53 protein-coding genes and 1 pseudogene (2 of these 54 running past the window's edge) are annotated in these 57,671 nt (G+C 67.6%); 31 read left to right on the forward strand and 23 right to left on the reverse strand.

The window, feature by feature from the left end:
• Both ACQPYS_RS15640 and ACQPYS_RS15645 read right to left on the reverse strand, forming a co-directional pair.
• On the reverse strand, positions 1-315 hold the 5' portion of the coding sequence (locus tag ACQPYS_RS15640; protein ID WP_433489964.1) for a fasciclin domain-containing protein. The gene continues 198 nt to the left of window position 1, outside the view; 315 of the gene's 513 nt are visible here — the first part of the coding sequence; the start codon lies at positions 313-315; the stop codon falls past the left edge of the window.
• 363 nt (positions 316-678) lie between these two features.
• On the reverse strand, positions 679-1,299 hold the full coding sequence (locus ACQPYS_RS15645) for a TetR/AcrR family transcriptional regulator (protein ID WP_063034670.1): 621 nt from the start codon (positions 1,297-1,299) through the stop codon (positions 679-681).
• Positions 1,300-1,464: 165 nt separating this feature from the next.
• On the opposite strand from ACQPYS_RS15645, the gene ACQPYS_RS15650 reads away from it, so the two are divergent.
• The 5 genes from ACQPYS_RS15650 to ACQPYS_RS15670 all read left to right on the forward strand — a co-directional run bounded on the left by ACQPYS_RS15650 (position 1,465) and on the right by ACQPYS_RS15670 (position 5,618).
• Positions 1,465-2,490, forward strand: coding sequence for a Rieske 2Fe-2S domain-containing protein (locus ACQPYS_RS15650; protein ID WP_433489965.1), 1,026 nt, complete (start codon positions 1,465-1,467; stop codon positions 2,488-2,490).
• Between the two features lie 52 nt (positions 2,491-2,542).
• Positions 2,543-3,628, forward strand: a complete 1,086-nt coding sequence (locus tag ACQPYS_RS15655; protein WP_433489966.1) for an NAD(P)H-dependent amine dehydrogenase family protein — start codon at positions 2,543-2,545, stop codon at positions 3,626-3,628.
• A 117-nt stretch (positions 3,629-3,745) separates the two neighbouring features.
• Positions 3,746-3,997: a hypothetical protein gene (locus ACQPYS_RS15660; protein ID WP_433489967.1), complete on the forward strand. Its 252-nt coding sequence runs from the start codon at positions 3,746-3,748 to the stop codon at positions 3,995-3,997.
• A gap of 60 nt (positions 3,998-4,057) precedes the next feature.
• Entirely contained in the window at positions 4,058-4,501 is a 444-nt protein-coding gene (locus tag ACQPYS_RS15665; protein ID WP_063034954.1) for a MarR family winged helix-turn-helix transcriptional regulator, read from the forward strand.
• Between the two features lie 109 nt (positions 4,502-4,610).
• Complete coding sequence (locus ACQPYS_RS15670; RefSeq protein ID WP_433489968.1) at positions 4,611-5,618, forward strand: NAD(P)H-dependent flavin oxidoreductase; 1,008 nt, start codon at positions 4,611-4,613, stop codon at positions 5,616-5,618.
• Positions 5,619-5,624: 6 nt separating this feature from the next.
• On the opposite strand, the gene ACQPYS_RS15675 is transcribed toward ACQPYS_RS15670, so the two are convergent.
• The 4 genes from ACQPYS_RS15675 to ACQPYS_RS15690 are packed head-to-tail and all read right to left on the reverse strand — an operon-like array spanning position 5,625 to position 9,173.
• On the reverse strand, positions 5,625-6,242 hold the full coding sequence (locus tag ACQPYS_RS15675; RefSeq protein ID WP_063034674.1) for a response regulator transcription factor: 618 nt from the start codon (positions 6,240-6,242) through the stop codon (positions 5,625-5,627).
• A complete protein-coding gene (locus tag ACQPYS_RS15680; protein WP_433489969.1) occupies positions 6,239-7,438 on the reverse strand; it encodes a sensor histidine kinase in 1,200 nt (399 codons plus the stop codon). The genes ACQPYS_RS15675 and ACQPYS_RS15680 overlap by 4 nt, the downstream gene beginning before the upstream one ends.
• The gene (locus ACQPYS_RS15685) at positions 7,378-8,190 is read right to left on the reverse strand and encodes an ABC transporter permease (protein ID WP_433489970.1); all 813 of its coding nucleotides are present in this window, start codon (positions 8,188-8,190) and stop codon (positions 7,378-7,380) included. The genes ACQPYS_RS15680 and ACQPYS_RS15685 overlap by 61 nt, the downstream gene beginning before the upstream one ends.
• Entirely contained in the window at positions 8,190-9,173 is a 984-nt protein-coding gene (locus tag ACQPYS_RS15690) for an ABC transporter ATP-binding protein (RefSeq protein WP_433489971.1), read from the reverse strand. Before ACQPYS_RS15690 ends, ACQPYS_RS15685 begins: the two co-directional genes overlap by 1 nt.
• Before the next feature lie 638 nt (positions 9,174-9,811).
• On the opposite strand from ACQPYS_RS15690, the gene ACQPYS_RS15695 reads away from it, so the two are divergent.
• The gene (locus tag ACQPYS_RS15695) at positions 9,812-10,705 is read left to right on the forward strand and encodes a class I SAM-dependent methyltransferase (RefSeq protein WP_433489972.1); all 894 of its coding nucleotides are present in this window, start codon (positions 9,812-9,814) and stop codon (positions 10,703-10,705) included.
• 5 nt (positions 10,706-10,710) lie between these two features.
• Here ACQPYS_RS15695 and ACQPYS_RS15700 read toward each other — a convergent pair whose 3' ends face one another.
• From ACQPYS_RS15700 to ACQPYS_RS15715, 4 genes are all read right to left on the reverse strand, one after another.
• Positions 10,711-11,586, reverse strand: coding sequence for a phytanoyl-CoA dioxygenase family protein (locus ACQPYS_RS15700; RefSeq protein WP_433489973.1), 876 nt, complete (start codon positions 11,584-11,586; stop codon positions 10,711-10,713).
• A gap of 219 nt (positions 11,587-11,805) precedes the next feature.
• The gene (locus ACQPYS_RS15705; RefSeq protein ID WP_433489974.1) at positions 11,806-12,105 is read right to left on the reverse strand and encodes an SAM-dependent methyltransferase; all 300 of its coding nucleotides are present in this window, start codon (positions 12,103-12,105) and stop codon (positions 11,806-11,808) included.
• 72 nt (positions 12,106-12,177) lie between these two features.
• Positions 12,178-13,140, reverse strand: coding sequence for a ferritin-like domain-containing protein (locus tag ACQPYS_RS15710; protein ID WP_433489975.1), 963 nt, complete (start codon positions 13,138-13,140; stop codon positions 12,178-12,180).
• 306 nt (positions 13,141-13,446) lie between these two features.
• Positions 13,447-14,187 carry an SDR family oxidoreductase gene (locus tag ACQPYS_RS15715; protein WP_433489976.1) on the reverse strand — a complete coding sequence of 247 codons (741 nt, stop codon included), beginning with the start codon at positions 14,185-14,187 and terminating at the stop codon, positions 13,447-13,449.
• A gap of 26 nt (positions 14,188-14,213) precedes the next feature.
• Between ACQPYS_RS15715 and ACQPYS_RS15720 the strand changes: the two genes are divergently transcribed.
• The 5 genes from ACQPYS_RS15720 to ACQPYS_RS15740 all read left to right on the forward strand — a co-directional run bounded on the left by ACQPYS_RS15720 (position 14,214) and on the right by ACQPYS_RS15740 (position 18,506).
• On the forward strand, positions 14,214-14,816 hold the full coding sequence (locus ACQPYS_RS15720; RefSeq protein ID WP_433489977.1) for a TetR/AcrR family transcriptional regulator: 603 nt from the start codon (positions 14,214-14,216) through the stop codon (positions 14,814-14,816).
• Between the two features lie 140 nt (positions 14,817-14,956).
• Positions 14,957-15,571, forward strand: coding sequence for a TetR/AcrR family transcriptional regulator (locus ACQPYS_RS15725; RefSeq protein ID WP_433489978.1), 615 nt, complete (start codon positions 14,957-14,959; stop codon positions 15,569-15,571).
• Positions 15,572-15,655: 84 nt separating this feature from the next.
• Positions 15,656-17,191 (forward strand): PucR family transcriptional regulator, encoded by a 1,536-nt coding sequence (locus ACQPYS_RS15730; protein ID WP_433489979.1) that lies wholly within the window; start codon positions 15,656-15,658, stop codon positions 17,189-17,191.
• Positions 17,192-17,520: 329 nt separating this feature from the next.
• Positions 17,521-17,997: a GreA/GreB family elongation factor gene (locus ACQPYS_RS15735; RefSeq protein ID WP_433489980.1), complete on the forward strand. Its 477-nt coding sequence runs from the start codon at positions 17,521-17,523 to the stop codon at positions 17,995-17,997.
• Between the two features lie 29 nt (positions 17,998-18,026).
• Positions 18,027-18,506 carry a hypothetical protein gene (locus tag ACQPYS_RS15740; RefSeq protein WP_433489981.1) on the forward strand — a complete coding sequence of 160 codons (480 nt, stop codon included), beginning with the start codon at positions 18,027-18,029 and terminating at the stop codon, positions 18,504-18,506.
• 70 nt (positions 18,507-18,576) lie between these two features.
• On the opposite strand, the gene ACQPYS_RS15745 is transcribed toward ACQPYS_RS15740, so the two are convergent.
• Positions 18,577-20,505: a S9 family peptidase gene (locus ACQPYS_RS15745; RefSeq protein WP_433489982.1), complete on the reverse strand. Its 1,929-nt coding sequence runs from the start codon at positions 20,503-20,505 to the stop codon at positions 18,577-18,579.
• Positions 20,506-20,773: 268 nt separating this feature from the next.
• Here ACQPYS_RS15745 and ACQPYS_RS15750 point away from each other — a divergent pair, with 268 nt between their 5' ends.
• Positions 20,774-20,956 carry a hypothetical protein gene (locus ACQPYS_RS15750; RefSeq protein WP_433489983.1) on the forward strand — a complete coding sequence of 61 codons (183 nt, stop codon included), beginning with the start codon at positions 20,774-20,776 and terminating at the stop codon, positions 20,954-20,956.
• A gap of 335 nt (positions 20,957-21,291) precedes the next feature.
• On the opposite strand, the gene ACQPYS_RS15755 is transcribed toward ACQPYS_RS15750, so the two are convergent.
• The gene (locus ACQPYS_RS15755; protein WP_433489984.1) at positions 21,292-24,456 is read right to left on the reverse strand and encodes a hypothetical protein; all 3,165 of its coding nucleotides are present in this window, start codon (positions 24,454-24,456) and stop codon (positions 21,292-21,294) included.
• Positions 24,457-24,543: 87 nt separating this feature from the next.
• Here ACQPYS_RS15755 and ACQPYS_RS15760 point away from each other — a divergent pair, with 87 nt between their 5' ends.
• Positions 24,544-26,187 (forward strand): hypothetical protein, encoded by a 1,644-nt coding sequence (locus ACQPYS_RS15760; RefSeq protein ID WP_433489985.1) that lies wholly within the window; start codon positions 24,544-24,546, stop codon positions 26,185-26,187.
• Positions 26,188-26,456: 269 nt separating this feature from the next.
• Positions 26,457-26,921, forward strand: a complete 465-nt coding sequence (locus ACQPYS_RS15765; protein ID WP_433489986.1) for a DUF6228 family protein — start codon at positions 26,457-26,459, stop codon at positions 26,919-26,921.
• 638 nt (positions 26,922-27,559) lie between these two features.
• Here the strand turns inward: ACQPYS_RS15765 and ACQPYS_RS15770 are convergent.
• Entirely contained in the window at positions 27,560-28,537 is a 978-nt protein-coding gene (locus ACQPYS_RS15770) for a YdcF family protein (RefSeq protein WP_433489987.1), read from the reverse strand.
• Positions 28,538-28,554: 17 nt separating this feature from the next.
• Between ACQPYS_RS15770 and ACQPYS_RS15775 the strand changes: the two genes are divergently transcribed.
• Positions 28,555-28,860: a hypothetical protein gene (locus ACQPYS_RS15775; protein ID WP_433493164.1), complete on the forward strand. Its 306-nt coding sequence runs from the start codon at positions 28,555-28,557 to the stop codon at positions 28,858-28,860.
• A gap of 412 nt (positions 28,861-29,272) precedes the next feature.
• Here ACQPYS_RS15775 and ACQPYS_RS15780 read toward each other — a convergent pair.
• From ACQPYS_RS15780 to ACQPYS_RS15800, 5 genes and pseudogenes are all read right to left on the reverse strand, one after another.
• A pseudogene (locus ACQPYS_RS15780) lies at positions 29,273-29,506 on the reverse strand (hypothetical protein); the annotation flags it as partial.
• Positions 29,507-29,596: 90 nt separating this feature from the next.
• Positions 29,597-30,454 (reverse strand): aldo/keto reductase, encoded by an 858-nt coding sequence (locus ACQPYS_RS15785; protein WP_433493058.1) that lies wholly within the window; start codon positions 30,452-30,454, stop codon positions 29,597-29,599.
• A 729-nt stretch (positions 30,455-31,183) separates the two neighbouring features.
• Entirely contained in the window at positions 31,184-32,410 is a 1,227-nt protein-coding gene (locus ACQPYS_RS15790) for a cytochrome P450 (protein WP_433489988.1), read from the reverse strand.
• Positions 32,411-32,428: 18 nt separating this feature from the next.
• Complete coding sequence (locus tag ACQPYS_RS15795) at positions 32,429-33,418, reverse strand: radical SAM protein (RefSeq protein ID WP_063034689.1); 990 nt, start codon at positions 33,416-33,418, stop codon at positions 32,429-32,431.
• Between the two features lie 513 nt (positions 33,419-33,931).
• Positions 33,932-35,056, reverse strand: coding sequence for a cytochrome P450 (locus tag ACQPYS_RS15800; protein ID WP_433489989.1), 1,125 nt, complete (start codon positions 35,054-35,056; stop codon positions 33,932-33,934).
• Positions 35,057-36,023: 967 nt separating this feature from the next.
• On the opposite strand from ACQPYS_RS15800, the gene ACQPYS_RS15805 reads away from it, so the two are divergent.
• Positions 36,024-37,001, forward strand: coding sequence for an ATP-binding protein (locus ACQPYS_RS15805; protein ID WP_433489990.1), 978 nt, complete (start codon positions 36,024-36,026; stop codon positions 36,999-37,001).
• Between the two features lie 322 nt (positions 37,002-37,323).
• Here ACQPYS_RS15805 and ACQPYS_RS15810 read toward each other — a convergent pair whose 3' ends face one another.
• On the reverse strand, positions 37,324-38,847 hold the full coding sequence (locus tag ACQPYS_RS15810; protein WP_433489991.1) for an alpha/beta fold hydrolase: 1,524 nt from the start codon (positions 38,845-38,847) through the stop codon (positions 37,324-37,326).
• A 577-nt stretch (positions 38,848-39,424) separates the two neighbouring features.
• Between ACQPYS_RS15810 and ACQPYS_RS15815 the strand changes: the two genes are divergently transcribed.
• The 11 genes from ACQPYS_RS15815 (at position 39,425) to ACQPYS_RS15865 (ending at position 51,277) form a co-directional block, all read left to right on the forward strand.
• Positions 39,425-40,762, forward strand: a complete 1,338-nt coding sequence (locus tag ACQPYS_RS15815) for a lipase family protein (RefSeq protein WP_433489992.1) — start codon at positions 39,425-39,427, stop codon at positions 40,760-40,762.
• A gap of 416 nt (positions 40,763-41,178) precedes the next feature.
• A complete protein-coding gene (locus ACQPYS_RS15820) occupies positions 41,179-41,862 on the forward strand; it encodes a TetR/AcrR family transcriptional regulator (RefSeq protein WP_433489993.1) in 684 nt (227 codons plus the stop codon).
• Between the two features lie 116 nt (positions 41,863-41,978).
• Positions 41,979-43,181 carry an ABC transporter substrate-binding protein gene (locus ACQPYS_RS15825; RefSeq protein WP_063034692.1) on the forward strand — a complete coding sequence of 401 codons (1,203 nt, stop codon included), beginning with the start codon at positions 41,979-41,981 and terminating at the stop codon, positions 43,179-43,181.
• Entirely contained in the window at positions 43,178-44,053 is an 876-nt protein-coding gene (locus ACQPYS_RS15830) for a branched-chain amino acid ABC transporter permease (RefSeq protein ID WP_063034693.1), read from the forward strand. Before ACQPYS_RS15825 ends, ACQPYS_RS15830 begins: the two co-directional genes overlap by 4 nt.
• Complete coding sequence (locus ACQPYS_RS15835; protein WP_433489994.1) at positions 44,053-45,045, forward strand: branched-chain amino acid ABC transporter permease; 993 nt, start codon at positions 44,053-44,055, stop codon at positions 45,043-45,045. The genes ACQPYS_RS15830 and ACQPYS_RS15835 overlap by 1 nt, the downstream gene beginning before the upstream one ends.
• A gap of 5 nt (positions 45,046-45,050) precedes the next feature.
• Positions 45,051-45,836, forward strand: coding sequence for an ABC transporter ATP-binding protein (locus ACQPYS_RS15840; RefSeq protein ID WP_433493059.1), 786 nt, complete (start codon positions 45,051-45,053; stop codon positions 45,834-45,836).
• Complete coding sequence (locus ACQPYS_RS15845; protein ID WP_433489995.1) at positions 45,833-46,534, forward strand: ATP-binding cassette domain-containing protein; 702 nt, start codon at positions 45,833-45,835, stop codon at positions 46,532-46,534. The genes ACQPYS_RS15840 and ACQPYS_RS15845 overlap by 4 nt, the downstream gene beginning before the upstream one ends.
• The gene (locus tag ACQPYS_RS15850) at positions 46,534-48,159 is read left to right on the forward strand and encodes a class I adenylate-forming enzyme family protein (protein ID WP_433489996.1); all 1,626 of its coding nucleotides are present in this window, start codon (positions 46,534-46,536) and stop codon (positions 48,157-48,159) included. Before ACQPYS_RS15845 ends, ACQPYS_RS15850 begins: the two co-directional genes overlap by 1 nt.
• Complete coding sequence (locus ACQPYS_RS15855; protein WP_431937970.1) at positions 48,134-48,982, forward strand: SDR family NAD(P)-dependent oxidoreductase; 849 nt, start codon at positions 48,134-48,136, stop codon at positions 48,980-48,982. The genes ACQPYS_RS15850 and ACQPYS_RS15855 overlap by 26 nt, the downstream gene beginning before the upstream one ends.
• A gap of 154 nt (positions 48,983-49,136) precedes the next feature.
• Positions 49,137-50,120, forward strand: coding sequence for an alpha/beta hydrolase (locus ACQPYS_RS15860; RefSeq protein ID WP_063034698.1), 984 nt, complete (start codon positions 49,137-49,139; stop codon positions 50,118-50,120).
• A gap of 335 nt (positions 50,121-50,455) precedes the next feature.
• Entirely contained in the window at positions 50,456-51,277 is an 822-nt protein-coding gene (locus ACQPYS_RS15865; protein ID WP_433489997.1) for a Mut7-C RNAse domain-containing protein, read from the forward strand.
• Positions 51,278-51,455: 178 nt separating this feature from the next.
• On the opposite strand, the gene ACQPYS_RS15870 is transcribed toward ACQPYS_RS15865, so the two are convergent.
• Positions 51,456-51,761, reverse strand: coding sequence for a PepSY domain-containing protein (locus ACQPYS_RS15870; RefSeq protein WP_431937968.1), 306 nt, complete (start codon positions 51,759-51,761; stop codon positions 51,456-51,458).
• 508 nt (positions 51,762-52,269) lie between these two features.
• Between ACQPYS_RS15870 and ACQPYS_RS15875 the strand changes: the two genes are divergently transcribed.
• The gene (locus ACQPYS_RS15875; protein WP_433489998.1) at positions 52,270-53,643 is read left to right on the forward strand and encodes an alpha/beta hydrolase-fold protein; all 1,374 of its coding nucleotides are present in this window, start codon (positions 52,270-52,272) and stop codon (positions 53,641-53,643) included.
• Positions 53,644-53,698: 55 nt separating this feature from the next.
• Here ACQPYS_RS15875 and ACQPYS_RS15880 read toward each other — a convergent pair whose 3' ends face one another.
• Positions 53,699-54,445, reverse strand: a complete 747-nt coding sequence (locus tag ACQPYS_RS15880) for an SDR family NAD(P)-dependent oxidoreductase (RefSeq protein WP_431937966.1) — start codon at positions 54,443-54,445, stop codon at positions 53,699-53,701.
• Between the two features lie 105 nt (positions 54,446-54,550).
• Between ACQPYS_RS15880 and ACQPYS_RS15885 the strand changes: the two genes are divergently transcribed.
• The gene (locus ACQPYS_RS15885) at positions 54,551-55,165 is read left to right on the forward strand and encodes a TetR/AcrR family transcriptional regulator (RefSeq protein WP_063034703.1); all 615 of its coding nucleotides are present in this window, start codon (positions 54,551-54,553) and stop codon (positions 55,163-55,165) included.
• A 139-nt stretch (positions 55,166-55,304) separates the two neighbouring features.
• On the opposite strand, the gene ACQPYS_RS15890 is transcribed toward ACQPYS_RS15885, so the two are convergent.
• The gene (locus ACQPYS_RS15890; protein WP_433489999.1) at positions 55,305-55,517 is read right to left on the reverse strand and encodes an IclR family transcriptional regulator domain-containing protein; all 213 of its coding nucleotides are present in this window, start codon (positions 55,515-55,517) and stop codon (positions 55,305-55,307) included.
• 56 nt (positions 55,518-55,573) lie between these two features.
• Positions 55,574-56,062, reverse strand: a complete 489-nt coding sequence (locus tag ACQPYS_RS15895; RefSeq protein WP_433490000.1) for an IclR family transcriptional regulator — start codon at positions 56,060-56,062, stop codon at positions 55,574-55,576.
• An 81-nt stretch (positions 56,063-56,143) separates the two neighbouring features.
• On the opposite strand from ACQPYS_RS15895, the gene ACQPYS_RS15900 reads away from it, so the two are divergent.
• Together ACQPYS_RS15900 and ACQPYS_RS15905 are read left to right on the forward strand one after the other, a co-directional pair.
• On the forward strand, positions 56,144-57,301 hold the full coding sequence (locus ACQPYS_RS15900) for a cupin domain-containing protein (protein WP_063034704.1): 1,158 nt from the start codon (positions 56,144-56,146) through the stop codon (positions 57,299-57,301).
• On the forward strand, positions 57,298-57,671 hold the 5' end (the start) of the coding sequence (locus tag ACQPYS_RS15905; RefSeq protein ID WP_063034705.1) for a fumarylacetoacetate hydrolase family protein. 457 nt of this gene lie beyond the right edge of the window; only the first 374 of its 831 coding nucleotides appear in the window; it begins with the start codon at positions 57,298-57,300; its stop codon lies beyond the right edge, outside the window. Before ACQPYS_RS15900 ends, ACQPYS_RS15905 begins: the two co-directional genes overlap by 4 nt.

Consider the following 57,671-nt stretch of genomic DNA (forward strand, 5'->3'; position numbering starts at 1 on the left):
CGCGTGGTAGGTCAGAATCGTCATCAGTGTCGCCGAATCCGTGCGCAGCACCTCGAGCGTCGCGGGATCGAGCGCCGCGAACGCGCTGTCGACCGGGGCGAAAACGGTGTACTCGGCGCGGTCGAGGGCTTCGGCCAGGTCGACCTCCGGATTGAACCCACCGGACACCGCGGCGGCGAGGGTGGTCAGCAACGGATTGTTCGACGCGGCCACGGTCACGGGTTCGATGCCCACCGGTACGGCCGGGGCCCGGCCGGCGCCCGCGTCGGGCCCGGTCTCTGTAGCCCGCGCCGAGCCGTCCTTGCGTGCGGTCATATCGTGCCCTTCCCGGGCGACGGCCGCGCGGCCGCGCGGTGGATCGGGTGCTGTGGTGACGCGGTCCGGCCTGCCACTCCGTTTCGTCATGCGATTCGCGCACAATCCCTTGTGCGTCGATTCTGCATCGCTTTGCGCGTAGTGTGAAGACCTAACGGCGGATATTTCGATTCGGCCGACCGCACCAGAAAAACGGCGACACCTGGCACTTATCGCGATGCCGACAACGCGACCGGAGGAAGCGGGGCCGGCGTCACCGGGCGCGGTGGTAAACCATCGCCATTTCGCCGAGTTCGCCGACCTCGAAATCACCGGTCGCTGCGGCCCGAACCGGCCGCCTCGAGGGTGTCGCGCCGGGCAGGTTCACGGGCGCTCCAGGTAGGCCACTATGCCGCCGGTCAGGGCCTTCAGCGCGTCGTCGAGATCACCGTAGGTACCCAGGGTGCGTTCGGAAGTGATCCCGCGCATCGCCGCCGGGATGAGGGCGGCCACCTGCCGCACCTTGTCCGGATCGAGTTCCATATCGGCGAAAGCGCGCTGACAGGCCTTGTCCCAGTTCGGTTTCCACGATGCCAGTTCCGCGGCGGTGCGGGGGTAGTCGCGTTCCAGTTCGGCGTGCTCGCGCGGCAGGGCAGCACGCAACGTTTCGATGGCCAGCGATTCCGGCCGGCGCAGCCCGCCGGCCATGGCGTCGATCATGGCGGCCACCCGCTCGTGCAGGGTGCCGTCCGGTTTGATCCCGGCGGGCAGGTCTCCCCGCTTGTCCGCGGTGTACCGCAGGACCGCCGCCCACAGTCCGTCGATATCACCGAACTGGTATTTGATCACTCCCCAGGTGGCGCCGATATCGCGGGCGATCCGATTACCCGAGACCGCCGCGGGGTCGCCGGTGGCCAGTGAGGCGATGGCCGCCTCGAGCATGCTCTCCCGCGACTGGATCCCCCGCCTGTTCGCTCGTCTCCCGCCCACCGCCGCTTCCGTCACGATGGCGACTTTACCGGCCCTGAACAGGGTGATCCAGTTTCACATAGAGCTCTTGTAATCTTTCAAAGAGGGTTCTATGCTCGGGAGCGCCACGTGACCGGCGTCATATACCGAAGCACGGCCGTGGCCGCGCCCGCTACCGCCCCCGATGCCTGGAGGATTGCGATGGCAAAACCACCACTGCCGATGGAGCCGACGGGCTGGTTCCAGGTGGCCTGGTGCAGTGAGATCGGCATCGGCGCGGTACACCGGATGAAGTACTTCGGCCGCGAAATGGTGGCCTGGCGATCGGTCTCCGGGCAGGTCACCGTCTTCGATGCCTACTGTGAGCATCTGGGCGCGCATCTCGGCTACGGCGGCCGGGTGGAGGGCGAGAACCTGGTCTGTCCATTCCACGGCTGGGAGTGGAACCGCGAGGGGCGCAATGTCTGCATCCCCTACGAGAGCCACCCGAACAAGGGCCGCCGCATCCGCAGCTACCCGGTGGTGGAGCGCAACGAGAGCGTCTGGATCTGGTACGACATCGACGGCCGGCCACCGCATTTCGAGGTCCCCGATATCTTCGCCGCGTTCGGCGACGGCAAAACCGCCGCGGACTACTACCCGCCGGTGCCCGCGGCCACGTTGTACCGGCCCGGGCTCGAACTGCACCCGCAGTACGTCATGGAGAACGGTGTCGATTTCGCGCATTTCAAGTATGTGCACAAGACCCCGTTCGTGCCGGAGTTCACCCGCCACGACTTCTCCGGGCCCGTCTCCTACGTCGATTTCACCATCGCCTTCGACGAGGGCGTGGCCGAAGACCAGGTCGACAGCGGTGTCGAATCGATAAACGCCGGGCTCGGATGCTCGATCACCAAGAGCTGGGGCATGATCGACAACCGCACCATGCCCGCGGTGACGCCGGTCGACGAGCGCACCTCCGATGTCCGGTTCACCGTGTGGATCGGCCGCAGACCCGGTGACGAGAGCCCGGAGATCACCACCTACGGCACAGCGATGGCCGGTTTTGTGATCGAGCAGTTCGAAGCCGATATCCACATCTGGGCGCATCAGCGCTACTCCGACCCGCCCGCGCTGTCGCGCAAGGAATACGCGGGCTTCCGGGCCCTGCGCGAATGGGCACGGCAGTTCTACCCGGGCACCGGCGCGGCCGACTCCGCACCGAACGCGAACGCGGCCGGCGTATGACCGCGGACTCGAACAGGCAGCCTCGCCGACCCGCAGACAGAAAGGCCCGCCCATGAGCACTTCCGGCAAGATCCGGGTATTCCAGGTTGCGACCGGCAACCTCGGCACCGAGATGATCGGCCGCATCCGCGACCATCCGGATCTCGAGCTCGTCGGGCTGCACTGCTACACCCCGGAAAAGATCGGCCGGGACGCCGGCGAGATCGTCGGCATCGGGCCGATCGGGGTGACGGCGACCGGTACGGTCGAGCAGATCATCGAGGCGCGCCCCGATGTCCTCACCTTCCACGGCGTCTTCCCCGACGAGGACCTCTACGAGAAGGTATTGGAGGCGGGCATCGATGTGGTGACCACAGCGGACTGGATCACCGGCTTCCACCGCGACACCAACCACGCCCACCCGTCGGGCCGCAAGGTCAGTGAAATCATCCGGGCCGCCTGCGAGCGCGGCAATTCCACCTTCTACGGCACGGGCATGAATCCCGGACTCGCCCAGATCCTCGGAATCGTGCACACCGCCGACGTCGCCGCGATCGAGAACATCACCGTCACCGAATCGGTGGACGTCTCCTGCCACCATTCCGTCGACACCTGGAAAGCAGTCGGTTACGGCCGCCCGATCGACGATCCGACCATCCCGGACTCGTTGCACAAATACACCGCGGTCTTCGCCGATTCGGTCTACCTGATGGCCGACACCTTCGACCTCGAACTGGACGAGGTCACCTTCCACTACGAACTCGGCGCCTGCACGAAGGACATCGATCTGGGCTGGTATTTCCTGCCCAAGGGCTCACTCGGCGCCAACTACATCAAGTATCAGGGCCTGGTCGACGGCGTGCCGCGGGTGGAAACCCATCTCGAATGGCAGATGACCCCCCACACCGACCCCGCGTGGAATATCAAGGGCTGCTACATCACCCAGATCACCGGCGATCCCAGCATCTACAGCAAACATATGATCTTCCCCCGGAAGGGCTTCGACCTGTCGCAGCCGGAGAACTTCGCCTCGATCGGGATGACCGTCACCGGATTACCGGCCCTCAACTCCCTGCGGTCTGTTGTCGCCGCGCGTCCGGGCATCATCACCAGCGCCGACCTCCCGCTGCGTGCGTTCGCCGGGCGTTTCGCTATCTGAGGGGCGCGCCACGGGCCCGCCGGATCGCCCGGCGGTGGCCCACGGCGCGCTCACTGCGCAACCACCCAATCGGCGATGACCTCCACATCCACATGGTGCGGCCGGAGGCAGAACCCGGTGCCCGCGAGCACCGTCCACCCGGCCGAAGCCGCCGGACTGACCGTGACCGACCTGCGCACCGCAAGCTGCCGGATGGAGTTCTCCGATATCGGCGCCATCATATGGATCCTGCGCAAATGCGTGTGGTGGGTGCCGGATTTCTCCGTCGACCGCTACCGGGACACGCTCGTGGAATTGGACAGGGAGATGCGCGACGGGCACCCGTTCGTCGCATTCTCCACCCGGCATCTCATCGACGCGGTCCGCTGACCCGGCGCCACGGACATACCGCCGGCCGGGACACCGGCGTCCGTGCGCGACACTGGATCGGTGAGTACTGACAACGGCCCGACACCCCCGCCGGCCAGCGCCTCGATCATCGTGCTGACGTTGGCGCGGCGAGTGGAGACCGAACTCAACGCCGCGCTGGCAACACTGGATCTGACCGTCGGCCGCCTGGGTCTGCTCGGCCATATCTCCGGGGTCCCGGGTGCGTCGTTCTCGGAGCTGGCGCGGATGTCGGGAATCAGCGTGCAGAGCGTGCACACGGCGGTGAAGGCCATGGTCGGCGCCGGACTGGTCCACGACCGTACGGCCCGTGCCGGCTCGGCGTCGGCGATCGAGCTCACCGCCGAGGGGACTCGTCTGCTCCGCGCCGCCCAGCAGGTGGTCACCGATGTCGACGAACGTCTGTTCGGGCCGGCCGCAGACCCGGTACAGCGCCGGATCGGTGCGGCCGTCGTGGACGCGTTCACCGGCCGAGCCACCCCCTGAACCACGCCGCCGCCCTCCGGACGTCAGCACGGTCGGCCGGGATGCGGGCTCCCGTAATGTCGCCTCCACAAGGGGCCACCTGGGCGCCTGGAGGAGAAGGAGGCCGTGGGTGCCGGGAACACCGTGGTCGCGCCGGATGGGTTTGTCGGTTCCGATCGTGAACGCACCGATGGGTGGAGTGGCCGGGGGCCGCCTCGCGTCCGCCGTGTCCGCGGCCGGCGGTCTGGGAATGATCGGCATGGGCAGCACCGGATCGGCCGCGGCCCTGGAACACGAACTCACGCAACTCGATCCGGCACCCGGGGTGTTCGGTATCGGCATGGTGGGCTGGGTGCTCGAGCGCGAACCCGCCCTGCTGGAGACGGCCCTGGCCGCGCGGCCGGCGCTCGTCTCGGTCGGTTTCACCGAGGAGTGGGCCTGGATCGACCGGGTCCACGAGGCGGGTGCGGCGGCGCTCACCCAGGTCTACGACGCGGATGAGGCATGCCGGGCCGCAGCGGCCGGAGTGGATGTCCTGGTGGCCCGCGGCAGCGAGGGCGGCGGCCATGGCGATCCCCGGCTGGGCACACTGGCGGTACTGGACGCGGTACTCGACGCGGTCACGGTGCCCGTGCTCGCCGCCGGTGGTATCGCCACCGCCCGGGGTCTGGCGGCCGTGCTCGCGGCGGGGGCGGCCGGTGCCTGGCTCGGCACCTGTCTGTCGGCCTGCCCGGAAGCGCTCACCCCGGAACCCGCTCGCGCCGCGCTGATCCGCGCCCGGGCCACCGATACGGTGGTCACCCGGGTCTTCGATCTGGGGCAGCGGCTACCCTGGCCGGACCGCTATCCCGCCCGCGTACTGGCCAACGAGACCACCCGGACCTGGGCAGAGCAGGAGGCCGCGTTATCCGCGGACGGCGCGGCCCGCGACGAAGTGGCGGCGGCCGCCGCCACCAGAGACCCCCGCCGCGCCCCCGTCGACGCCGGCGCGGGCGTCGGCGCTCTCACCCGCAGTCTCCCGGCCGGTGAGGTCGTCGCCGCATTGTGTACCGGAGCCGATCGGCTGTTGGGCCGGTGGGCGCACGGCGCCGGGACCGCGGCGGACAGCGGCACGGCACTCGGGCCGGAGAGCGACTGACGCTCGTCAGATCCAGCCCTTTTCCCGTGCCCTGAGGGCCGCCTCATACCGGTTGGAGACCCCGAGCTTCGCCATTGCCGCGGAGAGGTAGTTGCGGGTGGTGCCCGGCGACAGGTGGGCTCGCCGGGCGATGTCCTCGACCGACGAGCCGTCGAGGGCGTATTCGAGAACATCGGCTTCCCGTGCGGTGAGCACGGTGTCACCGGCGCTGATGGCTTCCGCGGCCAGCTCCGGATCGACATACCGGCCGCCGGCGTGCACGGTGCGGATCACGTCGGCCAGCGTCGCCGCCGAGGTCGTCTTGGGCAGGAAACCCCGAACCCCCGCGGCCAGTGCCCGCTTGAGGTACCCGGGCCGGCCGTGGCTGGTGACGATCAGCGTGGCGGCACCCGGTGCGAGCCGCAGCAGCTGCGTGGCCGTCTCGATACCGTCGATACCGGGCATCTGCAGGTCGATGACGGCCACCGCGGCCGGCTCGTCCGCCGCGCGGCGCCGCCACACGGCCAGCAGCTCCTCCCCGGAGCCGACATGGTCGACGACCTCGAGATCGGCTTCGAGATCGAGCATTGTCGCCAGCGCCGCGCGGATGAGGGTTTCGTCATCGGCGAGGAAGACCGGAATCATATTTTCTCCCAGCGGATCTCCAGGACGAACTCATCGGCGGTCGCGGTCACGGCGAGACTCGCGCCGACAGCGGCGAGCCGTTCCGCGAGCCCACGCAGCCCCGAATGCTGCCCCGGCGTGCCGCGCGGACGGTTGTTGCGCACCGACATACCGGCACCGCCGAACGCGAGAGTCGCCGATGTGGCCGCGGAGTGTTCGACGATATTGGTCGTACCCTCACGCACCACCCAGGCCGCGACCTCATGGAATCGGGCGGGGACCGTTGCGGGATCGCCCTCGACGCCGAGCTCACACCCCACCGCCGCGAGCAGCGAACCCGCCCCGGCCACCTCCCCGAGCAGATCGATCCCGCGATAGCCCCGAACCAGTTCACGCATCTGCCCCATGGATTCGACGGCGAGTGTTTTGACCTCGTCCATCTCCTGCGCCGCCCGGTCGGTATCGCCGGACCGCGACAGCACCCCGGCGAGTTCGCTTTTCACGGCGATCGCCGAGAATCCGCGGCCGACCACATCGTGCAGGTCCCGCGCGAATCGCAAACGCTCCTGCGCCAGTCGCAGTTCGGCCTCGACGACCTTCGCGTGTTCCACTTCGTCGACGACCCGCAGCCCCCACATCGTGAGCCAGACCGTCGCGATGACGAATCCGCCGGCGACGAAGGTCACCACGATCCCACTCACCACCGTCGCCGGGGACGAGCCGAAAACCGATCCGGTCGCCACGCTCAACACCGGCAGAATCCACCATCTGTGCCGGAGAAACGATACGAGGGCGAACACGGCCAGCACTGCCACATAGACGCCGGTCACCCGGGCGAGAACAACGGCGGCTTCGTCGTCCGCCGTCCGGGCGACCACGGCAGCGGCGACCCATACCCCTGTCAGCGTCGCGAGGGCGATCGGCAGGACCCACCCACGCGACGACCACCGCGACGATACGGCGAATTCCGCGCGGGCCTCCACCGCGAAGACCGCCGCGATCCCGGCGAGCACTAGTCCGGCGGCCGCCCACGGCGAGCGAGCGGTGGCCGCCATGGCGACCACCACCGCGACCAGCGCGCCCTGGAATGTGATCCCGGTGTAGAGCCGGAATTTCGCCCCCGCCGGCAGTGCGCGCCACCGGGCGGTCCAGCGGTTCACCCGCGGTCGTCCCAGCGGAAACTCCGGCGGATCAGCGCGAACGCCAGGACGGTCCATATCGTCAGTGTCGCAAACGGGCGCCCCATCTCGGCGAAGGTCCCGGCGAAATCACCCGCGGCACCGGCGTCGGCGAGCGCCGGCACCCCGGCGACACCCAGCGACACCAGATCGGAGACGGCCGCGAAGGGAGTCCAGCCGGCCAGATCCGCGAGTCGATCCGGCAGCATCGCGCGGATCGATGTCATCCCCAGCATGGCGATCGTCATCACCGGCAGCGAGGTGATCTGCGCGGCCTCGGCGTTCTTGGTGAACGTGCTGGTCGCCAGCGCCAGCAGGGAGAACAGGACGATTCCGCCCGCGAGAGCGAGTGCGAGCGCGGCAGGGTTGACCGGCGCCGGCGCCCCCGCACCGTAGACGACCGCGGCGACCACGGCGGCGCAACCGAGGGTGACCAGCGCACCGGGTATCGCGGGCGCGGTCTGGATCTGCCAGTCGGCGGCCTCACCCGTCCGAAGTCGTTTCAGTACGCCCTCGCCGCGGCGGGTGGTGACCATCGACAGCACCGAGTAGTACTGCACGAACAGCAGGGTCACCAGCGCCAGCATCTCGAAGGTGAGTACCGCGAGATCCGCGGCGGAGGTATCGCCACGGCGGGCGATGAAGAACAGGGCCGCCGGTATGCCGATCGGGAACACCGTCGCCAGGTAGACGAGCGTTTTGTTCCGCCGGAACTGCAGGTACTCGGCCTTCGCGAGGGCAGCGAGCGGACGGCGGCGGAATCCGGGGGCCGGTGCGGCGGTCGTGGTCATCAGCGGGCTCCGATCAGTTCGTCCCCGGTCGCCGTCGCGGCGGCCGAATCGTCTGCGATATCGAGGAAAACGGTCTCCAGGGATGCGGCGCGGGCCTCCAGCCCACCCAGCCGCACGCCCTGTTCGCCCGCCCAGCCGAGCAGCACCGACAGATCGCCCTGCAGGTCGTGGGTGCTAACAGTGACCCGGGCTCCCGCCTCGATGCGGGCGGTGGACAGATTCGGCAGCGGTAGCCCCGGATGGTCGAAGGCGATCCGCGCCGGATGGCCGTCGACGATCTCGCGCAGGGTCCCGGTGCGTGCCATCTCGCCCCGGTGCATGATCGCGACCCGATCGGCCAGCGCTTCCGCCTCGTCCAGATAGTGCGTGGTCAGCACCATGCCCACTCCCGAGTTCTTGAGCTCGGACAGCAGTCGCCAGGTCCCGCGCCGGCTCTCCGGGTCGAGTCCGGTGGTCGGTTCGTCGAGAAACAGCAACCGCGGTTGACCGAGCAGGGCGCAGGCCAGATCGACCCGGCGCTGTTCACCACCGGAGAGGGACCCGACCCGGACGTCGGCGCGATGGACCAGATCGACCTGCGCGAGAACCGTTGCGCTGCTCACCGGGTTACTACAGGTCCCGCGCCACATCTCGAGCGTTTCACGGACGGTGAGCTCGGTGGGCAGGCCCCCGGACTGCAGCATGATGCCGACCTGCGCGCGTACCTGGCCTCGGTGACGGTATGGATCGAGGCCGAAGATCTCGACCGAACCGGCAGAGGGTTCGACCAGTCCCTCCAGTATGTCGAGCGTCGAGGTCTTGCCCGCGCCGTTGGTGCCCAGCAGGGCGAACACCTCGCCCTCGGCGACCTGGAGATCGATACCGCGGACCGCTTCGAAGGCGGCCTTTCCGGTGCCGTAGGTCCGGTGCAGACCGCGCGCGACGACGATATCGTGTACCGGCCGCCCGGGCAGTTGCGGTGGATCGAAATATGCGCTGTTCATATCTTCTACGATCACCGCGCCGGACCGGGATCTGTAGTAAGCGCAGTCACCGGATATTCGTGCATTTCGCACGGTCCGGAGATGACAAAAGTCATCATCCGCCCGCACCGGTTTCGCCCGGCCGCCGACGATGAATAGCCGAGCAGCCGGGCATCGAGCTGACGCGCCGCCGGGCAACCCACCAACCACAGAGCAGCTGATAATCCCTCGATATCGATTCTCTCGCAAGACGATTGGCGCCCGTAGCGTCTGGACGTGCCCTGCGGCGCGCACGTAGAATCGACTACGGTGCCGACCCGATCCGCTCATTCCCGCTCGCGAACAGGAGATACCGCGAGACCGGCCGAGAGATCTTCTGCCGGACCGGCAATCCCCCCTTCTGCCCTTGAATCCCGGTGTACAGCCAGGTTCCGGAACGCCTCGTGCCGGGCCCGGACACCGGACGCAAACAGGTCCGGCACCTGTCCCGCGAGTCACCGGCTCCCGGAGAACAACCCGAACCCGACCGAGTCGCACCCGGGTGCCGCTTGCCCACCGGTACCGCGGCCCGGCCGCGCGATCCAGCGAGCCCATCGATCGGCCGGTCCGACAACTCCCGCCGGGAGACACCGGCACATCAGAAACTTCGGAGGTCTGTGATGACATCGGATATCGGCGCACGTCAGGGCGCATCGGCGGATGCCGTCGAACATCACTACGATATCGGGACCGACTTCTACCGGCTGTGGCTCGACTCCGGCCTGACCTACTCGTGTGCCCTGTGGGCCGACGGCGACGACCTCGACCGCGCGCAGCAACGCAAGCTCGACTACCTGATCGAACAGGCCCGGCTCGCCGGCACCGAACGCATTCTCGATATCGGGTGCGGCTGGGGCAGTCTGATGCGGGCGATCACCGACCGGCACGCCAAAACCCGGGTCACCGGACTGACGCTCAGCCGCGACCAGTACCACCACGTCCGCACCCATGCCGCGGAACGCACCGGGGTGCGCCTGGAACACTGGCAGGATCATCGGCCCGACACGCCCTACGACACCATCTTCTGCGTCGGGGCGCTCGAACATTTCGTGCGGTTCGGGCTGTCGCGCCGCGAACGCACCGCCACCTACCGCGCCTTCTTCACCCACTGCCACAGCATGGTACGTACCGGCGGCAGCCTGGTGATCCAGACGATCGGCAAGGGCAACCGTCCGCTCGACCAGAACTCGATCACCGATGTGCAGTTCCTCGCCGACGAGATCTTCCCGGAGTCGGACCCACCGCGGCTGGCCGAACTCGCCCATGCTTCGGAGAAGCTCTTCGAAATCCGTTCGGTGGTCAACGACCGCCACGACTATGCGACCACCTGCACGGAATGGCTCCGGCGGCTCCGGGCGCGGCGCGCCGAGGCGGAACAACTGGCCGGGGCGCGGATCACCGAAGCCTATGAGCGATACCTCGAGGCGTCCATCCGGCAGTTCGAGGAGCAGCACCTGGTGCTGTATCGAATCGCGCTGCGCAGGGTGGGCGAGGCCGAGGCGGTGGCCGAATAGACCGGTCACCCCGGCCGGTCGAGCAACCGTTTCGGGTGCATCCCGTCTACGGCACCCATGAACGGCGGGTGGATGCTGTACCCCAGCATCCGCCGGATGTTCTCCGATACCGTCCGCGCGGTATCCCTGCTGGTGGCCAAGGTGTAGGCCTCCTGTGGCCGCAGCCAGGGTTCGCAGTACTGCACGGTCACCCCCAGGCGGGCACCGGCACTGCGATTCGTACCGCCGCCGTGCCAGAGTGTGCCGAGGTAGAACGCGCAGGATCCCGCCGGCATCCGCAGCGCTGTCCGGATATCGGCGTCGGCGGGGCTGCGCTCGGAACCCCAGCGATGGCTGCCCGGCAGCACCACCGTGCCACCGTTGGTGTCGGTGAACGCATCGATCGCCCACATCGTCGCGGCGCTCAGCGGTGGCCGGGGTCGCGGGATCGGGTAGAAACCGTCGTCGTGGTGCAGCATCTGCGCCTGTTCGCCGGGGTGGATGTCGATGGCCTGCAATTGCGAGAGCAGATAATTCGGCAGGAACAACCGATCGAGCAGGGCCAGCACCCGGGGATGCTCGACGAGCGCGTCGCAGGCACGGGTCTTCTCGAGCAGGTTGTAGGCCCGCCGGGTCCGCTGTCCCTCGAAGGTGTTTCGGCCGGTGCGCTCCAGGAAGGGGGTGAGCGCGCCACGGAGTTGTTCGCATTCGTCGGAGGTGAGCAGGTTCTCCCAGATGACGTAGCCGTCACGTTCGAGAGCGGACAGGTCGACGGCGACCGTGGCCGGGTCGACCGCGTCCGTAGCGGTGGTGGTGGCCGGATGGCGCCGCGCCAGATCACCCCGGAGATCGTCCAGAGAACTGATGACATCCACCGGAGGCGGCGATTGTGCAGGGTTCACGGCTGCTCCCAGAGCGATTCGGGCCCACGGCGGGTCGCATCCAATTGTGTTATCGCTCTTATCGTTCCGCAATACCTTGGGTCCGGCCGTCACCGTGGTCGCACGGAGGTCCGCGACGCCCGCCACTATCGGCGGACCGCGCGGAACCGGCTACCACGGGCATTCGGCGCGCACCGGCGATCCGGCCGGCCCGTTCGTCTGGCCATGATCGGCGAACCGTCAGTGCTTGCGACCGATAGCCCCGTAGAGCACCAGCTTGGTCTCCGGCAGATCGTCGGCGAGCCACTGCTGCAGGGGAACTACGCCGGGCCCGGTGTTCTCGAATCCGTCCGGGAACGCGGTCACCTCCGCGCGCGATCGGTACCGGACCTGCGCGGAACTGTTTCTGCTGTGCTCCCGGGTCTGTGCCGATACGGCGACCCTGCAGGCGGCCGAGGCACCGCATTTCTCCCCGGCCGCGCGATTGCGTACCTTCGTGCTGCCCGGAAGCGGGCACTCGGTGAATCTGGCCCGCAACACCGCCGACTATCATGCGGCGGTGTTGGAGTGGATGGAGTCGATCGCCGGCTGAGCGCCGCGGCGAACACGGCGTCAGTTCAGGCCGGCCGCTTCCTTGGCGATGACCGCGAGCCGGGTCTGCGCCGCCGAGACCACCCCGTGCCGTTTCTTGTGTGCCTCTTCATAGGCGACGACTGCCCGGATATCGGCCGGATCGGTCAATTCCTTGACCGCGGCGACCGCTCGGCTCACATTGAGCCGGTCGTAGTCGGCGATGGGCAACTCCCCCGGCTCGAGCACGCCTGTGGCCGCGCGGACCGAATGCAGCGAAGCGGCCGCGGTACCCGCGCCTTCCCGGCGGGTGACCTGTTCGGCGCTTTCGAGCGCGGCGTCGCGGGAGGCGGTCAGCGTCCGGGCGGCGATATCACCGGCGTGCGCGCCTCGGGACAGTAGTTCACCGAGCGCGGGCGGGGTGGCCCGGACGGTGTCCAGCGCCCGGTCCACACCGCGTGCGGACCACGTGACGGGCAGATTGACCAGTTTCACGGCAGCACCGGCCGCCGCCTGTAGTGGCGTGCGGCGCAACGCGGCCGGGCCGCCGAGTGCCTCCTCGGCCAGGACAGTGGTCAGCCAGTCCACGGTCGCGGAATGCGCGGTGATCAGGCGCTGCGCCAGCGCCGCGATATCGCCGCGTCCCGCGCTGGTCGCCAGGGCCTTGACGTACCGCGCGCGGTCGAGGAGCTGGTGTTCCAGGGTGAGATCGCCCAGCAGGGCCTCGTCGAACGGCTGCGCCTGGTCGAGGAGCGCCTTCACCACGGCGGTGGCCCGGCCGAGGAAGGGGCCGATCACCTCGGGTACGCCGCCGAGTTCACGAATAGCGGCGCCGACGGCTTCGGCACGCGCCCGCGCATTGTCGGCGTTCTCGGACAGTTCGCGGCGCACTGCCTCGGTCCGGGCCTGTCCGATCCGGGTTTCCGCGATCTGGATCTCGGTATCGGTCAACTCACGGATCGCACGCAGCTGCGCCAGCAGAGTGGTGGTTTCACGCGAAGTCATACGAATATCGTTCCTCCGGTGTCGATTTTCTGGCGGGTGCCACGTTGCACCTCTTCCGCGCCTACCCGTTCCGCCTCTCGATAATCAGCGCCGTCGAAAGGACTTCGCCGGCCCGCCGTGCCGAGAGATATCGAGCGGCCCACTTCCGGCCGACCGTGCCACCGCTGGGATTATCCGAGCGTTTGCTCGGGTACGGTGCGCGACGGTCGGTGCGGGAGGTGGCATTGGCGTCGTCGGCGAAGCTGCTCAGCGGTCTCGTGGGGCGGCTGACCGGCGCCCGGCCGGCCGTTTCCTCGCCCCCCGGCGTCAGCCCTGACGAGTGGGACGGATGGTCAGGTCGCCGATCTCGACGTCCTCCGGTTGATCGATGGCGAACGCGATCGCCCGGGCCACCGCCACGGGATCGATTCCGAGTTCGGCCATGTTCCGCCTGACCTGCTCGCGCACGGCCGGATCGTCGACAGCGTGATCGATGAACTCGGTGCGTACATATCCCGGGGAGATCGACGTCGTCCGCAGCACACCGTCGGTGCTCTCCTGACGCAAACCCTCCAGCAGGGTGCGGACCGCGTTCTTGGTCCCGGCGTACACCGCCTGGGTGGGGACGATCTTCAGGCCCGCGGTCGACACCACGGTGACCAGGTGACCACTGCCCTGGCCACGGAAGATCGGCATTGCCGCCGCGATCCCGTGCAGGATTCCCTTGACGTTCACATCGACCATCGCCGACCAGCCCGCCACGTCCAGGTCGGCAACAGGACCGATCCTGCTGATTCCGGCATTGCCCACGAGCGCATCCAGCCGGCCGAAACGCTCGACGGCCAGGTCGACGAGTGCCCGGAGGTCACCGGGCTCGATGACGTCCACCCGAGTCGCCGCGGCCCGGCCACCCGCGGTCTCGATCTCGGCGACGAGCCGGTACAGCCGATCGATGCGGCGGGCACCGAGGACAACGGCCGCACCTTCGGCGGCTAGATGACGCGCTGTCGCCTCGCCGATTCCACTACTGGCACCGGTGATCGCGACGACTTTGCCATGAATGGCCACAGGGAACCTCCGCATATAATGGACATATGTCCGTTTACTCAGACCACCCTACCGGACAACTGTCCGCTTCTGCCGGGCGCGGCAGTACGCGGCGCGCGGACGCGCAGCGCAACCGCGAACGCATCCTGATTGCCGCCCGCGATCTCGTGCGCGAGCAGGGAGAGCTGAAGCTCAACGCGGTCGCGAAAGCCTGCGGAATCGGGCAGGGCACCCTGTACCGGCACTTCCCCACCCGCGAGGCCCTCCTTGCCGAGGTGTATCACCGAGAAGTGCAGGAGTTGGTCGCCGCGGCGGCGACACTGCTGGCGGCCCACCCGCCACTGGATGCGCTGGCGGCGTGGCTCGAGCGCGTTGCCGCCTACGCGCGGGTCAAACGCGATGTGTTCGCCGCGGTCGAAGCGGCGACGTGGCGTGACCTCGCCGCCCACAGCCTCGGCCCGATCGGTCAGGCGGTGGAACTACTGCTGTCCGCGGGCCGTTCGGCAGGCACCATCCGGGCCGACGCCGAAGCCCGCGATGTCATCGTGCTCATCAGCTGGCTGTCGCGGCTGGACGACGCCGAACTCGACACGCGCGGGCCGCGCTTGTTGTCGATCCTCATCGATGGTCTCCGGGCACACCGTTCCTGAGAGCGGCGACCCGCCACGGTTCGGCGGAATCCACGTGACGCAGGAGCCGCAGCGTGTCCCCGGTGCCAAGTAATCGGTCGACATCCATCCAGAGCGAGCACAAGGAACGGAACACAGCCGCCCTGCTCTACGCTGAGTCCATGGCGACGCTCCGTGAGGCCCAGAAGGAGATGACCCGCGAATTCCTGCTCGAGGCCGGTCTCGAACTATTCGTATCGAAGGGTTACGCGACCGCCAAGGTCGACCATATCGCCTCGGCCGCGGACACCACGCGGATGACCTTCTACACGTACTCCCCTTCGAAGGTCGACCTGATCAAGGCCCACATCACCGAGCGGCCCAGGCCGGCACTGGACCGGGTCCCCACCACCACGCACGGATCGACGGAGCGGGAACTGGTCGCGGTGGTCGAAGACGGATCCCGGGAGCGGATCCGCGCCTGGCTCGACGCGAGCGCACAGCGCTCGGATACCGTCCGGCCCTACAACACCACGGCCTTCGAGGCGGCGGCGGTCGATCCGGAGCTCCGCGGGCTGTTCGACGAATGGATGAACGAGGCGATCGGCGATATAGAGGACGGCCTCGAGCGGGCCGGGCGGTTCGCGGCCGGGACGCGCCGGTTCCGCGGTGTCCTCGCGAGCACCGAACTGGACCACGTCGCACGGAACTGGACGGCGGGACAGTGGGGAATCGGGTACGAGAAGATGCTCGACGTCCTCACCGACAGCTGGTTCGGCTTCCTCGGCCGCGGCTGATCCTGCCGTCGGCCCGAAGCCGGCATCCGGCTCCCGCAGCCGGCCCGGCTACGGTGACGGGACCAGGGTGAACAGGAGTCGTTCATGGTGCGATTGGACCATCTCGTGAACGTACTGGGTGGATACGGAGTGCGATTGCGCTGCTGCCCGGTGTCGCGGGCGACCGTGATCCGCAGTGTCGCGATGTTCGACGCCACCGGGGCGGAAGAAGCGACCGGCGATATCCTCCTGGCCGTAGGCGCCGGATCGGTGCGGACGGCGGTCGCCGGAGCGCGGGCGGCGAGGGCGGTCGCGGTACTGGTCCGCGGGGGCACCGACGCCGACCGGGAAGCGTCCGCGATCGGACCCGAGGACGGGGTCGCGGTGCTGGTGGTCGATCCCGAGGTGTCGTGGAGCCAGCTCGCCGGGGTGGTCTACGGGCTGGTGCTGGAGGGGCGGGAAACGGCCTCCGGGCGCGGTCCCACAGATCTCTTCGCCCTGGCGGACAGCTTGGCGACCGCGGTGGACGGTGCGGTGACGATCGAGGATCCGCTGTCCCGGGTGATGGCGTACTCCACGGCGGGGCGGGTGGCCGACCGCGCCCTGCGGGAGACGGTACTGCAACGCCGGCAACCCGCTCCCCTGCGCGAACTTTTCGAATCACGCAGCGTCCATACGCATCTCGCGAACTCCGACGAGCCCGTATTCGTCGAACCGGACCCCGGGCACGGGCTCGACGGACGGATGGTGGTCGCGGTGCGGGTGGGCCGGGAACTGCTGGGTGCGGTGTGGGTGGTCTGCAGCGCACCGATGACGGGCGCCCGACGGGCCGCGCTGGCCGACGGGGCCCGGACGGTGGCCCTGCATCTGCTGCGGTCGCGGGCCAGCGCGGACCTGGAACGCCAGGTCGAATCCGAGCTGGTGATCCGGCTGCTGGAGGGCAGCCCGGATGCCACCACCGTGGTCGGCCGGCTCGGGTTGGCGCCGGCCCCTTTACGTGTCGTCGCGGTACGCGCTCAGATCGCGGCGCAGCGGCACGCCGGGCTGCTGCTGGCCTTCGAGCAGGCCACGTTCGGTTTCGGCTGGTCGCGGCCGGGGCGCAGCACTTTGTCGGACAACACCGTCTACACGATCCTGCCCAGCGACCGGGTCCGGACGGCACGAGACTGGGTGACCGCACTGCGCACGGCGCTTCCGGCCCGCGTGACCCTGTCGGCCGGGATCGGCGGACCGGGCACGGCCGCCGACCTGCCGGCCTCCCGTCAGGAGGCGGACGAATGCCTGGCACTGCACGAACAGGGGTCGGCGGAGATCGCCTACCCGGCCTACGATGAGTCGTGGGGCGAGATCCTGCTTCAGCGGTTGCGGGCGGCGGCCCGGACCGGCCGGATACCGGCGCGCGGCCCGGTCGCGGAGTTGCGCCGGTACGACAGCGCGCACGCCACAGACTATGTGGCGACCCTGCGGGCGTGGCTCGATGCGCAGGGCGATCCGGTGCTCGCCGCCGCGGGCCTGGGCGTCCACCCGAACACCGTCCGCAACCGGATACGGAAGATGCGCGAAGTGGCCGCGCTCGACCTGGAAGACGCACGAACCCGGTTGGCCATGACCATCGATCTGGCGGCCTTCGAGGACGACTGACCACCCGGTTGTGGAAAACGAACAACTGATGGGGGCCGAACTGTGCCAGGCGGACAAGCGCCCCGTCGCGGAGCGGGCCATGATGGCTGTGACAGCGCATCGTTCGACGTGGAGGTGAGCATGGCGCGCGCAACGAGTCGGCTCGACCCCGAACGAGCAGCACGGTATCGGGTGCAGCACTCGATACCCGGCTGAATCCTCGGCTATCTCCCCATCCGTGGAGCCGGTGTCATGCGTACCCGGCTCCACGGAGTTCTGCCGTCGGGGCGGCCTCTCCTCCCCGGCCCCGACGGCAGAACTCCTTCCCGATCAAATCCTGTAGGACGGATATGACCAGTAGCTCGCCTGTATGGCTGACACCGCACGCCCACGAACAACTCCGGTCCGAACTGGCCGACCTGCTCGCCGCCGATGCCGCCGGACAGGCCGAGAACGCCGACCCGGAAGACCGGATCACCGCTCGGCATCAGCGCTCGGCCCGTATCGCGCATATCCGGGACCTGCTGAACAACGCAGTATTCGGGCAGGACCCACCGGACGACGGCATCGCCGAACCCGGGATGGTACTCACCGTCCGCTACGACGATACCGCCGAAACCGAAACCTTCCTGCTCGGCAGCCGCGCCGGCGATCACGACGAGCTGGAGGTCTACTCCCCCGACTCCCCCCTCGGAGCCGCGCTCACCGGAGCCCGGCGCGGCGAACAGCGCACCTACCGTGTACCCAACGGCACCGAATTCCGGGTCACCCTGCTCGAGGCCGTCCCCTACGGGCACACTGTGGTGAGCGCTTCTCACCCAGTATGAGGGCCGTTCGATCGAGTGCGAGGATGCAGGTGCGCACGAGTGGGGTAACCCTTGTCCATATCGATTCCCCGGCGATCGTCCGGGACGACCGGACGATCGCACTGCCGATCCGGTCCTGGCTGTCCGCGGGGTTCTGGGAACTCTTCGGCCTCCCCCGTGCCGACCGCGCACTGTCCGGGCTCTCGTTCGGCACCGAGGACGCTCCGCGTACCTACCTCGCCCGGCGCGGCGCCGATCCCACGACCTGGAGACCGGAGCCGCTGCGGGTGGATATTCCCGTCACGCTGGGTCCCGGCCCGGGAGTACTGGAGGTCTCGGGTCCGATGAGCCGGGCCCGACGCCGCCGGGTCGAACGAACCACGCTGGTGATCGCCCTGGCCACACCGCTCGACCACCCACCGGATTCGGTTCTCCCGGAACAGATGTGGGAGGACGCCCGATGGCACACGACGATCCTGGTGCCCGACGCCCACCCGATGACGCCGATGCGGAACAACGACGGCCGATAGCGCACATTCCGTGGCGGCATGCCCACGAACCCGCGTACCGGCCTACGAGGCCTGTCGTTCCGGGCACCCATCACGCCCGGGAGATGCCTCGGCGGCCGCCCAGGTGCTCGGCGAAGTGCCTTTCGATGGCCTGGTAGAGCCGGATCCGGTTCTCGGGGTTGGCGAAGCCGTGTCCCTCGTCGTCGGCGACGAGATACTCGACCGGGACGCCGCGTGCGCGCAGCGAGGCGACGATATTATCGGATTCGGCCTGCACGACGCGGACGTCGTTGGCGCCCTGGGCGACGAGCAGTGGGGTGGTGATCCGGTCGGCCATGGTGATCGGCGACCGGGTCCGCATATCGGCCTCCTGCTCGGGGATTTCGGGATCGCCGACGTAGCGGTACCAGTTGTTCACGTTGTAGGCCCGAGTGAACGGCGGCAGAGTGCGGAGGAAGTTCGCGAGATCGGAGATGCCGACATAGTCGACCGCGGCGGCGAAACGGTCCGGGGTGACGGTGATTCCGACGAGTGCGGCGTATCCGCCGTAGGAGCCGCCGTAGATGCCGACGCGGTCGGGGTCGGCGTAGCCCGCGGTGACGGCCCAGTCGACGGCGTCGAGCAGGTCGTCGTGCATCGCCCGCGCGAACTCACCGATCGCGGCCGTCACGTGCCGGCGCCCGTAACCGAGCGAACCACGGAAGTTGACCTGTAGCACGGCGTAGCCCCGATTGGCCAGGAACTGCGCCTCGTCGCTGTAGCCCCACGAGTCGTGGTACCAGGGCCCGCCGTGCACCAGCAGCACCAGCGGTAGATTCCGCGGCTCTACGCCGACCGGCAGGGTGAGGTAGGCGTGCAGGGGCAGGCCGTCGCGGGCGGGGAACCCGACAGGTTCCATAGGCGCCGCGGCGGCCGGGTCCCGGTCCGGGTAGGACCGGAACAGCAACCGGGCCGCCCCGGTGGCATGGTCGTAGAACCACGCGACTCCGGGATCGCGGTCGTGGACGAACGTGGCGATCCAGCGCATGCCGGTCTCGTCGGAGGACAGGGTGCCCAGCACACCGTCGGAGAGTTTCCGCAGCTCCGCGTAGACCTCGGCGAAGTGGGGAGCGAGGACCTCGATATGCGGGCGGTCACCGACGAAGCGGGCCGCGAGGATCTCACCCGTGGCCCGGTGGGTATGTACCGGCGGCGGTAGCACCCCGGGCAGCATCATCCCGCTGATATCGAGGTCGTGTCCGTCGACCGCGGCGACGACGGTCTCCGCGCCGGTTTCGTGGTCGATCCGGACCAGCCGCAGGTCGTCGCCGTCTTGGAAGGATCCGACGAGCAGACCCTTGCCGTCGGCGGTGACCACTTGGGGTTGGACGCCCATGGGATGCTCGGCACCGCCGAGGCGACGCAGCAGCCGTGTCTGCCCGCCCGGGTCCATCGCGGAGATCTCGAGCAGTCCGTCCGCGGCGATCGCGGTGCGGAAGACCGGCTCGCCATGACGGTCGAACAGGATCCCGGCCGTCGGATCGTCCTGTTCCCGGTGCAGGACGGTCTCCCCGGTGGCGACATCGATCCGGAACATATCGAAGAACAGCGGGCGGCGGTTCATCGTGACCAGCACGCTGCCCGGTACCGACGCGAGCGGCTCCGCTCCCGCCACCCGCGACCCGGGCTCCAGCGGGGTGAGGTCGACCGCCGGTGACCGCGGGTCCTCGAGGTCGACGCGGTGGAGGTGCCAGTCCTCGTTGCCGTCGGTGTCCTGGAGGTAGAGCAGCCACCGGGGGCTGTCGGTCCAGTAGTACGTGGTGATGCCGCGGCGAGCATCGTGGGTGACCGGGACGGCGTCCTCGTGGCTCTGATCGACACCGCGAATCCAGATATTGAGCCGCCCGCGGTGGGGGGCGAGGTAGGCGATACGGGTGCCGTCGGGCGAAATCGACGGGTGTGCGAAGTCGGGATCGGCGAAGAAGGTCGCTACATCGATCTGCGCCGGCCGCGGGTCGGTCGAGCGTTCGGACACGGTCATGGACTGCTCCTACTCGTTGGCTGTCACAGCAATCTGACACTGTGCCGCTACGGCACACTCAAGCCGGCCGTCCGGACCTACCCGCCCGGTGCCGGTTCAGCGGATCCGGGCGAAATCGCCGGGATGCGGGCACGGCGAACGCCGAATCCGAAAAACGGCCCGCCCGGCCTCGTCCGGGAAAGTGCGTTCGACGAGTTCACGGTGACGCGCGCTACATATTCCGCAGCGGCGCGCGTAATTGAATTCACGCTGGTGGAAAGAGCTTTCAGTGCCCTTTTTCGATGGCGTGACAGTGCGGCACCCGAGCCGCGGTCAGCTCGACGACGAGTACGCGATGACCACCGACAAGAAGGTGGCGCGGACCAACATCGGCCCGCGCCACCTCTTGTCGAATAGGCCGTGCCGGAAGTGCACGCTCGGCGAGGATCGGGGTTACTACCTCCGCCGCTAGTTGTCACCATGGTGGGCCGGCTGCCCGCTCGACCTGCTCGGCGAGGCCGGCGCAGTTGACCGGCCGGGTCGTTTCGACACGGAGGGTGGATGCAAGTCCGAGTGGTGTGGCCTGCTCGGCCCAAAGGTCCCAGTCGAGGCCAACCGCTGCTTGTCGCGATGGAGAGCGGTGCGTGCGCCGGGGCAGGGCACGGGATGGCCCGGTCTGTCATTGCTGGCCGGTCCGTGCGCTGATGCCTGTACCGGTCGCACGCGGCGCGATCCGGTCGGGAAAACCGGGCAGCGCATTCGGCCGTCGCGCGGAATCGGTTCTTATCGGGTTCGTCGTACTCGCAGCTATGTGTCCCTCGGGTTCTGCCCGCGTTGTTCGATCAACCGATCGATGATCGTGGGACCGGTGAGCCGCAACTCCGGGTAGTCACGAGCGAGTAGCGGCAGCAGAACGGACCCGAACTGCATCAACGTGTTGGATCCGGAAACACTTCGATTCGGCGCACCGTCCAGTACCTCCTGCACGGATTCCATCTGCCGGGCAGTGGACGTCTCCTGGATCCCGCTCGGTCTCAGTGATTGGAAGCCAGGACAGAAACCAGGCCGGCTATTGGCCCGGGCATTCTTGGCCTCGCCCGTGACGGTGATCGAGTTGATGTGTCCCGTCTCGTCGTCGAACTTGATATCGAATCTCGGTGCCCGGCGCGGCTCGGTGAATTCGCCGAGCGTGGTGAAGGTGACACCAGCCATAACACTGAGCTTCTGTGGGGACTGGATCACGGCGTGCTGAATATCGGCCCATGCAGTTCCCGAGATCCGTTCCGCATGCTCGCCGAGGCTGTCCAGGAAGCCTCGCATCACCTGCTGCACGCTGGTCATATTGGTCGCCGCGCTCAGCACCGATTTATCGATGGGGGCAGCGGCCGGCACGCCGTCATCGACGAAGTGGGCGGGCAGATCCAGTTCCGCCCGCTGCTCCGGAGGGATGGCATCGAGGAGGGGGTTACGATCGGCTGATCGTTCATCCTTGATGGCGGCGATATCGCGCCACACCGGATCGAGCGCTCCCCAGCCGGCGTTCAGGTAATGGACCGCTGCCTGGAGGAACGCGTGCTGTCCGCCCGATCGTGGATACCCGTCCTGCGCATGCATGACGTAGTTGTCGTCCAGCCAGCTGGCTGCATAAGCCGGTGGCTTGGTCTCGTACGACGCCGTAAGCGACTCCCGGACCTGCTCCGGATGACGCAGCATCAGGCTCAGAGCCGATTCGCCGATCTTGAACTGAACGCAGCCGGAAGCGATCGAGCGTTCGATCGAGTACCGCATATAGGCGATCTGCTCTGGTGGAAACAGCTGGGACAGCGGCATTTCCACGCGGGCCTGGTTGATGAGCGCGATGTCTTCATCGACGAATCGCTGTCCCAGGCGTTCGATCACTTCGCGCGCTCGCGCCGGATCGGCGAGTACCTCCTCCATTCCCTCTTTCTGGAGCGCGCGGACACGGGAGACGATCTCTCGCCGGATCTCCGCCGAGGGGCGCCACTCCTGCGGTCCGCTGTCCTCGAGGCCGTCTACTGCGATGTCGGGATCCTCGGCAGGGTCGTCGTCGCTGCGCTCCTTGCCGGTGCGCTTATCGACGTGTTCTTCGTCGGTAGGATCGGCTCGTCTGTCGGAGGTATCGAGGCCGGGGTCGTCGTACCGGGCCGATTCCGGTGCGCCGGACGTATCGATCCGATGACCGGCGCGACCGATCTCGGCCTCGGGCCGATGGAGTCCGGCATCCCGGGGCGCCGGCGGAGCGGTGTCCGGTGTCGCCGAGACGGCCGAGGCGCCTTCCGGGGGCTGCTTCGGTGGATTCGGGTTCGTGGAAGCGGGGTCGCCGTGCCGGTTCCACGGCGATGGGGTGATATCGGCCGGTCGTGGCCCGGCGGGCACATAACGGTCGCCGGTCCACGGCGTCCGGGTAGGCGTCTCGGCACTTGGAGGCCGGAATACGGTGTCGGGGCGGCCCCCCGGGGGACGGGGTGCGGAAGTATCCGGAGTAGTTGGTTCCGCGGAATCATGGCTGATCACCGGAGCATCGGTCGAATCCGTGTCGGGGGCGGATCGCGCTGGAGCATCGCCGGGAACGGTAGTATCGGAACGACTCTGCGGGGTCTGGAAATCGTCGGCGGTTCGGATCGATCCGGATTCGCCGGTGGCCCTCGGCAAGCCGGAATCAGAGGGGCGTCGGGTCGTGGTATCGGAATCGTCGTGTGTGCTGTCCGCCTCCTGGACCGGCGGCCTGCTCCGGGCCTCGGCGTCGGCCGAGATGGCCGGACCCTCCAGTTCCGTCCGAGACCGGGGCGCGCTCTCCGGCAACCGAGGAGTCGGCTCGGGCCCGAGGATCGGCGGCCGTTCCGAAAGATCGGGAACGCGGATCGGGCTATCGGGACCTGACCCGGTATCGAATCCGCGCAGTGCGTCGCGACCGGTCTTGTGTACCCGGACGGCGGCGCCGGCGGCCTCCACGAATCCGCCGGCGAAGCCACCGATGGCATTGTCGCGCACCACAGCGAACATCTCGCCCAAAGAGCTGTATTCGTCACGATGAATGATCAGTGACGGAATCGTGCTCGCTGCACCGCCGGCCAGCCCTCCTGCGCTGCCGAGCAGCAACGTGCCGCCCAGATGAGCGGCGAGGCGGGAGAAGACTCCGGCATCGGCAGCGCGACTCAGCCGCTTCAACAGCCCCGGTGCCAACCGGCGCCCCACTGCGGCGCCGGCCACCCCACCGAGAGCACTAGCGGCGGTCAGTTCCACCAGTGCTCGCGTATCGAATTGTTCGCGGACCCCGCTCGCGATATCCCATATCTGCGCGGCCACGCCGGTGGCGCCGCCGAAGAGCCCGCCGATTCCAGCGGCTTTGCCGGCCTGTTGCGCGGCTTCCCGGAAGGCCGCCCGCCGAGCCGCCGCCGCAGCGCCCTGCTCGGCCGTCGTCCGCACCAGCTGCGCCACCGCCGCGCGCATGGTCTGCTCGGCGGCAGCCCGGTCGGCCAGAGCCTTGTATCCGCCCCCCTGGAAGAAGAGCAGGGCGTCCCACGCCAGCTGCGCGCCCAGTGCTATAGCCGTGACAATGATCAGGTGGCGGGTCTGCGCCGCGGCATCGGCGGCGGCGTGGCACTGGTAGCCGAGGTCTTTCAGGACAGCGGCCTGCGCACGCACGCATTCGACCATGCCGCGGTCGCTCTCGTCGAAGACCTTGCCGGTTTCGCCGGTGATGGCGCCGGCCGTGCGCTGTGCGCAGGAATCGCACTGTGCGGCGATTACCTCTAGTTCCTCACCCGCCCGGATCGCCGCGTCGCCGCGAGTGCGTGTCATCTCGTCGTTGAGTTCCGGCAGTTCCCCGATCACCAGATCCATCAACGTGCCAGGTACTTCCGACAACAGCTCGGCTGTGTAAACCACCGTGGTTCCTGTTCGTGTCGCCCTGCGATGTGCTGGCGTATCAGTTAACCGTCGGACCGGCACTGCTGGTCCTCAGCGATGGGAACAGTGCAGAGACGAAATACCTTGGAGCAATGAATGATTCGCTGCTGAAGTTGCTGGATTGACGCTATGGCCGACCAATTCTGGGCCGAGCCGGACAAGCTGCATGCCGTCGCACCGGAATACGATCGGATCGGTGCCGCGGCCTCGGAGATCATGCAACGCCTCCGCGAAGCCGTGCACCTCACAGGCGTTCCGTGGGGCACCGACGATACAGGTCGAGCTTTTGCCGAGACATACTGTCCGGACGAACAGCAAGCACTGAGGGACCTGGACGACCTGGTCCGCGCTCTGAATCGGCGCGGAGACGAGCTGCGCGCGGTGACCGCTGTTTTCGAAGGGGGTGACCTGGCCTCGGCACGCGATATCGCGCGGGCCGGTGCGGTGCCGGACATTCGCGAGACCGGGCAACCGGCCATCGTCCGCAAGTCGAACCCGACCGCACTGGTCACCGGCCCGTCGACCGTGACCGGATCTCAACACCCGGCCGAGTATCCGGCGGGGGTCGATCCGCTTCCCCAACCGGCGCATCGGGCCGGGGAACACACCCCCACCGGATCGTCGGCCGATCGGCTGCACGGACACGCGGATGCCGGTGCGGCGCTCGACGGCTCGGCTGCGGGTCGTGCATCCGGCGGTTCGGTTGACGCCGCTTCGGCCGGCGCCCGGTATCCGGAGAATCATTCGCACGGTGCCCCGGCCCAGCCCGCGCCGCTGGACCGGACGCAGCGGACCGGGCGAACAACTCGGCCGAAACTGGAGGCCACAGGCGTCGGCCGTGGTGACTCGGGCGCCAGAGGTGGCCACCGGACCGCCATCGTGCCTGCCGATTCCAGCACCTCCACAACTGCTTCCGCCGGCCGGGGAAAATCGTCGCCGTGGTCGACTACGACCGGCACGCGAATGCCGGTCAGCGCCCCGGCCGTCTCGGAGCCCCCACCCCGGCTACCCACCCCACCGACGCCACCGCGGCCGGGCCGAACCGCCCGGCCTGCGCGAGCGGACGTCCAGGAACCGGCCGAATCACTGGCCGACCGCTTGACCATGGAACTCGCTGAACGCCACGGCGTGCGAGCGTTCGGGTTCGCCGCACCGGGTATTTCCGGCGAAGTGCTGATCGAAGTCGCTTCCGCGGTCGACGAATTGATGACCCGGTACCCCGTGATCAGACTGTCCGCCATAGGTTTCGGCGAACTGGCCGGCACCGGTCCGGTCGAATTCGACGGGTATCCGGATTGCCCGCGAATCACCCTGTCCCTGCAAGCGGCGACCGAGCCGGCGACTCTTCGACAGACGATCACCGCCGCGGAGCATGCCGGGCTACTCGCTGCCGGATGCGCCGAGCGGCCGTTGTATTCGCTGATCGCGCGAGAACTGGGTGCACTGCTGGACTCAACCGGTGACTTGCGTGCGCGCAGGAATGCGCAGCGTGCCCTGATCGCCGCGTACCTCTCCGGGGTGGACCCATACGAGCGGTATTCGTTGCGTCGAACGGTCACCGGCTACCGGCGCTGGCGCGATCAGCTCCCCGGCCGGAGTTTTCGAGGATCGCAACTGGACCCGGCTGCGGCGCTGTCCGAGGCATTCACCGGAGTAGTGCTGGCACCGGACCGGGCAGCACCCGCCACGAAAGTTCTTTTCGAACTGCTCGTTTCCAGCGCCGATCTGCGCCCGGCCGACGCCGGTCGGAGTCGAAGTCGATTGCAGAGCTGAAGCGCTATAACCGAGCACCTGTACATCCGACCGAACTGCGACTCAACTTCACCTTCGCGCCACCTGTCCACAAATCGATGCATTCCTACACACGGAGACCAGTAATCATCGCTGGTCAGCGATGATTATGGTGCGGAACTGTTCAGGTTTGACCCTTCTATGGACATCGCTGAATAGGGAGGGACCAGACTGTGCTCACCGGCTTGGCCTGCGCTGTGTGTCCGGATCGGCGGTCGGTGGATCGCGGCCGTCATGGGTAAGGTCGCGGGGTGATCGACCTCGATGAGTCCGGCGAGTGCGTACTGATGGTCCGCTCGGATACGGATTTTCGGCAGGCTGACGAGGTCCGGCTCGAACTTCGTTGTCCCCGGGAGCCTTACGGCGACGAGTATGTAACCGAATTCTTGGTGAGGGCCTGCGGTGATTCGGTACGCATCGAAGCGGCGGTGCGCATCCTGGATGGTGATGGCCTTGTGGAGTTCCTCGACGATCTCGCCGAGGGGTTCTCGGGCTGGGACGGTACGCGCACTTGGCGCGCCATCGACCGCGGACTCACCCTGTCGGCCGAGCATCGCGGCCACGTCCACTTACGGTGGGGGCTGGTCCGCCACGGTCTGCCCGGTCTCGAACCAGCCCGGATGTGGCTGTTCGAGACCACGACCGCCCACGCCGCGGGGGAGTCGATGCGCACCTTGGCCGCAGATGTCCGTGCCTTTCTCGATGCCGCGATGTGAGTATCCGCAGTGACCGACATCGTTTCCGAATCAGCGCCCTGCCCTGTCTCACGCTTGGATTGCCGGTCCCCGATCGCGGCGACAGTGACCGAGGCGCTCGTCGGCGCGGATCGCCGGTGGGACATCGAAGCCGGCTGCCGGGTATGCGGCTGCATGTGGCATGAGGGTGGCGCTGCACCGGTGGCGGTGGAGATGCGCCGGGCCCTGCTCGACAGCAACGGCTGGACCGCGCTCGGTCTCAGGGAAGGTCGAAACCCACCGGCGTCGGTGACGATGAAGGCCCTACGCGCGACACGGCCGCTGTCTCTGTCGGAGGCGCGGGAACTCGGTCGGTTCGGACTCCGGGGGACGAGGGTCGAAATGGAAGTCTTCGCCCGGCGGCTCCGCGCGGCCGGTGTGGCAGTCGAGATCCGCGCCGAGAGACCCGGCGCCGGCGGGCGGGGTGAGGTAAGCGTTGGCATCCGCCGGCGGACACTTCCTCGCTGTTCAAAAATTGATGCATTCATGGACACTAGGACGGGCAATCATCGCTGTTCATCGATGCTTTCTGTCCTTCAACCGTCTATGAATAGCCTTTTTATGAACACGGGCCGGAAGCGGCAAGGGAGGGAGCAGTTCGCTTGGCCGCAAGGCGGTGGTCAGTATCGGCGTTCGGCGGGCCGGAAGGTCTCACTGAGTCGGTTGTAGGCGTCGCGGACCTCGCCGGGGATGTCTTGCCCGACGATGTGGCCTTCGGCGGGGTACTCGTCGAGGCGTTTGATCTCTCCCATGGTGACCGCGACGATCGATTTCGGATGCGGTGCTGTATCGGCATCGGGCCGGTTGCCGTACTTCATGTAGTTCTCCAGGGAGACGTCCGGGGTGGACATGGCGACATGATCGACCGAAACACGCTTGCCGTTCACGTCGGCAATGCCCTGTTGCATGATCGTGGCCCATACCCGGCGTGCGTGGAACGGGGTACACACGCCGATGAGCGAGGAGATATCGCGGCCGTGGTCGGCGAGCATCTGGACCGAGAAGGCAGCGTTCTGACCCGTGTTGGCGGCTTTGGGTTCCTCGATGATCTGCCGGGGGTCGAGTTTCATCTTCTCTGCGGCCAGCCGGAATTTGGCTGCTTCGCCGTTGCTTCCGGAGAACACGACAGGGACATCGCCGAACCCGCGGTCGCGGACCAGGTTCGCGATCACCGAGGCGCCGCCGATGTCTTTGCTGCCGAAGAAGATGATTCCGCCGTAGTTCCGTGCTGGATCGATCCCCCATTTCGGGTCGTAGCGCAGATAATCCCACAGTTTTCCCAGGTCCGACATCGCCCGGTCTGTGTCCACACCGCGCTCGCGGAGCTCCTCGAACCATGCGGTGTAGGCGTCTTCCCGGCGCCCGCCGTAGACCTGATCGTTCCTGATCAACGCTCGGGCGGACGTATCGATCGGTATCGCAGCATCACGTTCCGCACGAAGGAACATGCCGGCCGAGGCCCGGGTCTCGCTGATCAGTCCTCGCTGTTTGCCGACCGCGTCCGAGATACCGGTGGTCAACGCGCGTGCAACCCGACCGGCAGCGTCCAGAGCAATCCCCGCCGGGCTGGTCGCACCCGGCAGATCCAGGCCACTCATCCGTCCTCTTGAAACTCATGATCCGAAACGACGCGCGGAACCATGAGTCCGCTGTCAGCCTTTCGAGGCTAGTACCGGCCTTCTTTAGGCGTACTGCTGTCCTTCGCCACCTTCTGGATCGGTTTTCTGGCACGGCCTTACCCACCCTGGGCGGGCTCTTCATCGGAATCGGACTCGCGCCGGTCACCATCTTCGTCCTCACCATCATCCCCACGCTGATCGCCGCCGTGGCGATCATGCAACTCGCCCGGGTCGTGGCCGCCCGCACCCCGACGAAACAAGCGGGAACCAGCGACAGCACCGACGTACTCGAAACCACGTGACCCTCGGATTCGCACATCGGTGGTAGCGGCGGCCCGGCCTCTCGGTCCACAAAGGCCTGCCTCGCCGCACGAGAGCCGCCGACTCGACCCGAGCCCACGACGAACCACCGGGACGCCCGGCGTAACTCGATGAGGGAGATACGCCGGGCCTTCTGCTGGACTCGTATCGGCCGCCGACCTCCGACCAGGACACCCAGGTGCCGAGGAGGTCCGTACCGGCCGCCACGACTCCGGATACGCGGGCGGAGCGGTGCCGAACCGCGAGATCGGTCAGGTGATCAGGGCGAGAGCTTCCCCGATGGTGGCGGTTCTGCCGAGTACGGGGAAAACCCGGGTCAGCGACCTTTCGTGTCCGGCGGGGTCGGGGTCCGACCGCATCGGCAACCACTATTACGTCGAAGCCCAGGTCGTATGCGCTGCGTGCGGTCGACTCGACCCCGGAGGTTTTCGCCAGCCCGGCCAGGACAACTGTGGTGATGCCGGCGGTGTGCAACCGCTCCGCGGGCAGAACCCATTCGACCTCCGCAGGCGCAACTTCCGGTGGGATACGGGTCTGCTCTTCGCTCCAGCTTTGCCGTGTCTCCGCATAATGGGTCCGCCCGTCCGGCGTGCCGGTCGTGACCAGGTGCCTGCCCGAACTCGGCATCGACCGCGCACCCGATAAGTGCTCGGACCGCTTGCGCGTAGCCCTGGAATGACTCCGGCCGACCCGACGAGTTCCTCGGGAACGGCGGCATCACCTGCCGCTGTACACCGGGAATACGCTGTGCTCGCCGTAGTCCTGGGCTCGCATATTTCGCAGCACGTCCATATCGTCGTCGGTGATCACGAAATCGACCTGGGCGTTGCTGCGCATATGGTCGGGGTTGCCGGTCTTCGGCAGCGACACCGTCCCCAGTTGCAGCGTGTAGCGGATACAGAGCTGCGGAACACTGACCCCGTACCGGTCGGCCATCGCCCGGACCTCCGGGTTCTTCAGGATCGCGCCGTGCGCGATGGGCGAATACGCCTGCACGAGAACATCCTTGCTTTCGCAGTGCGCAATGAGCTCGGCCGGGGTGTTGCCCGCATGGACGAGCAGCTGGTTCACTTGCGGTGCGACAGTACACGCCGACAGGATGTTGTCGAGGTCGCGCTGCTCGAAGTTGGAGACGCCGATCGAGCGGAGCTTGCCCGCCGCGTAGGCCTGCTCCAGCGCACGCCAGGTCTCGCGGTTGCCTTCGGCGTAGTCCCCGCCCCGGAAGTCGGCCCAGGGTTGCGGGCTGTGGATCAGCATCAGATCGATGTGGTCCAGCCCCAGGGCGGCCAGCGAGCCGTCGATCGCGGTGGCCGCGTCACCGTGGTTCTTGATCTCGGCCGCCACTTTGGTGGACACGAACAATTCAGCACGCTGGACCCCACTCGCCCGGATTCCTTCACCTACCCCGCGCTCGTTCCCGTAGGCCTGCGCGGTGTCGATATAGCGATAGCCGATCGCGACGGCCTCGGTCACCGCGTCGGCGGCCTTGTCGTCATCGATGAACCAGGTGCCCAAGCCCAGCTTCGGGATGCGCACTCCGTTCGACAGTGTGTACGCCTCGCTCAGGATCATGATTCGCGCGCTCCTTTTGTGTGTTTTCCCTGGTGTAGCACGGTCGCCGGCACTTGGCGTCCTGCACGGCAATGGCGTGTCCGCGGGGAGTGCGGCCCGTACACTCGAACCCGTTTCGCTGACGTCCCACCAGGTGGATTGCCCATATCCTGGCAGGTGACCCGCACCAGCTTCCGGCGCCGGCCACGCACCGGGCCCGGATTCGTCGCGAGGAGGCGGCAGGTATCTCCCGACCCTCTGCTGATCAGGAACTGCATTGGACGAGGGAGGTCAGTGCTGATCGGCTGGTCCGGTACCCCGCCTCAGCGGGTGAGCGTCGTCGTGGCGGGCGCTGGCGCCGTGGTGGCTACGAGGCCGGCGTGCTGTCGGTGCTGCTGTCGCGCCTGCACAGCGGCCGATCGGCTACGCGGCCGCCGAGATCACGGCCGAGCACGTGCTCGCCTCGGCGGCTATTCCGGCCGGCAATTGAACCTTCCCGGCGATCAGGCCGCTGGGCACAACCCCGTGACCGGCAGGACGGGACCGACGGTCGGACCGCCCCCGGCCGTCACCGATATGGCCCCGGACCGCCGCGCGGCAGCCGGTGCCCTCGGTACCACCGACCGGACGGCCGCGGCCACGTTCGCTGTTCATACCGGTGTCGCGCCGGAAGTCCAGCGGCCGAGGCGGGGCCGCGAACGCCGCGACGGCGCCCGCTCCGGCGGGCCGACACGGCGCAGAGGACTCCGCGCCTCACGCCTCGAGCATGACCGGCAGCCGGCACAACCCGTGGAGCGCGCGGGAACGCAGCGGCGCCACCTTCCCTGCGACGTGCGCGTTCGGATACCGTTCGAAGAAGCGTTGGACAGCGACAGCCGCTTCCGCACGGGCCAGCGCGGCGCCGAGACAGAAGTGGATTCCCGCACCGAAGGTGAGGTGACGATGAGGTTCCCGGCGTAGGGGATCGAATACGTGTGGATCGCTGAAGATTTCCGGATCACGATTCGCCGCGGCCAACAGCACCACGATCGGCGTTCCCGCGGTGATGGACCGACCGGCGAGCCGGGTATCGGTCTTGGCGACGCGGACGACGTACTGGACGGGGGTGTCGTAGCGGAGGGACTCTTCGATCACCGCCCCGTAATCGCCGTCGGTCGGGCGCAGGTGCGGCTGCCGCAGCAGCGTGTACAGGGTGTTTCCGAGCAGATGCGTGGTGGTGCCGAAGCCGCCGACCAGCAGCATGCTGCACGTCGCGATGGCCTCACGCAGGCTCAGCCGGGCCGGGCAGTGCTGCGCCAAACCGGCGAGGAGCCCCGGCCCCTCCGGGTCGGCGTGGCTCAGGCTCTCCCGGAAGTACGCTGTCATCTCACCGACGAGGGCACGGGAGCGCTGCCGTTCCTCCGCTGTTCTGGCGCCGTCCAGCAATGAGGCGAGCACGTTCCCCCAGGCGGCGAAGCGCGGGGCCTCGGTATCCGGCAGCCCGAGGAGATGCGAGATCATCGCCATGGGAACGGCTTCGGCATAGTTGCTGATCAGATCGGTGGCCCGGCCGTGCGGCAGCTCGTCCAGGCAACGCCCGACGATCTTTTCGATCCGGGGCCCGAGGTCGGCCAGTTCGCGCCGGTGGAACGTGGGAGCGACCAGGGAGCGCAGCTCCGTGTGCCGCGGCGGTTCCAGCTTCAGGAAGGAGTCGTCGACCGGATGTACCAGCGTGACATCGCCCGCCGCGTTGCGGCGGCGGGCCGACGCCCCGATGGGCGCCGGGCCGAAGTCGCCGCCGGTGAGCACCTGCTGGCTCGAGCCGTGGGAGGCGGTGAACAGCAGGCCGCGCCGGCTGGTGGCCAACGCACCTCGGGCGCGGATCTTCTCGTATTGCCGATGCCGGTCGACGCCCGGCCGGGCCCAGAGGATTCGGGCGCCGGGGTCACCACGAAGAACATCCGAGAAGAGCCGCGCCTTCTCCAATGACATTGTCGCCATGGTCGGATCTCACCTTCCCTAGGCACCGACCGCCGATTCGGCCGGCGCCTGCCGGGCGGGATGGTAATCAGACCAGTAGTACTGGCGGTAGAAGTTCTCGGCCAATGTCACCCAGGTGTTCAGCTGATCGCGATCACCCAGGAAACGATGCATATTGACCAGCAGCCAGCTCCACACGGCCTGACTGTCCCGGCAGTTGTCGCAGTCTCCCGTGGTGGCGCAGTACTGCACACTGTGATCGGTCCGGTAGGCGTTGAAACGGCCCACGATCGGGTGCCCCTCGGTCAGGCGCCGGGCATGCGCCGGGTGATCGTTGCTGATACTGGGGCAGGTCTCCGCGCCGAAAGTACCCCAGTGCGTGCGGCCGGTGACCAAGGTGCGGAAGTAGTAAGGATCCCCGATGACGGTATCGGGATAGGTTTCGCGCATACGGGTCATTTCCTCGATCGCCCGTTCTTCATTGCGTAGTCGCGCAGTGGGATCGGTGCCGTTGTCGCTGTAGTAGCCGAAGTTGATCTGATTGCCGTTGGCGGCGATGGCCTCGACGGTTCGTTCGAGGTACGGCATCCCGGCCTCGCTGAGCGTGTAGACCCAGGTGGCCCGTGGGTCGCCGGCATAGGTGCGCAGTGCCTTGCCGAACAACCCGCTCATCCGCCGGCCGTTGGGCCCGTGACCACGCAACTCATCGTCCACCGGTCCACCGCCCCAGAGGGATACTGCGATCGCGAGATCCTCCAGCCCGTCATAGGGTATCGGCCGCGTCCCGTTCGTCACCACGGTGACATTGCGGATCGTCTCCGCGAACACGCGGACCCGATCCAGGACCAACGCCGGCTCACCGCCGATCAGCAGCGTACTGGTGATCTTCTTGGCATCGCGCAGGTCTTCGGCGAAGGCGCGAATGGTGTCCAGATCGCGGATCTCGACGCTCTGCTTGTCCATATCGTGTTCGAAGAACCAGCAGCCCTTGCACCGCAGATTACAGGCGTCGGTAACCCAGACCTCCACCGTTCGAATACCTCGGGCTACTTCGTTCACGCGCAGCAAGCGCTCCGCCAGTGCCGGATCCTCTTGCGCGATCTCGAATGCTCTGGTTATAATGCGTTCCTTGCTTGGCCTGACGTCCAGGAAAACGGGCTGAGACACGACATCCTCCTCGGGGCGATGCGGCATGGGTTTGCGCGCTGCTGGATGTCACCGGCGAGCCACGCATGTCGAGAATCGACATGCGCCGCCGGTGCGCTTGATGGTCCAGTGGATCGGCAGATGGTTGGCGAGAATGCGGATACGGAGCGGTCGTACGGTTCTGGGCTCGTTAGCGCTACGAATGATTCTAGGACAAACCCTGATACAGCGTGATCGTTCCACGCTATCACTGGCACTCTTGGTAATCCGTTATGGTCTGACCGGATATATTACGGCGCAGCGGTATTCGATGTTGAGATTCTCAATGCATCGGCAGCGAGATACCACACCGTGGATCACCGCGGTGCAGCCGGGACGGGCTGCACCGCGGTGACGTCACAGACCGAGCGGGGGCGAGGGGGGAAACTCCACGGGCATGGCGGCGAGTGCGCGATGGAAAGGTCCCGGCCGCCAGCGCAGTTCGTCGATCGGGCAGGCGAGCCGCATTTCGGGAAGCGCATCGAGCAACTGATCGATCGCGTTCTGGGCCACCATATAGGCGATCGACTTGGCGGGGCAGGCATGCGGGCCGGCACCCCATGCGAGATGCGCATTGTTGTCGGTGTACTGGCCCGAGTGGATCATCGGATCGTTGTTGCACGCCGACATGCTGATGACGACCGGCTGATCGGCGGGCAACCAGACTCCGTCCCGCATCATCGGCTGCCTCGGGTAGCTGAGGCAGTAGTTCGCCATCGGCGGATCGGTGTACAGCAGCTCGTTCAGCGCCTCCCGGGTCGTCGGGGCCGTGCCCGGTGACGATATGCCGGTGAACCGCGGGTCGGTGATCATGAGAAGCAGGGTGTTGACCGTCAGATTGGTCAGCGGCTCTATCCCCGCCCCATAGAGTACGGCCAGTTGGTGCACCATCTCCGCATCACCGAGCCCGGCCGAATGGCCCACCAGGCGCGAGGTGATGTCACGGCCGGGTTCGGCGCGTTTGAGTGCGACCAGCTCCAGAAGCGCTTCGTTGATCCTGGCGTCCGCGTCGGTGGCGGCGGCGCCGCCTTCGAACATGTCGGCCATCCCGGCGGCGATGTGCTGCCCGAGATCCGCCGGGCACCCGAGCATGGCATTGAGCACCTGGAAGGTCAGCGGGAAGGCGTACTGACCGATCACTTCGGCACGACCGTCCATACAGAAGCCGTCGATCAGTGGCGCGGCAACCTCTTCGACATTCTGATGCATGGAGAACAGGTCGACCCCGTCGAGAGCGGCGGTGATCGCCTGCCGGTACCGGGCATGTTCCCGCCCGGTGCTACGCATCACATTGGGACGCCATGCCATCATCGGCATGAGCGGGTGGTCGGCAGGAACCGTCTTCTCCCACGACCGCGCGTCGGCCGGAAAATGATCGGGGTCGTTGAAGATGTCGATTGCGGTGTGGTAGCCGAGTACCAAGGTGGCCGGGATGCCGGGGGCCAGCTCCACCGGCGCGAGAGTGCCGTAGCGATCGCGCATCTCGGCGAATACACGATGCGGATCGGCAGCGTACTCCTCGGTGTACAGAGCAACGCGTGGCGGCGCACCGGCCGGGTCCGGAACGGAGTAAGGGCATTGGGCGGTAACGATTTCGGACGACGGTAGAGATTTGGTCAATGCCGGGAACTCCAATTGAGATAAACAGCGACAGATCCAAGAGATTGTCCCTTATAGGACACCTCTTGTGTCGGAACAGTATTGGTGCGGCAGATTCACCGCAAGCGAGAGCCCGGTGCGATCGGCCACTCCCCGCCGCACCGACATCCGGCCGGAGAGGCCGGACGGCACCGCCACGCCTCCCGAAGGCGCAGGCAGCGCCCATGCGCCGCGTCGTTGACCCAATCTCGCTCGACAGCAATCAGTTCCGTGATCCGCGCCCGCGATCCCGGCGATTCCATACCTTCCGGCCACCCCCTCGAGCAGTTACTCCTCGCTCCGCGAAGCCGAAACCCGTTTATAGCAGCTTTTAAATGTCACATTTCCGCCAAAATACGCGACTTAGGAGAATTCCGGGCCGGCGGCCTTCTTTACAACCGGGCGAAGCGACCGGGCGCCGGTGCGTTGTGCCGGCAGAGGTTCACCAGGGGCGCGCTCGGTCGCCGCGGCGCACCAGCACTCTGTCGCGGTCCACGCCCCGGTCGAGCCGACGCGCAGAACGCCGGTCCCGCTCCGAACGCCCGGCCGGGGCCACAGAGTTTCCGGCTGCGCTCGAAGGAATCCGGATGCCGCACGCCTGCACACTCACGACGACGCTCATCTGGGCAACGGGTGCGTTCGACGGCGCTCCCCCGTGTTCGGCCGGCCACCGACGTCGCCGGCGAAATCCACACTGCGAACACACTTCCGAACGTAGTGGGCACCGGCCGCCGTGTGCACCCCGCGACGCGTCCGATACATTACCGGCGCCATTATCGAACATGAATTTCGTTACCTACGGGAAGGAAGTGTGGCGGTGAAGATCGCCTTCGTCGGGAAGGGCGGCAGCGGCAAGACGACCCTGTCCTCACTGTTCATTCGCCAGCTGGCCGCGCAGGCCGTGCCGGTACTGGCAATCGACGCCGACATCAACCAGCACCTGGCGACCGCGCTGGGCGCCACCGAGGAGGAATCGGCGGCGCTGCCGACCCTCGCCGAGCATCTGCCCTTGATCAAAGACCATCTGCGCGGCGACAACCCGCGAATCCCCTCCGGCGAGGCGATGCTCAAAACCACTCCGCCGGGAAACGGGTCACGGCTGCTCGGCGTGGTGGAGGACAACCCGATCTACTCCGCCTGTGTACGGGAAATCCAGGGCGCGCGGCTGATGGTGACCGGCCGCTTCTCCGAAGAGGAGCTGGGAGTGGCCTGCTACCACTCCAAGGTCGGCGCCGCCGAGATGTTGCTCAACCATATGGTCGATCTTCCGGGCGAGTACGTGGTGGTCGATATGACCGCCGGCGCCGACTCGTTCGCATCGGGTCTGTTCACGCGTTTCGACCTGACCGCGCTGGTGTGCGAACCGACACTGCGCAGTGTCGGCGTCTACCGCCAGTACCTGGAATACGCCAAGGATTTCGGCATCCGCATCGCGGTGATCGGTAACAAGATCTCCGACGAGCAGGACCTCGAGTTCCTGCGCGAACAGGTCGGAAACGACCTGCTGTGCTGGATAGGACGTTCCGCCCACGTCCGGGCCGCCGAACGCGGCGATATTCGGCCGATCACCGACCTCGAACCGGATAACCGCAATGCTCTCGGCGAGATCCGGGCCGCGCTCGACACCGTCGACCGGGACTGGAAGACATACCACCACCACACGGTGCAATTCCATATCCGCAATGCCGAAGCCTGGGCGGGCCGGGATGTGATCACGCAGATCGACCCCGATTTCGTCCTGGGTCCGGATCTACGCTCCGGGCAATCCGCCGCGCTGGCCACCCACTAGCCCCACCCGACAGATACGGCGCCGATTCGCCTGTGACCACCTTCTTTTCGTGGCCGCCACGTCCATGGTTCGGTGGTCGCAGATGATGGGCATTTTCGCCATCGACGGACAGTTGCGGAGTCGACGCCGGAAGGCCGTGGCAGCACCGATCGTCGGCGTGATGCGATATCCGAGGCGTGGACTATGACCAGGTCGCCGTCCAGCGGACCGCGGCGGCACCATATCGATTCCGATGACGGCCGCGATCCGTTCCGATAACGACAGTTCCGCGGCCCCGCGGGAGGAAGACGGTGACCCGGTCCGGACCGAGAAGTGGTGATACCTAGTGATCAGGGAGAGAGCCGGGGTCGGGCTGGCAGGTGATGTCGGCGTCGGGAAGGGTTCCGTCACCGAAGTAGGTGTTGACGACGTCGTGCACGCAGCGACTCAGGTCGGCGCGGAGGACGCCGTGCACGCGGGTATCCGCCAGCGTGACCATTCGCGACGCGGTCAGGTCCTCGTGTAGAGCGAGGCCTTGCCGGTAGGGAGTGCGAGTGTCACGGGTCGCCTGCACGATCAGGGCCGGCGCCGCATTGTGCACAGCGGTGGGTTCCTCGATCGGGTCCGGCCAGAACGCGCACGCGGTGATGTTGTTGGCGAATGCGCCGAACACCGGCTGGGTCGCCCGGGCGTTTTCGATATTGCGCTGATACCAGGCCGGGTCGCGGGGTGCGGCCCGGTCGCCGCACAGGACCGCGGCCATACCCGACGCGTCCATCGGGACGCCGCCGCTGATCTTCGTTTTCAGCTGCTCCATGTCGACGGGGAGCCCGGACACCGCGTCGGCCACGAACCGCACGACCGCGGCGAGGTCGGCGTTCTTGTGCGGATTCGACAACAGCGCCAACAGCATCATCGGCACGGTGTGCTCATCGATGAGATAGCCGTTGCCGATGACCGGATGCGCGGCGGCGCCGCGGATCATATCCTCGACGAAGGCGCGGACCTGCGGTCCGCTGCTGCCGAAGTGGTAGTCGGCGTCGCGGCCGGCCGCCCAGATCGCCCAGTCGTCGAGCCCGGCCTCGTTGACGGCACCCATGTCCTGGTACGTGCCGATCCAGTAGCGGTCCGGGTCCATGGCGCTGTCGAGCACCATCCGATCGGTGCGCCGGGGGAACATCTGCGCGTACACCGCGCCGAGATAGGTGCCGTAGGAGCCGCCGTAATAGTTGAGCCTGCCTTCACCGAATGCGCTGCGGATGATGTCCATGTCCCGGGCGGTATTGCGGGTGGTGATCTGGCGGGCTTTCTCCGGATCGGGTGCCACACAGGAGGCCGCGAGCGCGGCGGCCAGAGCGGTATCACGTGCGAAGCCGAAGGCGTCGAAACCGGCGGAGAACAACATGGTGGGCAGCGGCAGTGCACAGTTCACCGGATCCGATCGGCCGATACCGCGGGGGTCCATGCCGATCAGGTCGTACTGGGCACGCACGTCCGGCGTGAGCCGTTCCTGTAGGCCGGCCATCATGCTCAGGCCCGGACCGCCGGGACCGCCCGGGTTGGACAGCATGATCCCGCGCCGGCGGTCCGGGTCGGTGGCCGGGATACGCGAGATCGCCACGGTCAGCGTGCGGGAGTCCGGCCGGCTGTAGTCGAGGGGCACGGCGACGCCCGCGCACTGCGCGCCCGCACCGTCGAGGGCCGCGTCGTCACACGACCCCCAGGCCAACTGCTGGCGATAGAACGACCCCGGCCCGGCCGGGATGTCATCGGCCGAGTCGGCGCGCGCCGACCCCATGGGCACTGTGGCGAATGTGGCCGCCGTGATGACCCCCAGCACCAGCCATCGAATCCATCGAATCGGCATCGGATCTCCTGTCCACGATATCTGTGTCCGCATCCTGTTTCCGACGCTCGGACAGTTTCGGGTCTCGCGCAGGCGTCGGTGTCGTCTTGCTGAAGCCGGCCCCGGCGACGCCGGGGCTTTCGGGGTCGTCATCCATGACGCACCACGCTCACCGCGGTCAGGGCCCTGAAATCTGTTTTTGCGACGCCGGCGTGGTGCCGGGATCGCAGTCTCGTGCGGTAGCGGACCTCGCCGGACGATGACCTGGCGTGTCGAGGTACGTCTGCGCGCCGGTACCGGGTCTGCTCGGCCGGGGCTCGCCTCCACGCGGGTGGCCGTACCGGTTGCCGGCAACCCTCCGGTCGAGCCGGCCGATGGGGTTCGGTCGGGATGCCGCCATTGCGTTCGGTGACCGTGTCGTCACCGACCTCCGCCCTGACGACCAGGACCTCTCCTCGGCCGCCCGAAACGGAGTACGCGATCGTTATGCTATCGTGCAGCCAGTCGTTACGCTATCGTGATCTTGGCCCAAATGTGACATGGCCGGTCAGCGAGCCCGGAGTGGTTGCGGGTTGGCCGCCCGGACACGGGAGGCATGATGAAATCCGAGCAGACTCCGTCGACCTATCCGAACAACATGAGCCGGGTCGCGCGTCCGGCTACCAGCGGATTCGTCCTACCGTTCCACTGCGTGCCCGGTGTATGCCGGCCACCGGTACCGGCGCGGCGGATCGGACGGTTCTGGCTCGCGCTCCTCGCACTCGCCGCGGTCGCGCTGCCGGCGGCATTGTCGATACCGGCCGCGCGCGCCGCGGTACCGCCGCCCGGCGAGGATCCTTTCTATGCCGCGCCGGCCGACCTCGCGTCACATCCGAACGGCACGGTGCTCGGATCGCGGACGATCCCCCTGCTCGGCCTGCCGTTGCCGGTGGACGCGTACCAATTGCGTTATCGGACCACCGATTCGGATGCTGCTCCGCAGCTGGACGTGACGACGGTGCTGGTGCCGCCGGTACCCTGGGACGGGCCGCGGCCGGTGTTGTCGTACCAGGTACCCGAGAACAGTCTCGATACCCGGTGCGCGCCGTCGTTCACCCTGCGCGGCGGACGCAACGGCACCGATATGGCGGCCGTCGCACAGGATGCGCCGTTCATCGCGGACGCCCTGCGGCGCGGATGGGCCGTGGTGGTCAGCGATTACGAAGGGCCGCAGTCGCGGCTCTTCGACGGGGTGACATCCGGGCGCGGCGTCCTGGACGGAATCCGGGCCGCCCGGTCCTTCGCTCCGGCCGGGATCGACACCGCGAGCCCGATCGGAGCCTTCGGCTATTCGAGTGGCGCCTTCGCCACGCTGTGGGCGGCACAGTTACGCCAGGAATACGCACCCGACGTGGGCTTCGTCGGCGTCAGCGCCGGCGGCGTGCCGACCGATATCCCGGCCATGGCAGAGCATGCCGACGGCGAGGCGGGGGCGATACTGATCCTGCTCGGGCTGGCACGGAACGAACCCGACTCCCGGCTGGCCGACCTGCTGAACGACCAGGGGCGCAGTGCACTGCGCACGGCGGACACGTCCGCCTGCGGCGCCGATCTGGCCCAGAAATACCCGGATGTCCACATCGATGACCTCGCTGCGGTCCCGAACCTGCTGACTACTCCCGCTTTCCGCGCCGCGGCCGTCCCCAACGAACTCGGCGGCACCGCCCCCGACGCCCCGCTCTACCTATACCACAGTGTTTCCGACGAGAAGATCCCCGTCGCCGGCTACACCGCCCTCGTCGATACCTATTGCGCCGCCGGCGCCACCCTCACCGCGACCCACTCACCGTTCCCGGGGCATATCGGCGCAGCCGCGGGTGAAGCACTCGGCGGCATGAACTTCCTCGCCGATCGCTTCGCCGGCACCCCGCAGGCCCCTGGGTGTGCGGAGCAGTAGGGACGAGCGGTGCCGCGGGCACCGAGGGCCGAGCCGCTTCGACCCGCTCCGGCCCCGCCGCCGACCGCCGGCCGGATTCACGGCCGGCGTGCCGGGACGACCGGGATGTGCAGCAGTTCCACGGTGCGCTTGTCCACCAGGTCGCTCAGCGTGTAATTGTCCAGGGGGCACGGCGTATCTCCACCGCACTCCACCACCCGGGCCCGCCCTCGCGTCCGCCCACGATCTGCCCGACCGTGGCGGTACGGTTGTGCTCGGTCAGGAAGACCCCGCCGGTTCGGCCGCGATGCGCCGCCACAGGAGGTACCGGGATCGCCGGTTCGGCGGCGTCGTCGTCCGAGGTGCTCGCGGACACGACATCGCCTCGTACGCACGGCCGCTCGACAGGTGTCGCGATCGACGGTAAGCATGGGCGGGTGGTGAGCCGCCGAGACCAGATCAAACGCGTCGCTGCCGGGCTTTTCGTCGAGCGCGGAGTAGCGGGGACCAGCGTCCGGGATATCGCCGAGGGTGTCGGGATGTTGTCCGGGAGCCTCTACCATCATTTTCCGTCCAAGGATGCGATCGCGTTCGCGATCCTGGACGATTTCCTGACCGATCTGAACACCCGCTACCGATCGGTACTCCCGCACGTGACCGGGATGCGGGAGGAGCTACGCGCCCTGGTCTACTCCTCGATCGAGATCGCCGAGGCGCATCCCTACGCGACCGAGATCTACCAGAACGAGAAGGCGTATCACGGACCGGGCGCGCCCGAGGAGATCGCGCACGCAGTCCGGGAGGCGCATACGTTCTGGATCGACGCCGCGACCCGGGCCAGTACCTGCGGGGAACTGCGCGCCGGACTCGACCCGGTCGAGTTCGCGCGGATGCTGCGCGAGGGTGTGTGGTGGTCGATCCGCTACCACCGGGAACATCTGGCACAGCGGCGTGACGAGGTGACCGATACCGTGGTGGCCGCGTTCGTCGACGGCGGCGCCGCCCCGGAGATTCGCGCGACCGACGGCCCGGCGGGCGACGCCGCGGCGATCACCGATCGGCTCGACCGCATCGAGCGCCGGCTGGAGAACCTAACGAAACACCTGGTCGACGAGTCGTAACCCATGTCCGCGTGACCTCTTTCGCGGAAACCCGTTGACAGAAACAGTGGCGCAGGACACACTCTCAAGCAATTGCTTGGCTATAGCCAAGCGCTTGCTTGATTGGTGGTGGTCTCATGAGACGTACCCGGATTCTCTCCTGGGTGCTGGCCGCGGCTCTGCTGCCGGTGGGATGTGCTCAGGTCCGTGAACCGGTGGACGACTACATCGTCATCGGCATGGACGAGGATTCGACCGGGCCGGGCGCGTCCTATTCGACGATCGCCGGTGACACCGTCCGCGCGACGGTGGATCGGCTCAATGCCGAGGGCGGGATCGGCGGCAAAGAGGTCCGGCTGGTGGTGGAGAACGACGAGAGCAGTCCGACCAACACCCCGTCCATCATTCGCAAACTGGTCGACCAGGGCGCGTCCGCCGTCATCCTGGCGACCGGGAGCGGATCGGCCCTCCAGGCCAAACAGATCTCGCAATCTACCGAGGTCGTCACCATCGCGCCCACCGCACTGACCGACGCGGTCGCCGGTCCCCCCGGTAATGACTTCGCCTATATGGTCCCGAATCCGCTGGCCCAGTATGCCGATGTCTACTGCGGTGCCTTCGCCGCGCAAGGCAGGAAGCGGCTCGGTGTGCTCGCCGATTCGAGCCCGGCGATCGCGGGCATCCTCGCCACGCTCTACCCGAAGCTACGTGGGTGCATCGATATCGTCGGCACCCAGAAGGCGGCCGTGGACGCGGCCGATCTCACCGCCGGGGTGAGCCGGCTCCTCGACGGCGATCCCGATGTCGTACTCGTCGCGAGTGTCGGCGGAAACTTCGAACTACTCGCGCAGAACACGGTGCACCGCCTGGCGCCCGGGCTGCAACGGTTCTCGCTGGCGTCGATCGGAAACCAGCCGCAGTCGTGGAAGCTCGCCGCGCCCGGTTCCCTCGACGGACTGGTCTATATGGGCAGCCTGAGCGACGACAATCCGCGGACCACCGAACTACAGAACTGGCTGCGCACGATCAAAGGGCCGAATTATTCGCTCACCGCGTACGACGCGCAGGCCTACGACTCGGTGATGCTGCTCGCGCGGGCGATCGAACTCGCCGGAACCCATACCGATCGGCTGCGCCTCAACCAGGCTCTGCAGCAGGTCCGTGACGTTCCGGCGAGTTTCGGCCAGGCGCCGCTGACCCTGTCATTCGCGCCGGACGACCATATCGCTCCGGATTCGGCCTGCGGGCTGGTGCTCATCGAATTCGGTGCCGACAACACCCCGGCCGGTCCTTGGACCGAGTACCAGCCGGAGTGCACACCGAAGGGATCCGATCGATGAGCGATCCACAATTGTGGCTGGCCGGCGCCGAGATCGGTTGTTTCTTCGCGCTCGTCGCGTTGTCGATCTACCTGGTCGTGGTGGGCGCCTCGTTCTTCAACTTCGCCGCGGGACCGTACGCGATGGCCGCGGGCCTGCTGGCCGGATACGCGTCCGCCCAGTGGGGTGTGCCGATCGTCGCCGGCGCGGTACTGGGCGTCGTGGCGGCCGTGGGGGTATCGCTGCTGACCGAGATCGTAGTGGTCCGGCCGGTGCAACGCCGGTCCGGCGGCGCCGAACTTCCGGCTCTGGTCGCGGTGACCGCGACGTTGTTCGCCATTCAGCAACTGGCGGGCACGCTCTTCGGCCGGACCCCGGTCTCGGTCCCGAACCTGTTGCCGCTGCCGGATTTCCACCTGGGAACGGTCTCGGTCCAGGGCACGACGGCGACCATCATCCTGGTCACCGTAATGGTCCTGCCGGCCACAGTCCTCTGGTTACGCAGCACGACCACCGGGCAGTTGCTGCGCGCGGTGGGTGACAATCACGAAGCGGCCCGAACGATCGGCGTGAACGTCACCCGGGTCCGGTTGTGGGCGTTCGGCCTCTCCGGCGCGATCGCCGGCATCGCGGGCGTGGTCTTCGCGGCGAAGTCGGGTGCCCAGTTCACCAGTGGATTGTCCTGGACACTCACGGGTTTCCTCGCACTGGTCGTCGGCGGCACCGGGAAACCGTGGGCACCGTTGGTCGGTGGGCTGGCGCTGGGCTGGATCCAAGTTTTCGGCAGTTTCTATTTCGGCGCCACCGGCAGTTCGATCGCCATCTTCCTCGTCGCCCTCGTGTTCTTCGCGTTCCGGCCCGAAGGCCTGTTCCAACGAAAGGTGCGTGTGTGATGGCCGTTTCCGCGATCGCGACCACCAAACCCGCAGCGCGGACGGTCCTCGGGGAGCTCGGCGTCTGTCTCGCCGTCCTCGCCGTGGTGCTGCTGTGGATGGGACCGAGCCTGTATCGGCAGGACCTCGTCTTCCTTGCCGCCACCTATGCGCTGGTGGCGCTGGGCATGTATCTGCCCTTCGTGCTGGCCGGCTCGTTGTCCATGGCATACAGCGCCTATGCGGCCATCGGCGCCTACGCGGTGGCCTATCTCTCGGTGAAACAGGGGTGGTCGCCGTGGTGGGGCTGGCTCGTGGGCACGGTGATCGCCGCCGTGGTCGCCCTAGTACTCGCGGTCGCCACCAGAAAGCTGTCGGGGTTCTACCTCGCCGCCGTGACCTTGCTCTTCGCCATCGCATTCGAGCATTGGCTGGGTGACGCCACCACGATCACCGGCGGGGCGTCGGGTATCTCCGGTATTCCGGTGCCCTCGCTGTTCGGCTGGGAACCCCCGCGTTATGCCCAGGTGGTGGCCGCGATCGCGTTCGTCTGCGTGGTGGCGGTGTTCATCGACCGCCTGCGCCGCTCGGCCTGGGGTCTGGCCTTGTCCGCCGCGCGCGAGAACGCGCCCGCGGTGCGGTCCACCGGGATCTCCCCCACCCACCTGACCGTGGTGGCGCTGGCCTCCGGCGCGGCGATCGCCTCCACCGGAGGCGCCCTGTTCACCGCGTCGGTGCAGGCGGTGACCCCCGAAACCTTCGGCCTGGACCTGGTTTTCCTCGCCATCTTCATGCCGATCATCGGTGGCCGCGGTTCGGCCTGGGGCGCTCCGCTCGGGGCGCTGATCGTCGTCGGTGTCAGCCTGAACATGCCCGGCTACCAGGGGTCGGGTGAGCTGCTGCTGGCGGTGGTCGTGCTGGTCATCCTCCTGCTCGCACCCGGCGGCGTCATCGGCTGGACCCAGCGGGCCTTCGAACGGCTCGTACCGCCCCGAAATCAGGACAGGAGGTGACAGCGATGGTATCCGCGGACCCCGGGGCCCTGCTGTCGGTGCGAGGTGTGACCAAGCACTACGGTGGCGTCACCGCTGTGGACCAGGTGGGTTTCGACCTGCCCGCCGGCCGGGTACTCGGCCTGGTCGGCCCCAACGGCGCCGGAAAGACCACTTTGGTCGACTGCATCGTGGGCACTCAATCCGCCGACGCGGGAACAGTGCACGTGGATGGCTATGCCCTGCCCGCCGGGCCCACGGCACGTGCGCGTGCCGGACTCGCCCGGACATTCCAGCATCCACAGCTGGCCCTGGAACTCACCCCGATCGAGAACATCGTGCCCGGTATCGTCGGCCGGTCCCTCGGTTCCTACGGAGCATCTGTGCGGGCGTTCCTGCGCGGGCTCGCGGGCACGCCCCGCTCGGTACTCGACACCGCGGCCGCCGTGGCCGCGGAATACGCCGTCACCACCGACCGCGTCCCCACCGGCAGCCTCGGCCTGGGCTCCCAACGGCTCGTCGAAATCGCCCGCGCAATGGCCGCGCGACCCAGGGTGCTGCTGCTCGACGAACCATTCGCCGGATCCGATACCGACGGGATCGCGGCGATCTCCCGCGCTGTCCGGCAGGTGCGTGACGCGGGACATTCGGTGGTGCTGGTGGATCACAACGTCGACCTGATCGCCGAACTCGCCGACTCGGTGGTACTGCTGGCCGACGGTGCCGTGGCGTTCACCGGCAGCCCGCAGGACTGTATGCGCAGCGCCGAGATGCGTTCCGTGTACTTCGGTACCACTCAGGAGGCCCGATGATCACCGCCCGCGGAGTCGGCGTCCGCTACGGAAAGGCCGTCGCGGTCCGGGAGACGGCACTCGAGGCGCGGTCCGGGGAGGTCACGGCGGTCGTCGGGCCGAACGGCGCCGGTAAGTCGAGCCTGCTGTCCGCGCTATTCGGCAGTACACCGGCGACCGGAACCGTCCTAGTCGACGACAACGACCTCAGTGGCGCGTCCGCTCAGAAGAGGCTGCGCGCCGGGATCGCGTTCGTCCCGCAGGGGCGGCAGCTGTTCCCGCGTCTGACGGTTCGGGAGAACCTGGAGATCGGGGCGCGGCTGCTGGGCGCCCGCAACGACGTACTCGATACGGCATTCGAACGGTTCCCGATTCTGCGGACGCGGTCGAAACAGCTCGCCGGTGTCCTCTCCGGCGGGGAGCAACAGATGCTGCTGCTCGCCCGGGCCCTGCTGGTGCGGCCGCGCGCGCTGCTGCTCGACGAGATGACCACCGGGCTCTCCCCCAAGCTCGCCGGAGAACTGCTCGAACACGTACGTGGCCTCGCGGATTCGGGAATCACCGTGCTCGTGGCCGAACCGGCGCTGTACCGGGTGGCCGGGATCGTCGACCGCGGGTACGTCATGATCCGGGGCTCCCTTTCCACACCACAGGACGACACCGACGAACTCGACACCGCCTACCGAGCCGCCCTGGGAATGCTCGAGGAAGCTCTGTGATGGAACACGTGTCCTTGGCCGATCTCCCCGGATTCACAGCGGATCCGGAGGCATACACCGACCACTCGGTGAGCGACCTGGTCCGCCATTGGGCCCGCACCCGCGCGGATGAACCCGCCTACATCAGCCCTGCCGGAACCACCACCTGGGCCGATTACGACCGCCTCGCCGATCGGGTCTGCGCGGCGCTGCTCTCGCTCGGCGAGATTCCTGCGGTCGCGGTGTATCTGCCCGACACCGTGGAGTTCCACGGCACGCTCGTCGGCGCCTACCGCGCGGGTGTTCGCGCGGTCGCCGTCGGCGCCCGGTCCGGCCCGGCGGAAGTCGCGCATCTGATGTCGGCTTCGGGGTCGACCGTGCTGGTCACCGTCCGCGAGAACCGGGGTGTCCCGGTATCGGACCTGGTGGCAGAACTGCGGTCGCGCAACGCGGCCCCGGCGCACCTGGTGATCGTCGACGGGCCGCGAGTCATCACCGACAGCGCCGTGGGGCGCGCGGGCCACCCGGCACCGGTCCGGGAGTTCTCGGTAGACGATGTATGCCTGCTCAACAGCACGTCCGGCACCACGGGCCGGCCGAAACTCGTCATGCAGACCCAGCGACGATGGAGTGCGTTCGCCGCGATCGCCTGCCGGAACGCGGAGATGGACGCCCGGGAGGTCGTAGCCGCGTTCGTACCCGCGCCGTTCGGTTTCGGGCTGTGGACCTCACATTTCCTGCCCGCTCTCCTGGGCCGCCCGGCGTTGGTGATGCACCGCTTCGACGCGGCGGTCGCCATCGATCTGATGGCCGAGTACCGTGCCACGATCCTGGCCTGTGTGAGCACCCAGTTCCGGATGATGCTGCAGACCCCGGACCGAGCGGTGGCCCGGGCCGAGACGCTGCGAGTCATGTTCACCGGCGGTGAGGCCGTGCCCCACGCCGAGGCCCGGCGTTTCGAGGAAGCCACCGGCGCGCTGGTCCTCCAGTTCTACGGCTCCAACGAAACCGGCGCGGCGAGCGCGACCACCGTCCAGGACGACGACGAGACCCGGCTCGGCACCGGTGGCCGGCTCATCGAGGCGATGAACGTCCGCATCCTCGACGACGGCACCGCGGGTCCGGGCGTCCGGCGCGGGCAACCGGCGGTCCGCGGGCCCCTCATGTCCCCCGGTTACTGGAACGACGACGCCGCCAACGCCGAACTCTTCACCGACGACGGCTGGATCCGGCTCGGCGATATCGTCGAAGTCGACGACTCCGACCGGCTGCGCGTGGTGGGCCGGCTGGCGGACCTGATCATCCGCGGCGGCAAGAACATCTCCGCGCTGGAAGTGGAGGATTTCATCCGTGAACATCCCGCGGTGGAAATGGTCGCCGCGGTCGGCGTCCCCGATCCGCTGTTCGGCGAGCGGCTGTGCGCGGCGGTGACACTGACTCCGGGGACCGATCGGCTGTCGCTCGCGGACCTCAACACCTGGCTGCGCGCCCAGGGCATCACTCGGGAGTACCTGCCGGAACGGCTGCGCGTGCTGGAGAGCATGCCGTTGGCGCCCGGCGGCAAGATCGCCAAAGCACAGGTCGAGCAGTTGGTCGGGACGAATGTAGGAGATGACGACTATGACGGACGACCCAACCGCCGGTGATCTCGGCAGACGCACTGCGATCGTCACCGGCGCCGCGCGAGGACAAGGCCGCGCGATCGCGCGGGCACTGGCCCGGCGGGGTGCCACCGTATGGCTCGCGGACCTCTGCGCGCCCAGCGATACCGCCCCCTACCCGCTGGCCACCGAGCACGATCTGACCGAAACGGCGCGGCTGATCGACGCGGACGGCGGCGTCTGCCACACCGGCCTGCTCGACGTCCGCGATTCCGCCGCCGTCACAGCGTTCGCCCGGACTGTTGCCGCACAGACCGGCAGTATCGACATACTGGTCACCTCCGCGGGCATCGTCGGCTTCGCGCCGGTCACCGAACTCTCCGACACCATGTGGGCCGATATGCTCGCCACCAACCTGACCGGCACCTTCCACTGTCTCCGGGCGGTACTCCCCCATATGACCACCGGCTGGGGCCGGATCGTCGCCATCTCCTCGATGAGCGGCCGGCAGGGCACCCCGAACCTCGCCCACTATTCGGCGTCGAAATGGGGGGTGATCGGGCTCGTCAAATCCGTCGCCCTCGAATACGCGGAAAGTGGGATCACCGCGAATATCGTATGCCCCACCAATGTGGACACCCCGATGCTCCACAATCCGGCCCTGTACTCGCTGTTCGCCCCCGATCTCGACCGCCCCTCCCGCGACGACGTCGAAGAGCGCTACGCGCGGATGAGCCCCATGCGGATCCCGTGGTGCCCGCCGGAAGCGATCGCCGCCGCGGTCGGCCATCTTGTCGGCGAGAGCGGGCGCTATGTGACCGGAACGGTACTCGACGTGGGGTTGGGGGGCACTGCCCGGATGCCGTGACCTGCGGCGCCACGAAGCGAAGGCTCCGGAAGGTCGTTGTTCTCGCGAGAACGGAAAAATTTTAGGAGATGCTCTGTGCGGCGCGCGAGCGAATCCGGATCGCTTCGGTAGCGTCCTCACCCGACCGGTATCCGAGACCAATGAGGAGTAGCGGGTGCGAACGCAGAGTCGGTGGGTGGTGCGGAAGCGGCTGCGCAGAGTCGCTGCGGTCGTTGCGTCGATGGTCCTGACCACCTGCGTGGGCGGGGCAGTGGTCAGCGCGGCCCCGATCGGCACCCCGGTGCTGCGGGCCCCGGCGGGCGGCTATCAAGAACTTCTCGTGCCGTCCGGTATGGGACCGATCAAGGTCCAGGTGCAGTGGGCGGCGCGCGGTGGTAGTGCGGCGCTCTACGTGCTCGACGGCCTCCGCGCGCCGGCCGATCACAGTCAGTGGACCAGTGATACCGACGCCCTGCGACAGTTCGCGGGCGACAATGTCACCGTGGTGTTCCCGGTCGGCGGCCGTTCCAGTTTCTACACCGACTGGTACCGGCCCAGCGGGACCAACGGCCAGACGGAAACCTACAAGTGGGAAACCTTCCTCACCCGTGAATTGCCCGACTTCCTCGCCGGATACGGGGTGTCGCGGACGAACAAGGCCATCGTCGGCGCCTCCATGGGCGGCGGCGCCGCTCTGACATTGGCCGCGTACCACCGCGACCAGTTCCGGTTCGCCGGATCGTTCTCCGGATTCCTGAATCCGACCTTCCCCATGTGGAACGAAGCGGTCCGCGCCGCGATGTGGGACGAGGGCCGATTCAATGTGGACGATATGTGGGGCCCGGTCGGCGACCCCGCCTGGAGCCGCAACGATCCCACCGTGCAGGCCGAACTCCTGCGCGGCCTGCCGATGTACGTCTCGGCCGGCAACGGCGGCCCCGGGGCTCCCGATGTGCCGTACGGGGTCGGCAACACGGTGAACGCCATGGGACTGGAGGCGATAGCCGCGGTGGGCACGCAGATCTTCCGCGACAGGGTGGCGGCGCTGGGCATCCCGGCCCGTATCGACATCGTCGACGGCACCCACACCTGGCCCTACTGGGGCCGGGCACTCGCCACCGCCCGCCCGATGATTTTGGATGTACTCGGGGCCCATTGACGGTAGCCGACCAGACGTCCGGAACCGGTCGTATCTTCACTGCGGACGGCCGCGGGTCCGGGCCGGGGGGCCGACTTCGCACCCGGACCGGACCGGGCGGCGCAGCCACTCGGCCACTGAACCGGTTACGTTCTCCCGGTGCTGCCGACATCGAACTCCAGGACATCCGGCGGCCCGACGAAAGCAGGTACGGATTCCGCTCCCCGCTCTGGCGCGTCGAGTGCCTACGCGGCCGTTACGGTGCGGGTGCAGCACGGATCCGCAATGGTTGCCGCGGGTAGACTGCGGGGTCACGCAGGGGTCTGGTGCAGTAGGTACGACCATGGAGTTCGATCATGCACATCCATGCCGCCGACACCGCGGACGAATCGGCCGATATCGAACTCCGCGTCTACGCCGAGCTGAACGATTTCCTACCCCCGCGTTCCCGGTTCTCGGTGTTGCAGCGGCCCGTACGGCCCCATCAAACCGTGAAGGACATCGTCGAGGCGGCCGGTATCCCACACACCGAAATCGACCTGCTGCTGGTGAACGGGGAATCCGTCGATTTCGGACACCACCCCGGCCCGGGCGACCGGCTCGCCGTCTACCCGGTATTCGAGAGCCTCGACATCGGCGCGCTGACCCGGGTGCGCCCGCGCCCGCTGCGTGAACCGCGCCTGCTCGTCGATGTCAATCTCGGGGGCGCCGCTCGGCTGCTACGACTGATGGGCTTCGATGTCCGCTGCGACTTCGACGCCCAGGACGCGCAACTCGCCGAGATCGCCCTGGACGACCGTCGCATCCTGCTCACCAGGGACCGCGGCCTGCTCGCCCGCCGCATCGTGACCCACGGCCTCTTCGTGCGCGCCGACCTTCCGATCGACCAGGTAGTGGAGGTGATCGACCGCCTCGACCTGTCCAACCGGCTGGACCCGCTCACCCGCTGCCTCCGCTGCGGCGCACACCTGGCGGACGTGGCGAAGGCCGACGTGATCGACCTGCTTCCTCCTCTCACCCGCCGCGGGCACGACACCTTCCGCCGATGCACCGGCTGCGCACGTGTGTACTGGGCGGGCACCCACCAGGACCGTCTCGAAGAACTCGTCGCCCGCATCATGTCCAAGATCCGGCGGCCCTCTCCACCTGAGGCCGCCCGCGTTGCGGGCACTCGGTGACCGACGACTTCCCCGGCCTTCGAACGGCTCGGCGCCCGACCGATGCGCATCGGCATCGCCCGGGCACTCGCACCGGACCCGTTTCCCGGTTGTCGATTCCGCCTTCCGTTCGGCCCGGCGCGGCGTTTCGGCGGCACCGCCGGAGTCATCCGCCGACCACCCCACGCCGGGCCCCGGCTCAGTCGTCCGGTTCGACCGACAGCACCGTGGCCGTGCTCATATCGACCGTCACCTCGTAGCCGGCGCCGTCACGGGTCCGGAGGTCGACCTCCAACTCGGGGGCACCGCCGGACAGGTCGACCTCGACGGACTCGACCGTCGCCCCCATCAGTGCCTGCCGTGCCGCTTCCAGCGACTGCTGGTCTTGGGGCACCGGCTGCGCGGTTGCCGCGGCGGAACCACCCCAGACGATGATCGCCGCGAGGGCTGAGCCTGCCCACAAACGACGTACCCCGCCGCTGTGGTGACCGATCGTGTACATCAACGAGTCCTCCTCGATATATCGGTAGCCGGATCCGCGATTCCGCGGTTACCGCATATTGCGCTGTTTACGCTGGTAGGACGTATTGCGCATGCAGAACTACCCACTCCGGGACGGTCTACACGCCTTCCGCATCGCGGCGTGCAATCGGCGCCCAGAGGAAGTAGGAGCACCCCGCGGGTTCCCCCGGCCGGTGGCCGAACCCGCGAGAGCGGCGGGGCATCGCGTAGACGAACGCCCGGCTCCGTTCAGGTGCCAAAACCTGTCACAGAGCCGAGGCGGCATCGCTGCCATGACGGCCTTCCTTCGGAGTCGTGAGGACAACGTGCGCGATCCCGATTCCAGGAGCGCTTGCAGTCACCTGCGATGGCAATCGGATCGCCGCCGGACTTGCCGCCGAACCATGCCGTCGGACAACCATTTCCGCTGTACAGAGAGTTATCTGAAGTACTGGACAACGAATTCGCAGCGTTGGACACTAGAGCAATATGCTATCGAAGGGGTGATTCGAATGGTAAGAACACATATGGTCGTCGGGGGGGAAACGTTGCCGGACTTGGCATTGCGCTTCTATGGTGACGCGGGTCTACACCGACTGATCGCCACCGCCGGCGCGATCACCGACCCCGACATCCTCGATATCGGGCAACAGTTGATCATCCCCGCTTTCACCAGGTACGAGGCCGTCGCCGGAGATACATTGCCGGACCTGGCATTCCGGTTCTACGGCGATGCGGGTCTACACCGACTGATCACCACCGCCGGCGCGATCACCGACCCCGACACCCTCGACGTCGGGCAAGAACTGATCATTCCCGAGATCACGAGATACAAGGTTCGCGCGGGGGACACGGTGCCGGACTTGGCGTTGCGCTTCTACGGCGACCCCTCCTTCGCCCCGTTGATCACCGCCGTCAACGACCTCGCCGACCCCGACGCCATCGGCGCCGGAGAAGTACTGGTGATATTCGCCGGGCGCAGCGACGGATTCGGACTCACGATCGTGGACCGCAACGAGAGCGACCCTCGTATGTGGTACTACCGGTTCCAGACCAGTGCGATCGGCTGGAACCCAGGGGTCAACGTCCTGCTCCCCGACGACTACCTGACCAGTGGACGCACCTACCCTGTTCTCTACCTCTTCCATGGCGGCGGCGAGGACTTCCGCCAGTTCGACTTCCTGGGTATTCGCGACCTGACCGCCGGTAAGCCGATCATCGTCGTGATGCCCGACGGCGGGCGCGCGGGCTGGTACTCCAACCCGGTCGGCTCGTTCGTCGGCCCGCGCAACTGGGAGACCTTCCACATCGCCCAACTGCTCCCCTGGATCGACGCGAATTTCCGGACCTATGCCGAATACGACGGCCGCGCGGTCGCCGGGTTCTCGATGGGCGGCTTCGGTGCGCTGAAGTACACGGCCAAGTACTACGGCCACTTCGCCTCGGTCAGCAGCCATTCCGGCCCGGCCAGTCTACGTCGCGATTTCGGCCTGGTCGTCCACTGGGCGAACCTGTCCTCGGCCGCTGTGGAACTGGGCGGCGGCACGGTCTACGGCGCGCCGTTCTGGAACCAGGCCAGGGTCAGCGCCGACAACCCCATCGAGCGGATCGACAGCTACCGGAACAAGCGGATCTTCCTCGTCGCCGGCACCAGTCCGGACCCGATCGACTGGTTCGACAGCGTCAACGAGACCCAGGTACTGGCCGGCCAGCGGGAGTTCCGCGCCCGCCTGCGCGACGCCGGGATCCCGCACGAATGGTACGAGGCGTCCGGCGGTCACGTCTTCCGGCCGGAGATGTTCACCATCGACCTCGACGGCATCCTCGCCCGGCTGCGCCCCGCGGCAACCGTCTCGTCCTCGAGTGCGCTGCCGGGGGCTGCGTGAACAACCGTGTCACTCGAGGGAACCGCACCGATCCGGATCCGGCTGCGGGGTCGCGCTACGCGCCGTATCCGCCGTCGATCCTCAGCACAGCACCGGTGACATAGGAGGCCTGCGGGCTGGCGAGGAAGACCACGCCTGCGGCGATCTCCTCCGGCCTGCCGTACCGCCCCATCGCCGTTGTCGGAAGAAACATGGGTGCGGCCGGGCCGTCGGCGGGGTTCATCTCGGTGTCGATGAACCCCGGCTGGATGACGTTGACCGTGATGCCCCGGTGGGCCAGATCGCGGGCCGCGCCGCGGCTGTAGCCCTCCAGGGCCGACTTGGTACCCGCGTAGTCGGTCATCCCGGGAAAGCCCACCCGCGTTCCCACCCCCGAGCTGATACTCACGATCCGCCCGCCCTCGGGCAGCAGCGGGAATGCCGCCCGGATCGCGGCCACCACACTGGTGTAATTGATGGCGAGTTGGCGATCCAAGGCGGACTCGTCGACATACTCGCCATCAATCGGGCCGCCGACGGTGACGCCCGCGTTGTTGATCAGAATGTCCAGCTTCCCGAACCGCTGAACCACACTGTGGATCAGGCCCGCCGCCTGTGCCGCGTCCGACTGGTCGGCACGGAAGGCCTCCGCGCGGACGCCCTTCGCCTCCAGCTCGGCGACAACGGCCTCGGCCTGATCCGCCGAGGACGAGTAGCTGATCGCGATATCGGCTCCTTCGTCGGCCAGCGCCAGCGCCGACGCCGCCCCCGTTCCCCGCGATCCGCCGGTCACGATCGCCACCTTGTTGTCCAGCTTTCCCATGTGCTCCCACTTCCTCGAGCGCGCCGTGCGACGAAGTTTTTGACTGTACGGTCCACAATATGCCCTTTATGGACCAGGCAGTCAAGAACCCGTATCCTGGTTCGCATGGCACGTCCGCGAGCGTTCGACGAGAAGCAGGTGCTGAAGGCCGTCCGGGAGCAGTTCTGGGACGCCGGTTACGCCGCGACCTCGCTGGAAGACCTGATGCGGGTCAGCGGACTGGGCAAGGGCAGCCTCTATGCGGCATTCGGCGACAAGCGTCAGCTCTTCCTCCGGGCATTGCAGAGCTACACCGACGACAACCATGGCCACCTTCGGAAAGCCCTCGCCGAGGCCCCACGGGCCGTGGAGGCGCTACGCCTGCTCCTCGAAGCACCGATCGACGACCCGACCGGCACCGATACGCGGCGTGGCTGCCTGATGGCCAACAGCACCTGCGAACTCGGCAACGCCGATCCGGAGGTCCTCGTCCACGCCCACCGCACCTACGAGACCTCCACCGCGCTGATCGGTGACTGCGTCGCCCGCGCCCAACGCGAGGGGGACCTGCCGGCCGGAGCGGATCCGATCGCCCTGGCGCGAGCCCTCCTGGCCGCGCAACAGGGAATCGTGTTCATGGGCAGGACCGGGCTGGACAGGGCCACACTCACGGCCACGGCACGATCACTCGCGGCTCAACTCCTGCCGGACCACTCCAGCGACCGAATCGACAGGTGCTGACGGTCCGTTCGCATCGCCTGTCCGATACTCGGGCACCGCGCTGTCCGCGCCCGGTTGCCGACCCGGCCATCCGCGTTGTGCGGCGACCACCGGGCAATACATGCCCGTGTGTCACGTTGCCTCCGAATTCGGGATGCTCTCATAAGTCGCCGCGGCTCGCTTCGATTCCTCCGGCGACGCGGTGCAGGGTGGCGACCAGAGTCGGTAACCGATTCGGGCGATAGCGGACCGAAGGCATGGACACCGACAGACCCGCCAGCGCGGTCCCGTCCGCGTCCCGCACCGGAACCCCGACCGCGACCACTCCGCGTTCCGACAGCCCGTCGTTCAGCGCGAACCCCGCCCGGCGCACTGTGGAGAGCTGGGTGCGCAGACTCGGCAGATCCGGCCGTTCATCAGGACGTTCCGCTAGCGCGCCTCGTCGTAGAGTTCGTCCAATTCGGCTGCGCCGAGCTCCGCCAGCAGTACCAGACCGGCGGTCGTGCGATGGGTGGGGAACACCATCCCCTCCCGCGAACCCACCCGCAGCGCCTGCCGGCACTCGACACTGGCTATGAACCGCGCCGTATCCCCGGCCCGGATCGTCAGGTTCGCCGACTCCCCCACCAGATCGACCAGTCGTTGCAGATGAGATAGCGCAGCCGCCCGGAGCCGCGATGTCCGGGACTGCGAGTGCGTGGCCAGCTCGAGGACCGGGCCCGGGTGGTAGACCCGCTGCTCGTCCTGTACCGCGAAATCCCGGTACACCAACGTCTGCAGCAACCGATGCGCGGTAGCCCGCGCCACCCCGAGCCGTTCGGCGACCTGGCTGACGGTCAACCCGCCCTCCAGCTGCAGCATGACCGCTGCCCGCAGCGCGTGGTCCGCACTGGTCACGACGTATGCCGGTGGTGTCATCGGTTCCGTGTTGCCCGTCTGTCCGTTCTGCTCTACAGAATTATCTGTTCTGCTGAATCGACACGGGCCACTGTAGGCGATATGAGCACGACTGACACCCCCGTCCGGCTGCGGGCGGTCGCGGCGCCGGACCAGCCGGACGTCACCCCCGCCCTCGAGGAGCTGTACCGCGGCTTCGAACAGGAGCTGCTGGTTCCGCTGTGGACCGAGATCGGCGATCTGATGCCGGCGCATCCGCGGTCGCGGGCGGTGCCGCATCTGTGGCGGTGGGAGAATCTGCTGCGGCTGGCGGCGCGGGCGGGCGATATCGTGCCGGTCGGTCGCGGGGGTGAGCGGCGGGCGATCGCACTGGCGAATCCGGCGCTCGGTGGGCGGCCGTTCGCGACGCCGACCTTGTGGGCCGCGATCCAGTATCTGATGCCCGGCGAGGATGCCCCGGAGCACCGGCACACCCAGAATGCCTTCCGGTTCGTGGTGGAGGGGTCGGGAGTGTGGACCGTGGTGGGTGGCACCGGGAACACCGCCGACGGTGACGCGGTGCCGATGCGACGCGGGGATTTCCTGCCCCAGGCCGGGTGGAACTGGCATGCGCACCACAACGCGACCTCGGAGCCGATGGCCTGGATCGACGGACTGGACATTCCGTTCCAGTACGTCGTGGAATCGCAATTCTTCGAATTCGGGCGCGCGGAGATCGGCGACGCGGAGCGGATTACGCCGGAGCGGTCGCGGTCGGAGCGGCTGTGGGGGCATCCGGGGCTGCGGCCGCTGTCGGTGGGTGCGGTGGCGCCGGGATCGCCACTGCTGGCCTACAAGTGGGAGCACACGGATGCCGCGTTGCATGATCAGCTGCTGCTGGAAAAGGAAGGGTACGGCGGCACCATCGAACCCGGACACGCGGCCGTGCGGTTCTCGAATCCGCACGACGGCACCGATGTGCTGCCGACCATACGGGCGGAATTCCACCGGATCACCCGGGGCGCGGAGACTGCGCCGGTCCGGGAGACAGGGTCGTCGGTCTATCAAGTGTTCGACGGGTCCGGCACGGTGACCGTCGGAGACAAGAGCTGGTCGGTTACCCGCGGTGACCTGTTCGTCGTCCCTTCGTGGGAACCCTTCTCCGCCAGATCGGAAGCCGGTGGCACCGACTCCGATTCCGGCGCCCTGGACCTTTTCCGTTTCTCGGACGCGCCCGTTTTCGAGGCGCTCCGGCTCGACCGTCAGGAGATCACCCGATGAAACTCGCCACCCTGCGCGTCGACGGCGGCACCCGCGCGGTGCGCCTCGACGGTGACACGCTCGTCGACCTGGGCTACGACGACCTCGGCGCGCTGTTCGCCCGGGACGACTGGGCCACGATCGCGGCCGAGGCCACCGGGCGGACCTGGCCGGTGGCCGGCGCGGATTTCGCGGCGGTGGTGCCGAACCCGTCGAAGGTGATCTGCGTCGGGCACAACTACACCAACCACATCAAGGAGATGGGGCGCGAACTTCCCAGCTACCCCACGCTTTTCCCGAAGTTCGCCGACAGCCTCATCGGGCCCCACGATCCGATCGTGAAACCGGCCGAGACCGACGCGCTGGACTGGGAGGTCGAGCTGGTGGTGGT

The sequence above is a fragment of the Nocardia grenadensis genome, assembly GCF_050942415.1.
Classification (GTDB): Bacteria; Actinomycetota; Actinomycetes; order Mycobacteriales; family Mycobacteriaceae; genus Nocardia; species Nocardia grenadensis.

Excerpts from the sequence above, each read along its gene's own strand:
- ACQPYS_RS15730 (WP_433489979.1), top strand. The coding sequence starts at position 15,656 with ATGGTGCGATTGGACCATCTCGTGAACGTACTGGGTGGATACGGAGTG.
- ACQPYS_RS15710 (WP_433489975.1), bottom strand. The coding sequence starts at position 13,140 with ATGACTTCGCGTGAAACCACCACTCTGCTGGCGCAGCTGCGTGCGATC.
- ACQPYS_RS15895 (WP_433490000.1), bottom strand. The coding sequence starts at position 56,062 with ATGACACCACCGGCATACGTCGTGACCAGTGCGGACCACGCGCTGCGG.
- ACQPYS_RS15830 (WP_063034693.1), top strand. The coding sequence starts at position 43,178 with ATGAGCGATCCACAATTGTGGCTGGCCGGCGCCGAGATCGGTTGTTTC.
- ACQPYS_RS15865 (WP_433489997.1), top strand. The coding sequence starts at position 50,456 with ATGCACATCCATGCCGCCGACACCGCGGACGAATCGGCCGATATCGAA.
- ACQPYS_RS15790 (WP_433489988.1), bottom strand. The coding sequence starts at position 32,410 with ATGGCGACAATGTCATTGGAGAAGGCGCGGCTCTTCTCGGATGTTCTT.
- ACQPYS_RS15695 (WP_433489972.1), top strand. The coding sequence starts at position 9,812 with ATGACATCGGATATCGGCGCACGTCAGGGCGCATCGGCGGATGCCGTC.
- ACQPYS_RS15745 (WP_433489982.1), bottom strand. The coding sequence starts at position 20,505 with ATGACCGTGTCCGAACGCTCGACCGACCCGCGGCCGGCGCAGATCGAT.
- ACQPYS_RS15850 (WP_433489996.1), top strand. The coding sequence starts at position 46,534 with ATGGAACACGTGTCCTTGGCCGATCTCCCCGGATTCACAGCGGATCCG.
- ACQPYS_RS15775 (WP_433493164.1), top strand. The coding sequence starts at position 28,555 with ATGATCCGAAACGACGCGCGGAACCATGAGTCCGCTGTCAGCCTTTCG.
- ACQPYS_RS15680 (WP_433489969.1), bottom strand. The coding sequence starts at position 7,438 with ATGGACCGTCCTGGCGTTCGCGCTGATCCGCCGGAGTTTCCGCTGGGA.
- ACQPYS_RS15885 (WP_063034703.1), top strand. The coding sequence starts at position 54,551 with ATGGCACGTCCGCGAGCGTTCGACGAGAAGCAGGTGCTGAAGGCCGTC.
- ACQPYS_RS15875 (WP_433489998.1), top strand. The coding sequence starts at position 52,270 with ATGGTAAGAACACATATGGTCGTCGGGGGGGAAACGTTGCCGGACTTG.
- ACQPYS_RS15725 (WP_433489978.1), top strand. The coding sequence starts at position 14,957 with ATGGCGACGCTCCGTGAGGCCCAGAAGGAGATGACCCGCGAATTCCTG.
- ACQPYS_RS15900 (WP_063034704.1), top strand. The coding sequence starts at position 56,144 with ATGAGCACGACTGACACCCCCGTCCGGCTGCGGGCGGTCGCGGCGCCG.
- ACQPYS_RS15845 (WP_433489995.1), top strand. The coding sequence starts at position 45,833 with ATGATCACCGCCCGCGGAGTCGGCGTCCGCTACGGAAAGGCCGTCGCG.
- ACQPYS_RS15835 (WP_433489994.1), top strand. The coding sequence starts at position 44,053 with ATGGCCGTTTCCGCGATCGCGACCACCAAACCCGCAGCGCGGACGGTC.
- ACQPYS_RS15855 (WP_431937970.1), top strand. The coding sequence starts at position 48,134 with ATGACGGACGACCCAACCGCCGGTGATCTCGGCAGACGCACTGCGATC.
- ACQPYS_RS15650 (WP_433489965.1), top strand. The coding sequence starts at position 1,465 with ATGGCAAAACCACCACTGCCGATGGAGCCGACGGGCTGGTTCCAGGTG.
- ACQPYS_RS15735 (WP_433489980.1), top strand. The coding sequence starts at position 17,521 with ATGACCAGTAGCTCGCCTGTATGGCTGACACCGCACGCCCACGAACAA.
- ACQPYS_RS15720 (WP_433489977.1), top strand. The coding sequence starts at position 14,214 with ATGTCCGTTTACTCAGACCACCCTACCGGACAACTGTCCGCTTCTGCC.
- ACQPYS_RS15685 (WP_433489970.1), bottom strand. The coding sequence starts at position 8,190 with ATGACCACGACCGCCGCACCGGCCCCCGGATTCCGCCGCCGTCCGCTC.
- ACQPYS_RS15675 (WP_063034674.1), bottom strand. The coding sequence starts at position 6,242 with ATGATTCCGGTCTTCCTCGCCGATGACGAAACCCTCATCCGCGCGGCG.
- ACQPYS_RS15800 (WP_433489989.1), bottom strand. The coding sequence starts at position 35,056 with ATGCGCGATCGCTACGGCACTCTCGCGCCGGTGGAGCTGGCCCCCGGC.
- ACQPYS_RS15815 (WP_433489992.1), top strand. The coding sequence starts at position 39,425 with ATGAAATCCGAGCAGACTCCGTCGACCTATCCGAACAACATGAGCCGG.
- ACQPYS_RS15880 (WP_431937966.1), bottom strand. The coding sequence starts at position 54,445 with ATGGGAAAGCTGGACAACAAGGTGGCGATCGTGACCGGCGGATCGCGG.
- ACQPYS_RS15810 (WP_433489991.1), bottom strand. The coding sequence starts at position 38,847 with ATGCCGATTCGATGGATTCGATGGCTGGTGCTGGGGGTCATCACGGCG.
- ACQPYS_RS15770 (WP_433489987.1), bottom strand. The coding sequence starts at position 28,537 with ATGAGTGGCCTGGATCTGCCGGGTGCGACCAGCCCGGCGGGGATTGCT.
- ACQPYS_RS15825 (WP_063034692.1), top strand. The coding sequence starts at position 41,979 with ATGAGACGTACCCGGATTCTCTCCTGGGTGCTGGCCGCGGCTCTGCTG.
- ACQPYS_RS15655 (WP_433489966.1), top strand. The coding sequence starts at position 2,543 with ATGAGCACTTCCGGCAAGATCCGGGTATTCCAGGTTGCGACCGGCAAC.
- ACQPYS_RS15760 (WP_433489985.1), top strand. The coding sequence starts at position 24,544 with ATGGCCGACCAATTCTGGGCCGAGCCGGACAAGCTGCATGCCGTCGCA.
- ACQPYS_RS15690 (WP_433489971.1), bottom strand. The coding sequence starts at position 9,173 with ATGAACAGCGCATATTTCGATCCACCGCAACTGCCCGGGCGGCCGGTA.
- ACQPYS_RS15840 (WP_433493059.1), top strand. The coding sequence starts at position 45,051 with ATGGTATCCGCGGACCCCGGGGCCCTGCTGTCGGTGCGAGGTGTGACC.